The organism is Streptomyces sp. NPDC046712 (assembly GCF_040645695.1).
Taxonomy (GTDB): domain Bacteria; phylum Actinomycetota; class Actinomycetes; order Streptomycetales; family Streptomycetaceae; genus Streptomyces.
In genome coordinates this window covers 57,672-110,625 of sequence record NZ_JBEYYW010000028.1, presented here as the reverse complement: position 1 = coordinate 110,625, position 52,954 = coordinate 57,672, and the positions used below count along the sequence as shown (strand labels likewise).

Here is a 52,954-nt window from a genome sequence, read left to right as displayed (position 1 = left end):
CAGCCCGGCTCGACCGCCGATGTGCTCGGCAAGGACAAGGGGCGTGAGGTCATCAGCCCGCCACCCCGAACGGGGTGGCGGGCCGGGGCCGTGCCGTGGGGTGCCGTCAGACGGCCGTGTTCGTGTGGACGTACTCGACCAGGCGCGTCAGCGCGTCCGGGTCGGTCGTCGGCAGCACGCCGTGGCCGAGGTTGAAGACATGTCCCTCGAGCCCCTGCGCGGCGGCCAGGACCTCGTCCGTCTTGGCCTCGACGGCCTCCTGCGTGGAGAAGAGCACCGCGGGGTCCAGGTTGCCCTGGAGCGCCTTGCCGGGGCCGACGCGTCGGGCGGCCTCGTCCAGCGGGACGCGCCAGTCGACGCCGACGACGTCCGCGCCCGCCTCGCCCATGAGGCCCAGCAGCTCGCCCGTACCGACACCGAAGTGGATCCGGGGGACGCCGTACGAGGCGACCGCGTCGAAGACCTTCGTGGAGGCGGGCATCACCGAGCGGCGGTAGTCGGCGGGGGCCAGGGCGCCGACCCAGGAGTCGAAGAGCTGCACGGCGGACGCGCCGGCCTCGATCTGGACCTTGAGGAAGGCGGAGGTGATCTCGGCGAGGCGGTCGAGCAGATCGGCCCACAGCTGCGGGTCGCCGTACATGAGCGCCTTGGTGTGCTCGTGGTTGCGGGACGGACCACCCTCCACGAGGTAGCTCGCGAGAGTGAAAGGCGCGCCGGCGAATCCGATGAGGGGGGTGGAGCCCAGCTCGCCGGTGAGCATCCCGATGGCCTCGGTGACGTAGTGGACGTCCTCGGGGGTCAGGTCGCGCAGCCGGTCCAGGTCGGCGCGGGTGCGGATCGGGTCGGCGACGACCGGTCCGACGCCCGGCTTGATGTCGAGGTCGATGCCGATGGCCTTGAGCGGGACGACGATGTCGCTGAAGTAGATCGCCGCGTCCACCTTGTGGCGGCGCACGGGCTGCAGCGTGATCTCTGTGACCAGCTCGGGCCGCATGCAGGACTCGAGCATCGGGATGCCCTCGCGGACCTTCAGGTACTCCGGCAGGGAGCGCCCGGCCTGCCGCATGAACCAGACGGGGGTGTGCGGCACGGGCTCGCGCCGGCATGCCTTGAGGAACGCGGAGTCGTGCGTCCGCGACTGCTGCTTCGTCTGCTGGCCCACGGGGCTGTCATTGGCACTCACGACCAGAATCTTCGCATGTGGCGGGAAGCCGCTCGCCCGGGCCGGGTGTCCCTCCCTGCGCGAGGCCCCCATTCCGCCTACTCTTCCCCGCATGGCTGCGGCTCAGGGACATTTTTCCGATCATTCCGACGGCGACGAAGGAGCGGGCGACACGGCGGGCACCAGGGAGTCGAACCCGGTGCCGCCCGCTTTCCGGCGGGCGGTCGAGGCACTGCGTTCGGCCCGGCTGCGGCCGGAGATCGAGATCGACCCGACCCGGCCACCGCAGCGGCTCGCCCCGTACGCGTACGCACTGGAGGCGGCCGTCGTCGACGGCGAGGAGGATCTGGCCGACGGGCGGCTCGTCCTGTTGCACGACCCGGCGGGGCACGACGCCTGGAAGGGCACGTTCCGGCTGGTGACGCTGGTCCGGGCGGAGCTGGAGCCGGAGATGGCGGCGGACCCGCTGCTGCCGGAGGTCTGCTGGTCCTGGCTCACCGGCGCGCTGGAGGCGCGCGGCCTCGCGTACGGGGAGGCGAGCGGAACGGTCACCCAGGCGGGCTCGCACTACTTCGGCGGGCTCGCGGAGCGCCGCCCCGCGACGCAGATCGAGATCCGGGCCTCGTGGACGCCGCAGGAGGGCGTGGGGGGCGTGCCGGACACCGGGGCACACCTGGCGGCCTGGTGCGATCTGCTCTGCCAGATCGCGGGTCTGCCGCCGTCCAACCCCGAGCCGGGGGCGGGCACGAACTCGGGCGCGGGGGTCGTCTCGCTGCCCCAGCGCAGGGGTCCGCAGCAGCCGTAGCGGCGCGTTCCGGAGTCCTCCGGACGGAGGCTCACTCGTAGGATGATCGATCACGCGTCCGAATTGCCCGAATTATTACTCACCAAATCGTGATCTTTCCCTAAAGGCGGGCGCCCGAGCTGCCGAAGGAGTCAATGACCCCTTCACCGCACGGGTTCGCCCCCGGCTTCTTCCCCGAGCCGGCTCCGTCCCGCATCTCCCCAGGAGGCCGTGTGTCCGTTCTCCTCGAGCAGCCCGCAAGCCTGGTCGCCTACCGCCCCAACAAGCCGACCGCCATGGTCGTCGTGGCCGACCCGCGCGTCCGCTCCACCGTCACCCGCCACCTGTGGGCCCTTGGAGTACGAGACGTCATCGAGGCGTCGTCCATCGCAGAGGCCCGTCCCCGCGTCGGCAACCCGCGCGACATCTGCGTGGCCGACGTCCACCTCCCCGACGGCAGCGGCCTCACGCTGCTGTCCGAAACCCGCGCCGCGGGCTGGCCCAACGGCCTCGCCCTCTCCGCGGCCGACGACATCGGCGCCGTGCGCAACGCACTGGCCGGTGGCGTCAAGGGCTATGTCGTCACCGGTACGCGTACGAACATCGGGCACCCCACCCGCCCCGGCGCCGCCCCCATCGGCGCCGCAGCCTCCCGTCTCGGCCACCGCCGCCCCCCGGGTGCCCCGAGCCACCCGGGCGGCTACCGCGAGCTCTCCGGCCGCGAGGTCGAGGTGCTCCGGCTGGTTGCCGAGGGCCAGTCGAACAAGGCCATCGGCGTCTCGATGGGCCTGTCCGCGCTGACCGTGAAGAGCCACCTCGCCCGGATCGCGCGCAAGCTCGGCACCGGGGACCGGGCCGGCATGGTCGCGGTGGCCCTGCGCACCGGGATCATCCACTGACCGACCCGGACGGCACCCCACCCGAGGCCCCGGACGAGCCGCTCCACCGGGCCCAATCCGACCCCTGAACGGTTGACGAAAGATCGGCGCCTGTCGACGGAACGTTCCGTCGACAGGCGCTTGCCGTTCACAGATACCCTTGACACGTGACCGACGCCCAAGAGACCGCAGCAGACACAGCACTGCGAACCACCGGGGGCGCTCCCCCGGACGACGACGTCCCTGCGAACGGGCTGCCGATCCCCTTGCTGGAGCCCCGTGAGGGCATTCCGCCCGTCGTCGCGACCGACGAGGCCCTCGCCGACGTGATCGCCGCCTTCGCCGCCGGCCGCGGCCCCGTCGCCGTGGACGCCGAGCGCGCCTCCGGCTACCGCTACGGCCAGCGCGCCTACCTCGTCCAGCTGCGCCGCGAGGGCGCGGGCACCGCGCTCGTCGACCCCGTGGGCTGCCCCGACCTCTCCGGACTCGGCGAGGCGCTCGCCGGGACCGAGTGGATCCTGCACGCGGCGACCCAGGACCTGCCGTGCCTGCGGGACATAGGCATGGTGCCGACCCGGCTGTTCGACACCGAGCTGGCCGGCCGGCTCGCGGGCTTCCCGCGGGTCGGGCTCGGGGCGATGGTCGAGTCCGTCCTCGGTTACGCCCTGGAGAAGGGACACTCCGCGGTGGACTGGTCCACCCGCCCGCTGCCCGAGCCCTGGCTCCGGTACGCCGCGCTGGACGTCGAGCTGCTCGTCGACCTGCGTGACGCACTGGAGAAGGAGCTCGACCGGCAGGGCAAGCTGGAGTGGGCCCAGCAGGAGTTCGACGCGATCGCCTCGGCCCCGCCCGCGCCGCCGCGCAAGGACCCGTGGCGCCGGACCTCCGGAATGCACAAGGTGCGGCGCCGTCGCCAGCTGGCGGTCGTACGGGAGCTGTGGACGGCCCGTGACCGGATCGCCCAGCGGCGCGACGTCTCGCCGGGCAAGGTGCTCGGCGACGCGGCGATCGTCGAGGCGGCGCTCTCGGTGCCCGCGAACGTCGCCGCGCTGACCGCGCTGCCGGGCTTCGGGCACCGCATGGGCCGGCGCCAGCTGGAGCAGTGGCAGGCGGCGGTGGACCGTGCGAAGGCCCTCCCGGACAACGAGCTCCCCCAGCCCGGCCAGCCGGTCGCGGGTCCCCCGCCGCCGCGCGCCTGGGCGGACAAGGACCCGGCGGCGGCCGCCCGCCTGTCGGCGGCCCGCGCGGCGGTCTCGGCCCTCGCGGAGGAGCTGAACCTGCCCCAGGAGAACCTGATCACCCCGGACACGGTGCGCCGGGTCTGCTGGGAGCCGCCGGCCCCGGCCGACGCTTCGGGCGTGGCCGCCGCCCTGGCGGGGTACGGCGCCCGGCAGTGGCAGGTCGAGCTGGTGACCCCGCTGCTCGTCACGGCGCTGGCCGCCGAGGCCTGAGCCGACGGCCGGCGCCGTACGACCGGTCGTCCTACGGGGTCCTCACTGCTCAAGCAGGGTGAGGGCCCCGTCCTCGTCCCTGTCGTAGCTCCCGCTGGTCTCGCCCTCGACCTTGCTCTGCTTCAGCCAGTGCTCGGACATGGTGTGCACCAGCTTGGCCGCATGGTTTTCCCAGAGCAGCTGGTGGCCCGCGCAGGAGAGCCGGAACATCAGCTTCTGCTGCCCGGGGATCTTCCGGTAGAGCTCGGGCGTCGAGAAGTACGTCAGGCCGAGGTCCGGCGAGGTGTTGACGATCGAGTCGTGCGCCCCGTACACGATGCACACGGGCACCTTGTCGCCGAGGACGTCGTGCAGCTTCACCGTGGTCGAGTTCCAGCCCCACCAGTAGGAGTTCCGGACCCGGTTCAGCCCCTCCGGGGAGCCCGCCACCGGACCGCCCCAGGCGGCGCCGTACGTGTCGACGGACATCATCGCCTTCCACACCTCGTCGACGATCCCGTCCTCGCGCTGTCCGGGACAGCGCAGGTCCCTCTGCCAGACGACGTCGAGACCGCCCTTGGTGGCCACCGTCATCGGAAAACCGAAGGCGCCTGCCGGAGCGGACACCGGCAGCGGCACCGGGGCGCCGAACTCGGTCCCGGGCTTGCTCTGCCTGCCGTTCGGCGGGAAGATCGGCGCCGCCAGGAAGAGGCTGCGCACCTTGCCGTGGTTCATGATGGTGTAGGGCCCGAGCTGCTGGACCGCGGCGGAATAGCCGATGAGGTCGAGCTTCGTGGCGGCGGCTCGAGCGAGAACGAAGTCGACGACCTTGCCGACCTCGTCCCAGTCGCTCTGTGAGTTGTTCAGCTGGCTGCCGTACTCCACCGGGCCGGTGTAGATCGTGGCGGTCGGGTTCGGGACGAGGAGTCTCCGCTGGCTCTCGGCCGGGCTGACGTTTCGGTAGTCGTCCATCGTCGGCCGGGTGGACAGGCCCGAGCCCTGCAGTTCCATCACGTAGACGTCGTAGCCGGCCTTCGCCAGCTCCGCGGCCCAGCTGTACTTCTTGTACGGCAGGTCGAAGACCGCCACGCCCGCGACGCTGCGGCCATGCAGCATCAGGACGGGCAGGCGCGGGCCGTCATGGGCCGCCTTGTACTCCCGGACGAAGAGCTTGACCTTGTCGCCGGCGTTCGCCGGAATGGTCGAGTAGTGCTCCACGTAGAGATCGGTGACGGTGGGTGCCGCCTGGGTGATCGTGGTCGCCATGGGTGCTCCGTTTCCCTCGGATCGGGCCCGGGACAGTCGCCCGGGCGTGGCCAGGCTCCGCCCGGGCGGCCGCCGGACGCGGTCGACGTGACCGTGCCGGCCGGGCGTCCGACCCGATCGGGTAGCTGTGGCGCTCCGATCGGACGGGCGTACGCGGGGGGCGTGCGGCCGCCCTGGCGAGATCCGCGCCGTGTGACCTTCACCGCTTGCGCCTCAGGGACTGGGCAGCATGGTTACCCGCAAGTAGCATGGGGGGAGCAAGCGCGCGCTTAGCCGCGTGCCGCAGCAGTGCCATCCCGCACCCTGGAGGAGAGCCATCGTGCCTCGTACCGTCAGGGACGTCGTCTTCGTCGACGGCGTCCGCACCCCGTTCGGCAAGGCGGGCCCGAAGGGCATCTACCACGAGACCCGCGCCGACGATCTCGTCGTGAAGGCCATCCGGGAGCTGCTGCGCCGCAACCCCGGCCTCGACCCCGCGAAGATCGACGAGGTCGCCATCGCCGCGACCACGCAGATCGGTGACCAGGGTCTGACCCTCGGCCGCACCGCCGGCATCCTCGCCGGTCTGCCGCAGTCCGTCCCGGGCTACTCCATCGACCGCATGTGCGCCGGCGCGCTGACCGCCGTCACCTCGGTCGCCGGCTCCATCGCCTTCGGCGCGTACGACGCCGTCATCGCCGGTGGCGTCGAGCACATGGGCCGCCACCCCATGGGCGAGGGCGTCGACCCGAACCCCCGCTTCGTGAGCGAGAAGCTGGTCGACGAGTCCGCCCTGTTCATGGGCATGACCGCCGAGAACCTGCACGACCGCTACCCGAGCATCACCAAGCAGCGCGCCGACGAGTACGCCGTGCGCTCGCAGGAGAAGGCCGCCAAGGCCTACGCGGACAACAAGATCCAGCCCGACCTGGTGCCGATCTCCGTCCGCCGCACCAACGCCGAGGCCGGCGAGACCGGCTGGGGCCTGGTCACCGCCGACGAGCCGATGCGCCCGGGCACCACCCTGGAGTCGCTGGCGAACCTGAAGACGCCGTTCCGCGTCCACGGCAACGTCACCGCCGGTAACGCGGCCGGTCTCAACGACGGCGCCACCGCCTCGATCATCGCCTCCGAGGACTTCGCCCGCGAGAACAACCTCCCGGTGAAGATGCGCCTCGTCTCGTACGCCTTCGCCGGCGTCGAGCCCGAGGTCATGGGCTACGGCCCGATCCCGGCGACCGAGAAGGCGCTGGCCCAGGCCGGTCTCTCGATCGAGGACATCGGCCTCTTCGAGATCAACGAGGCCTTCGCGGTCCAGGTCCTGGCGTTCCTGGAGCACTACGGCATCGCCGACGACGACGCCCGCGTCAACCAGTACGGCGGCGCGATCGCCTACGGCCACCCGCTGGCCTCCTCCGGCGTGCGTCTGATGACGCAGCTGGCCCGCCAGTTCGAGGAGAACCCGCAGGTCCGCTACGGCCTCAACACCATGTGCGTCGGCTTCGGCATGGGCGCCACTGTCATCTGGGAAAACCCCCACTGGGAGGGCAAGTGAGCACCACCGCCGAGCTTCTGAAGGGTGCGGCCGAGCTGTTCCCGGACGAGGTCGTCACCAGCGCCCACGTACGTCACTTCGAACTGCCCGCGGGTGCGGGCCGGTTCGCGCTGATCACGCTGGACAACGGCTTCGACCACACCAAGCCGACCACCTTCGGTCCGCAGTCCCTGGCGAACCTCAACACGGCGATCGACCAGGTCGAGGCCGAGGCCGCCAACGGCGAGATCGTCGGCGTCGGTATCACCGGCAAGCCGTTCATCTTCGCGGTGGGCGCCGACCTCAAGGGCGTCGAGCTGCTGAAGCAGCACTCCGACGCGCTGGCCATCGGCAAGGGCGGCCACGACGTCTTCAAGCGTCTGTCCGCGCTGGCCGTCCCGACGTTCGCGTACTACAACGGCGCGGCGATGGGCGGCGGTGTCGAGGTCGGTCTGCACTGCACCTACCGCACCGTGTCGAAGGCCCTGCCGGCCTTCTCGCTGCCCGAGGTCTTCCTCGGTCTGGTCCCCGGCTGGGGCGGCTGCACGATCCTGCCGAACCTGATCGGTGCCGACAAGGCCGTCTCGGTCATCATCGAGAACTCGCTGAACCAGAACCGTCAGCTCAAGGGCAAGCAGGTCTTCGAGCTCGGCATCGCCGACGCGATCTTCGAGGGCGCGGACTTCCTGGAGCAGTCGCTGATCTGGACGGCCTCCGTCCTGAACGGCACCGTGACGGTCGAGCGTCCGGAGATCGACCGCGGTGAGGGCTGGGACCAGGCCGTCGCCAAGGGCCGGTTCATCGCCGACTCCAAGGTGCACGGCGCGGCCCCGGCCGCGTACCGCGCCCTGGACATCATCGAGGCGTCCAAGGACGGCGACCTGCAGAAGGGCTTCGACGCCGAGGACCAGGCCCTCGCGGACCTGATCATGGGCGGCGAGCTGCGCTCCGGCATCTACGCCTTCAACCTGGTGCAGAAGCGCGCCAAGCGCCCGGCCGGTGCCCCGGACAAGTCGCTGGCCCGCCCGGTCACCAAGGTCGGTGTCGTCGGCGCCGGTCTGATGGCCTCTCAGCTCGCGCTGCTCTTCCTGCGTCGCCTCGAGGTGCCGGTCGTCCTGACCGACATCGACCAGGAGCGCGTCGACAAGGGTGTGGGCTACGTCCACGCCGAGATCGAGAAGCTGCTCGGCAAGGGCCGCATCAACCAGGACAAGGCCAACCGTCTCAAGGGCCTGGTCTCCGGTGTCCTGGACAAGGCCGCCGGCTTCGCGGACGCGGACTTCATCATCGAGGCCGTGTTCGAGGAGATGTCGGTCAAGCAGAAGGTGTTCGCGGAGGTCGAGGCGGTCGCCCCGGCGCACGCGATCCTCGCCACCAACACCTCCTCGCTGTCGGTGTCGGAGATGGCCTCCAAGCTCCAGCACCCGGAGCGCGTGGTCGGCTTCCACTTCTTCAACCCGGTCGCGATCCTCCCGCTCCTGGAGATCGTGCGCGGCGAGAAGACGGACGACGCCTCCCTCGCCACCGCGTTCGGTGTCGCGAAGAAGCTGAAGAAGACCGCGGTCCTCACCAAGGACGCCCCGGCGTTCGTCGTGAACCGCATCCTGACCCGCTTCATGGGCGAGATCCAGAACGTCATCGACGAGGGCACCTCGGTCGAGACGGCCGAGAAGGCCATCGAGCCGCTCGGTCTGCCGATGTCGCCGCTGGTGCTCCTGGAGCTCGTCGGCCCGGCGATCGGTCTGCACGTCTCCGAGACCCTGAACCGCGCCTTCCCGGAGCGCTTCACCGTCTCGCCGAACCTGGCGGCCGTCGTCAAGGCCGGCAAGCGCGGCTTCTACGTCTACGACTCCGGCAAGCCGGAGCTGGACCCCGAGGTCGCCGCGCTCCTCAAGCAGGGCGATGTCGTCCTGACCGAGGAGCAGGTCCGCGACCGTGTCCTGGACGCGGTGGCGCAGGAGATCGGCCTGATGCTGGAGGAGGGTGTCGTCGCCGAGGCGCAGGACATCGACCTCTGCCTGATCACGGGCGCGGGCTGGCCCTTCCACCTGGGCGGCATCACGCCGTACCTGGACCGTGAGGGCGTCTCCCAGCGGGTGAACGGCAAGCCGTTCCTCGCGCAGGGCGTGGCGAGCGTCCCGGCGTAACCCGGTTCGAAACGGCGAACGGCCCCGGCACCTGAGGAAGGTGCCGGGGCCGTTCGCGTACGCGCTGTGCCGTGCCGTCGCGGGGATCAGCCGGCCGTGGCCCAGGGGCCGAAGGCGCCCGAGCGAGGCGCGGTCTCGCGGACCGTGTGGAGGCGGGCGTCCTGGCCGATGACGGCGACGACGGCGTGGCCGGCGGCGTCGAAGGCGGCACCCGGGGCATGGGTGATCGCCCCGCCGAGGGCGGTGGTGGGCAGCTCGGACCAGGGGCCCTCGGCCGGGTGGTAGCGGTGGGCGAGGCCGCCCAGGTCGCTGCGGCCGATCAGCAGGGTGCCGTAGTCGGGGTGCGGACCGGGCGCCGCGACGACGGGGCCGAAGCCGCCTCGGCCGCCGAGGGAGGCCGCGGGACTGTTCCAGCGTCCGCCGGGGGCGTCCTCCTCGGCCAGCAGGATCTGCCCGTTGCCCGGGGCGCGGTAGACGGTCATCACGCGCCCGTTGGGCTGGAGGACCGCGGTGCAGGGGCCCGCGGCGGTGGCCAGCTTGAAGCGCGGGGCCCGGTTGAGCGTCTCCTCGATGGTGCCCTGCGACCAGTGGAAGACGCCTTCGCGGCTGGCGCCGAAGACCTCGACCCGGCCGTCGTGGGCGGTGAGCGGGGCGATGCCCTCCTGGAGGTCGTACCCGCGCAGGTCGTCCCACTCGCCCCAGGTGCCGTCGGCGGCCCGGATGCGGCTGTGCAGGCCCTGTCCCGCGTTGCGTACGAAGAGATGCAGCCGGCCGTAGCCGTCGCGGGTGACGGCGGGGCCGCCCAGGTGCCGGTCGCGGCGCGGGTCTCCGGCCGACGGGTTGCCGAGCGAGGCCCACTCGGTGAACAGGCCGTCGGGGGTGGTCTGTTCGGTCACGACGATCTCCCGGACGTGGGAGTCGTCGGCGGCCAGGTGGGACAGTCGCTGCGCGAAGACCGTCCAGCGGCCGTCGAGGGTCAGATGGGCCGCGAGGCCGGGTGCGAGCGGTCCGCCGCCGAGGAGGAACGGGCCGCGCCACTGGCCGGTCGCCGGGCCCGATTCGACCCACACGGCGGCCTGCTGGTTGACGACGGCGAAGGCGGTGAGCCGGCCGCGAGCATCCTGGGCCAGCCAGTTCACGCCGACGGGGTAGCGCGGGGCCGTGCTCTGCACCCAGCCCGGGCCACGGGAGTTGAGGCCCACCGAGTAGTCGCCGCTGCCGGCCGGGTCGCCGCAGTCGTAGCCGTCGGCGGCGCCGTAGATGTTGAGGAAGAACTCCTTGAGCGAGACGGCCTGCGGGCTCAGGTTGTGCGGCCAGCGCTCGTTGTAGTAGCCGCGGAACGCCTCGACGGTGAAGTTCCGTCCGTCGCCCGGACCCTGGTACTGGTTCAGGGCCTCCCAGGCGAAGAGCGCGGTGGCGGTGTGGTCGCAGTGGTCGGAGAGGTCCCCGAAGTCGTGGCGCTGGGGGAACTTCTCGTCGTGGACGAGCCGGTCGGGGTCGGGGTCCATGGTGCGGACCGTGGTGGCCCGGAAGAGACCGAGGAGCTGGACCAGCGTGGAGACCAGGCCCGCCCGGGTGTACCAGTACGGCTCGGGAACCAGCCCGCCGGCCGGGACGAGGGTGGGGACCTGCTCGGTCTCGCCGTGCCAGAGCACGTGCAGGGAGCGGGCGGGGCCCTCGGGGTCGCCGTGCTGGCGGATGTTGAGGAAGACGAGGGTGACCCAGGGGGCGTCGGCGAGGGAGTAGACCTCGGCGACGGTTCCGGCGACGGTGGTGAGCGTGGCGGGCTTCCAGGCCGCGGTCCGGTCGCCGAGGACCATCGTCGCGTAGGCCGCCTTGAGGCCGTTCTGCCGGGCCTTGCCGTACGCCGCGCGGTCGGCGACGACCGGCTCGGTCTGCAGCGGGCGTGGGTTCTCGCCGTAGGAGTCGCCGTTGGTGAGATAGATCGTCGTGGTGGGCGTGCCTGCCTTCATGGCCTGGAAGGTGACCGGGTTCATGAAGTAGAGGTCGTCGTCCGGATGCGCCACGATCTGGACCACGGATGCGCCGGTGCTCACAGGGGTCGTCCCTTCGTCGGTGTGGTTCACAGCGGCCATCCCGGCAGGTATCCGGCGTGGAAGCGCTGGTTGCGCGGAGATCCCGCCTCGAACTGGCTCGCGACGGGGAAGTAGCTCGGCAGGAAGGCCGCGAGGGTCGCGTCCTGCTCGTCCTCGGAGACGTCTCCGTCGTGGTAGTCGTTCAGACAGAAGACGTCGTTGGGGCGGGCCGAGAGCAGCTTGTTCAGCCGGGGCTTCTGCTCGCTCAGGCCCACGTTGACGAAGCCGCACGAGATGGATCCGGGGACGCTGCGCTGGGTGTGGTAGCCGTAGTAGTGGTGCAGGGAGGAGGCGACGGAGACGTCGCTGTGGCTGCGCAGCCGGCTCGCGGCGGTGACCGAGACGGCGTCCCAGTACTGCTGCTCGATGTCGGCCAGAACACTGCGCCGCAGCGGGTGCGGAGCGTGCAGGAAGGAGTGGGCGAGGACCTGGCCGAAGGAGCCGTGGATCAGCGCGCGGTTGTTCTTGGCCGCCGACATGTTGAACTCGTCGCCGTCGGAGGCGGGCGCCATGGGCACGGAGGTGGGCGACATGAAGTGCTTCGCCGTGCCGTTGCCCAGGAAGAACATGCTCGGGGTGAGCGTGCGGCCGACGAACACGTCGTCGTTGAAGTAGAGGAAGTGCTCGGAGAGCCCCTCGATGTGGTGGAGCTGGCTCTCGATGGCGTGCGAGTTGTACGTCGGGAGCTGTCCGCGGTCGCCGAAGATCTCCGTGTGGTCGACGACGCGCACGCGGGGGTGGCTCCGGTCCAGCCACTCGGGCGCCTGGTTGTCGGCGACGATGTAGATGTTCCGGATCCAGGGCGCGTACATGTCGATGGAGCGCAGCGAGTAGCGCAGCTCGTCGCGGTTGCGGAAGCGGGCCGCGCTGGTGGCCGCGCTCTCGGTCGCCATGCCCATGGAGGCCAGGACCGCGTTCTTCCGCTCCTGCCAGACGATGTCGCCGCCGTTGACCCAGGTGTAGACGGCGTCGACGGGGAAGTCGACGTCGCCGTGGAGGGTGTGGCCGAAGGGCGCGATCGAGGTGTACGCGCGTCCGCCGAGGGTCATGGTGGACCGGTTCATGGCCCGCAGGGGGATGCGGTCGCCGATGAGGGTGCGGGCGGGCGCCTTGAGGTACTCCTCGTCCTCGGGGTCGTTGTCCCAGAACGAGATGGTGCAGCCGTAGACGGCTCCCAGGCGCAGGGTGCGGGAGCGGGACACGGCGCTCTGGTAGACGCGGACGCCTGAGCAGGGCGTGTCCAGGTAGTCGTTGACGAGGCCGGCGAGCACGGTGGCGATGGCGTGCTGGCCTTCGTTGAGCACGGTCGCGTAGACGGCCTCGGAGGCGTACATGTCGGCGAGTGTCTTGAGCACCTGCTCGCGGTACGACGCGTGTACGGCGACGGTGTGGCGGACCATGTGGTCACGGACCACCGCGTACGGGATGCGTGCTGCGTCCAGGGCGTTGGCGGCGAGGGCGAGGTTGTGCTGGACGACGTCCCAGGGGGACTCCCACTCCAGCAGTCTGCACAGCTGGCCGCCGTCGCGGACCAGGCCCCTGTTCCCCGACAGGATGCGGTTCTCCAGGGTGCGCTGGTTGCCGGAGCGGACGGTGCTGGCGGGGGCCGGTGCCGCCTTGGCGGCCTGTCCCTCGGGGCCGCTGTGGACGGCGTGGACGGCCTCGCGTTCTGCCTTGGCCACGGCGCGTCGGCCGCTGTCGCGCTCGGCCAGGAGTTCGGTGAACAGCCGCTCCCAGGTCGCGGTGACGACGGTGGGAGAGAAGCGGCCGATGGAGTCGAAGGCCGCGGCGCCCATCTGGTGGCGCAGCTGCTGGTCCTCGATCAGCCGCAGCAGGACGGAGGTGAGCGCCTCGGTGTCGCCGGAGGGCACCAGCACGCCGGTCCGGCCGTCGATGATGATCTCGCGCGGTCCGTTGGGGCAGTCGTACGAGACGACGGGCACGCCGGCGGCCTGGGCCTCGATCAGCACCAGCGGGAACGCCTCGTTGGTGGAGGTCATGAGGGCGATGCTGGCCTTGGCCCACTCCTCGGCCAGGTGCGGGGAGTTGCCGTTGAGCTGGACGCAGTCGTGCAGGCCGAGGGCGTCGATCTGGCGGCGCAGGGCGCCGCTGAGCGGGCCGTCACCGAAGATCCGCAACTGCCAGGAGGGGTGGTGTCGGGAGATGGTGGCCCAGGCGTTGAGGGCGTGGTCGATGCGCTTCTCGCTGACGAGCCGGCCCGCGATGACCACGGTGCGGGTCTCCAGGGTGGACCGCGGGCGGAAGCCGGTGGGCAGCGCGTTGGGGACGACCTCGAGGCGGGGGGCTGCCGCGCCGAGGGTCTCGGCGAACCAGTCGCGGGTCCGCTCGCTGAGCAGCGCCAGGGCGTCGAGCCGGGCGGAGTGACGCAGCAGCGGCTCGCCGGTGGCACCGCGCAGTTCGGAGACGCGGTGCTCCTGGTGGACGGTGATCACCCGGGAGGGGGCGAGGTGCACGGCGAGCGCCATCAGGGCGGGCGTGGTGGTGACCAGGATGTCGGTGTCGGTGTCCTGGAGCGCGAGTTCGAGCTCGACGTCGGAGAGCCGGTTGAAGGCGGCCTCCCAGGCCCGGTCGACGATCCGGCTCGGCTGGGCGGCGAGGCCCGACCAGATCGAGTCGTCGACATCGGTGGCGCGCAGCGGCCGGGGCGTGGTGCCGGTGGTGTCGACCAGGTAGCTGACGCGAACCCGCTCGTCGGGTGAGAAGAACTGCTGTGCCTTGCTCTTGAAGACGCTGAGGACCCGCACGTCGTGGCGGTCGGCGAGCTCGGACGCCTGGGTGAAGATGGCGCGCTCGGTGCCGCCCACGGTGTCGGCCGTGGTCAGAAGGAATGTGATCTTCATGGGGTGTTTCAGCCTGCCTCGGGCATACGGGTGCAGGTGACCCGGAGATTGCCCGCCGGGGTGTAGCGGGGCTGGACGATCATCGGCGCCTGCCCGCGGGGGGTGACGGCGATGCTGCGCATCGCGAAGACGCGCAGCGGGTTGCGGACGTCGTGGAGCCGGCGGCCGAGGCGCATTCGACGCGTCGTCTGGGAGCAGACGGCGACGTCCCAGTGTTCGGGTCGGGCCTTGCGTGGGGTCATCTCGTCGAGGGGGACGGTGACGCGCCAGGTGTCGGGCCCGGCCGGGCGCACGTCCTGGCGCAGCCGGCGGCCGGAGGCGGTGAACTCCGCCCAGGGGTCGGTGACCTCGGTGCCGAGGAGGCGGAAGTCGACCTCGATGCCGCTGTGCGCGATGTGCACCTTGACGACCTCGGCGCCCGGCCGGGCCGCCGCGGCGACGATCCGGACGTTGCCGGTGACGGAGCGGCCGACACGGTAGCGGGCTCCGGTGACGGGCGACGCCTGCATGGGCTTGGTCGGGCCGTCGTACGGGACAGGGGGCTCGACGAGCAGCAGCGGGAGCGTCCTGGAGCGGCGGCCCTGCCGCAGCCGGAGCCGTACCTTCCAGCGGCCGTCGGCGACGGGGGCGCCGCCGAGTTCGGCTCCGAGCAGGACGGCGGCGTCCATGAGGACGGTGTCGGCGCTGCCCCGGTAGACGCGGGCCTCGGTGCGGTGGCGGACCCGGCCGCGGCGCAGCACGATGTCCGCCCGGTCGGGCAGACCGGCCGAGCGGGGCAGCTCCGCATGGAAGTTGACGGTCTGTCCGTCGAGGACGGCCGCGTAGTGGAGCCGTGCGGTGCGCTGTGCCCGCAGGGGGAGGAAGACGTGCAGCATGAGGCGGCTGCGCCAGTCGACGGCGCGCGCGTAGAGCCGCTGGCGGAGGGCGGCGGCTCTGCCGCGCAGCCCCGCCGTTCGGTTCGGTCCGGACATCATGCGTGGGCGCTTCTCGTGTCTGCCGGGCTCGGTGCCGCCTGGCGTTGCGTGGGTATGGCGGTGAGGTCGGTCGTCTCGAAGGGGCTGGGGACGGGGAAGTACGTGTTGAGGAAGCGGTCGACCATGCGGGCCTGGGCGTCCTTGTCCTTGGGGACCACGGTGTCGTTGATGCAGAAGGTGTCGAAGTTCCGCTGGGCGACCAGGTTGTTCAGACGCCGCTGGGCCAGTTCGTCGGCGAGGTCGATGTAGACGTAGCGGATGTCGCCCTCCGTCGCCCGCGCCGAGTGGTAGGCGTAGTAGTGGTGCAGGGACGAGGCGATGGGTACGTCCTCGGGTGAGCGGAAGCGCGCGTGCTGCGTCAGGAGGTGGGCCTCGGGGTACGTCCGCTCGATCTCGTCGAGGACGCTGACGCGCAGCGCGTGCGGGGTGTGCTTCATCTTCTGGGAGATGACGGTGCCGAACTGCTGCGCAATGAGTCCGCGGCTGTTCTTCCCGGCGGCGTTGACGGGGAGGTCGCCGGGGTCGCGCCGACCCGCCGGGATGAGGGCCTTGGACATGAAGAACTTGGTCAGGCCATTGGGGTGGAAGAAGCGGCCGGGGTGGACCGGGCGGCCGAAGAACACGTCGTCGTTGAGGTAGAGGAAGTGCTCGGAGAGCCCCTCGATGTGGTGCAGCTGGCTCTCGATGGCGTGCGAGTTGAAGGTCGGCAGCGCGGCGTGGTCGCTGAAGATGTCCCGGTGGTCGACCACGGTGATGCCCGGGCAGCCGGTGTCGAGCCACGACGGGACCTGTCCCGCGGTGACCAGGTAGATGTGGCGGACCCACGGCGCGTACTGGTGGATCGAGCGCAGGGAGTAGCGCAGCTCGTCGCGGCTGGTGTAGCGGGCGTCGTTGGCGGCCTGCTCGTGCAGGGCGCGGCCGGGCCCCGTGCCGCGGCGGGCGGCGTCGCGGCCGGCCCGCCACACGGGGTCGGAGTCGTCGACCCAGGTGTAGACGACGTCGATGGGGAAGTGATGGTCGCCGGGGAGCGGGGCGGTGAACTCGGGAAGCGTCTTGGCGTGTCCCGTGTAGTAGGCGTGAGGGACCGGGCTGAACAGCTTCTGCTCGGCCCAGCTGCGCGCGGGGGTGTCCGGGGTCTCGGACATGACGCGGTTGGGCCTGGGGGCGATCAACTCGCCGTCGCGTTCGGTCCAGAACTCGAGGTCGCACCCGGATTCGTCACCGAAGATCAGGGTCTCGGTGGGGTCGCAGACGTGCCACGCCAGCCGGAGCACCCCGGCGCCCTTGACGCGGCGCCAGCTCTTGGCGGTGGCGCCGGGCCGAGAGGGGCCGGAGGGAAGGCCGACATAGCCGGGTTCGGGCCCGAAGGCGATCCGGAGGAGTTCCTCTACGTCGGCGCGGCGGCGCGCCGGCACGGCGACGCAGGGGGTGTCGTTCGAGGTGCCGCGGACGCAGAAGTAGTCGATCTCGGCCTCTTCGAGGACGGCGATCAGCATGTGGAGGTTCCGGGCGCGGGCGGCCCAGGCGGTCGCGCCGGGGACGACGGCGGCCCAGGTGTGCCGCTTTCCGACGCGTACGACCCGGAGGTGGGCGTCCACGCTGTGCTTGGCGGGCCGGCGGTTGCCGCCGAGGAGCCAGACGACCAGGGCGGATCGCATCGAGTCGACGAGGGAGAGCGTTCCCATGACGGCGTTGCGCAGCGGCCGGGGCACGCGACGCACGATCCGGCGACGGGCGCGCAGCGGTATCAACGATCGATAAGTCGACACCAACGCGCTCGCCTCAGGGTTATTGAGGCTGCTGACCACAGAACTCCGCACCATCCCACGACGGCCGTGCGGCCTCACCCAGCGGCGCCATCAGCGCTGGGTGCGGCCGCACTCCTGAGGGTCGACCTCAGCACCCCCCCTGGAGCACCTGCGCGGACCCGACTAGTACATGCGTGCGACAGGTCGAACGGGCCCCCCGGCCCTGACCAGCCGCACACAAGATATTCACATTATTGAACGCCACGTGTCCAGCAGGATTCCTTCGGATGACCGCTTCTGACGCGTGGTGATCAACACAGGACCTTCACCGACCGCGGCGGCGACAAGACCTCCGTCCAGCCCCTGCTCGAGAGTGGTGAGCAGGGGGCCATGCGGCTGCCCCGTCTCCGCCCACCAGGCGCCGGCCATCTCCTGCTCGGCCGGGTACGCGGCCAACGAGAGCCGCCCGTCGGCGGACTGCTGGGCCAGTACGGTGCAGTCGACGCCGTCGATCCGGCAGCGCGACGCGGCGAGCGGCCCCGTGCCCACGGCGGCGATGAAGGGCATCGCCTGCGGCGAGCGCCCCGGGGACCAGACGCAGACGCGCCCTTCCTTGTCGCAGTAGTAGAGCGAGACGTGCCCCGAAGGCCCGGTGACCGCGGCCAGGGTGCCGAACGTCACCTCCGCGGGCACCACGTCCTGCCGGACGGGTACGCCGCCGGGCTCCTCCTGGACGTACCGCAGGAGCCCCTGTGCCGTCGCCGTGTACAGCTCGACGAGACCCGCGCCGTTGACGGCCGCGACCGGCGAGGGGTCCGTGCCCCAACCGTTCAGGTCCCACCACGGGTGCCAGCCACCGCTCTCCTTCTGGGCCCGCACGCTGAGTCCGCCGCCGCCGTTACGGGTGAAGACGTAGGCGCACCCTTTGGCGTCGACCGCCACGCTCGGGTTGCCGGTCCACGGGGCACGGCCGTTCGAATGCCCGAGGGAACGCCACTCCGCCGCCGGACGGCCCGTCTGGTACTGGGTGGCATGCACCAGTTCGACGTGGTCGTCACCGCTGCTCGTGGGGCGCAGCCCCACCAGGTGGACATAGCGGTCGGGCCCCTGACCGACCGCCAGGATGGGCAGCAGGCCACCGCCGCCGAGCGAGACCGCCTCGCTCCAGCTGCCGTCGGCGGACTCGGTCCAGCGCACCACCTCCCCGCCCCAGGGCAGGTACACGCTGAAGCGGCCTTCCACGCCACGGGTCAGCCAGCCGCCGCGCAACTGCGGGAAGGTGAACTGCTCCCGGGATCGGGTGGTCGGGTCCTCGGTTCGATAAGCCATGGGTCCAGCACTCCGGTCGAAAGGTCAGGGAAAGCGGGTCGGGGAAGGTCGGGGTCGGGGGCGCGAGCGGGGCCTCGGGGGCGGGGTCGGGCGTACGGTTCGATGAGGTTGAAGGATGTGCGAATCCGTTCGACGGACTGCTGTTCGTGGACTTTAGTCGGTGGCCTGTACGATCTCTCCACGCCGTCGGCCCCTGCCGACGCCGCCCCGGACCCCTCCACCGCCCCATGGGCGTGCTCCAGGGCCACAGCGCGTGTCCCCCCACAACGCGGCGACCGCCGCCGTGCGGTGACGCACGACACCCGACCGGGCCCGGAGATTGGAACGACATGACGCAGAGTGATTCCAGCGCATCGCGGGGCCGGCGTGGACCCCGGCGTCGACGTCGCGGGTTGAAGATCTTCGGTCTGACCCTCCTCGTCCTCCTCCTCGCCGCGGGCGGCACCGCCTACTGGATGTACAGCAGCCTCGACAGCAACATCAAGGGCGTCGACTTCAACAAGGCGCTCGGCGACGACCGGCCGCAGAAGCTTCCGACCTCCGGTCAGAACCTGCTGGTGCTCGGTTCCGACTCGCGCGCCGGGGCCAACTCGGCGCTGGACGGCGGGAAGGTCAGCGGCGCGCGCGCCGACACCGCCCTGGTCGTCCACATACCCGAGGGCCGCACCGAGGCCGTCGCCATCAGTATCCCCCGCGACACCCTGGTGACCCGGCCCGAGTGCGAGAAGAGGGGTGGCGGCAGCACCCCCTCCGCGCGGCGCGTGATGTTCAACTCCGTGTACGCGCAGTACGGTCCGGCCTGTGTGATGAAGACCGTCGAGAAGATGAGCGGCGTGCGGCTCGACCACTACCTGGAGATCGACTTCGCGGGCTTCAAGGACCTGGTCGACGCGATCGGCGGCGTCACCGTCGACATCGAGGAGCCCATCAGGAACGGCGCGGCCGGGCTCGACCTCGACGCCGGTCCGCAGAAGCTCGACGGCACGCAGTCCCTCGCGTTCGTACGGACCCGGTACGGCGTCGGGGACGGCAGCGACCTCGGCCGGATCGGTAACCAGCAGAAGTTCCTGATGGCGCTGCTCACCGAGGTCAAGCGGCAGGACCTGCTCGGGAGCCCGGCCAAGACCTACGAGGTGGCGAGTTCCGCGACCAAGGCGCTGACCACCGACTCGGAGCTGGACTCGCTGAAGTCGCTCAGCGAGTTCGCGCGCTCCCTGAACGGTGTCGACCCGAGCCGCATGGAGACGATCATGCTGCCGGTGGCGTACGACAAGAAGGACCCGAACCGCGTCGTCGCGGCGGAGCCGAACGCGTCACGGCTGTGGAAGGCGATCCGGGAGGACGCGCCGATCCCCGCGTCGGCGAAGAAGTCCCCCGCGACCGGCGGCTGACATCCTGTCCGCATGGACCGGGAACTGCCTCTGCTGATCGTCGACGGCGCCAACGTGGTGGGCTCCGTCCCCGACGGCTGGTGGAGGGACCGGCGGGCCGCCGCAGAGCGGCTGCGCGACCGGCTCGCGGCCGGGGGCGGGCCCGAGGGCGGCCCCTTCGAGGTCGTGCTGGTCGTGGAGGGCCGGGCCCGCGGCGTGGAGTCCGTGCCCGGCGTACGGGTCGAGGAGGCGCCGGGCAGCGGCGACGACCTCATCGTGGACCTGGCCCGGAACGCGGCCGGTCGGCCGTGCCTGGTGGTCACGGCCGACCGGGAACTGCGCCGGCGGGTGGGCGAGTACGGGGCCCGGTGCGTGGGCCCGCGCGCGGTCCTGGAGGGCTAGTACAGCGCGTCCGGGCCTGCCTTGCCGAGACGGCTGTGGGAGCGGCCGTACAGGAAGTACACGACGATGCCGAGGGCCATCCAGACCGCGAAGCGGAACCAGGTCTCGCCCGGCAGGTTGAGCATCAGCCAGAGCGACGCGGCGATGGAGGCGATCGGCAGCACCGGCACCCACGGCGTGCGGAACGCGCGGTGCAGGTCCGGGCGGGTGCGGCGCAGGACCATCACGCCGAAGGCGACCATCACGAACGCGAAGAGCGTGCCGATGTTCACCAGGGTGGCGAGCTCGTTGATGCTGGTGAAGCCGGCCACGATCGCGATGATCACGCCGAGCAGGATGGTCGGCCGGTAGGGCGTCCTGAAGCGCGGGTGCGTGATGGAGAAGAACCGCGGCAGCAGCCCGTCCCGGCTCATCGCGAAGAACACCCGGGTCTGGCCGAGCAGCAGGATGAGGCAGACGGTGGTGAGGCCGACGGCCGCGCCGAAGCTGATCACACCCGCGTACCAGGGGTGCCCGGTGGCCTTGAACGCATCCGCGAGAGGGGCGCTGACGGACAGTTCGGAGTAGTGCTGCATACCGGTCACGACCAGCGCGACGGCGACGTAGAGCACGGTGCAGATGAACAGCGAGCCCAGGATGCCGCGCGGCATGTCGCGCTGCGGGAGCTTGGTCTCCTCGGCGGCCGTTGCCACCACGTCGAAGCCGATGAAGGCGAAGAAGACGACGGACGCGGCGGTGAAGATGCCCATGACGCCGAAGTTGGTCGGTTCGTAGCCGAAGATCGTCTCGACCAGCGGGGCGTCCCAGGCCGAGGCGCCGTCGGTCGGCGTCACCGCCTCGGGGATGAACGGGTCGTAGTTGTCGCCGACGATGAAGAACAGACCCGCGATGATCACGATCATGACCACGGTCACCTTGATGGCGACGACGAGGGCGGTGATCCGGGCCGAGAGCTTCATGCCGAGGACGAGGATCACCGTCAGCACCAGGACCAGCAGGAAGGCCAGGAGGTCGAAGGTGCCGCCGACGGCGTCCGGTCCGTTCAGCGAGGCCGGTAGATGCCAGTCCACGTTGTCCATCAGGGAGCGCACGTAGCCGGACCAGCCGACCGCGACCACCGCCGTGCCGAGCGCGAACTCGAGGACGAGGTCCCAGCCGATGATCCAGGCGGGCAGTTCGCCGATGGAGGCGTACGCGAAGGTGTACGCCGATCCGGCGACCGGGACCGTGGAGGCGAACTCGGCGTAGCACAGGGCCGCGAGCGCGCAGACGATGCCGGCGGCGACGAAGGCCAGCGCCGTGGCGGGTCCGGCGTTCTCCTTGGCCACCTTGCCGGTGAGCACGAAGATGCCCGTGCCGATGATGACTCCGACGCCGAAGACGGTCAGGTCCCAGGCGGAAAGGGATTTCTTGAGCGCGTGCTCGGGTTCCTCCGTGTCACGGATCGATTGCTCGACCGTTTTCGTCCGGAACATGCCGGTGCTCGCCTGTGGCGGCTGCTGGTCCGTGCTCACCGTCGTACCTCCGTACCGTCGGTCCCAGCACCCATGATCGAGACCCCGAAGGAGTGGCGCCTGTCGACGGAACGGGTTTCACACGAATGGGCCGGTCGGCCACCCCGTGGGGTGGTCCGACCGGCCCAATGATGACGCTCGGTGACCGGGAATCAGTCGCGGGCGGGTTCCACGGCCTGGCTGCCGGAGTCGAGAGCTCGGGGCAGGCCGTCGAGGCGCGAGACCAGGCCGGTGACCTGGCGGGCGATGTCCGGCGCCGTCAGACCGATCTCGGCCATGACCTCGGCGCGGGAGGCGTGGTCGAGGAAGCGCGGCGGGATGCCGAAGTCGCGCAGCGGTACGTCCACGCCGGCGTCGCGCAGGGCCTGCGCGACGGCCGAGCCGACACCGCCGACGCGGCTGTTGTCCTCGACGGTGACGACGACCCGGTGCTGCTCGGCGAGCGGGGCGAGCGCCTCGTCGACCGGCTTGACCCAGCGGGGGTCGACGACGGTCGTGGTGATGCCCTGCTTGTCGAGCAGATCGGCGATCTCCAGGCACATCGGCGCGAGCGCGCCGACGGAGACCAGCAGGACGTCGGGCCGGTCCGTGCCGGCCTCGCGGAGCACGTCCATGCCGCCGACGCGGCGCAGGGCCGGAACTGCGGGGCCGACGGCGCCCTTGGAGAAGCGGACGACGGTCGGCGCGTCGGTGACCTCGACGGCCTCGCGCAGCTGGGCGCGGACCTGGTCGGCGTCGCGCGGGGCGGCGAGCCGCAGGCCGGGCACGACCTGGAGGATCGACATGTCCCACATGCCGTTATGGGAGGCGCCGTCGGTGCCGGTGATGCCGGCCCGGTCAAGCACGAAGGTGACACCGCACTTGTGCAGGGCCACGTCCATCAGGACCTGGTCGAAGGCGCGGTTGAGGAAGGTCGCGTAGACGGCGAAGACGGGGTGGAGTCCGCCGGTGGCGAGTCCGGCCGCGGAGACCGCGCCGTGCTGCTCGGCGATGCCGACGTCGTACACCCGGTCGGGGAAGGCCTTGGCGAACCGGTCGAGGCCGACGGGCTGGAGCATGGCCGCGGTGATCGCGACGATGTCCTCGCGCTCCTTGCCGAGCTCGACCATCTCCTGCGCGAAGACGCCGGTCCAGTCGGCGCCGGAGGAGGAGATCGGCAGGCCGGTGTCCGGGTGGATCTTGCCGACGGCGTGGAAGCGGTCGGCCTCGTCCTGGAGGGCGGGCTGGTAGCCGCGGCCCTTCTCGGTGAGGCAGTGGACGATCACCGGGCCGCCGAAGCGCTTGGCGCGCGTCAGGGCGGACTCCAGGGCCTCGATGTCGTGGCCGTCGATCGGACCGACGTACTTCAGGCCGAGGTCCTCGAACATGCCCTGCGGGGCGATGAAGTCCTTCAGGCCCTTCTTGGCGCCGTGCAGGGTCTCGTAGAGCGGCTTCCCGACGACGGGGGTGCGCTCCAGGATGTCCTTGCCGCGGGCGAGGAAGCGCTCGTAGCCGTCGGTGGTACGGAGCGTGGCCAGGTGGTTGGCGAGGCCGCCGATCGTGGGCGCGTAGGAGCGCTCGTTGTCGTTGACGACGATGACCAGCGGGCGGTCCTTGGCGGCGGCGATGTTGTTCAGCGCCTCCCAGGCCATGCCGCCCGTGAGGGCTCCGTCGCCGATGACGGCGACCACGTGGTCGTCCTTCTTCAGGACCTCGTTGGCCTTGGCCAGACCGTCGGCCCAGCCGAGGACGGTGGAGGCGTGCGAGTTCTCGATGACGTCGTGCTCGGACTCGGCCTGCGAGGGGTAGCCGGACAGGCCGCCCTTCATCTTGAGCTTCGAGAAGTCCTGGCGGCCGGTGAGCAGCTTGTGGACGTAGCTCTGGTGGCCGGTGTCGAAGAGGACCTTGTCCTTCGGGGAGTCGAAGACGCGGTGCAGGGCGATGGTCAGCTCGACCACGCCGAGGTTGGGGCCGAGATGGCCACCGGTCTTGGAGACGGCGTCCACGAGAAACGTCCGGATCTCTTCGGCCAGCTGGTCCAGCTGTTCCGGGGAAAGCCGGTCCAGATCGCGCGGTCCCCTGATACGGGTCAGCAATGCCACCCGTGCCTCCTTGCCATTGAGCTGGTCGAGCTTGCCGATTTGTCGAGTCTAATGTTCCGCCCCCGACGGTGGTCATCGGGCGGCGGGTTGCGCGTCACACGTGTGGCCGACACACCGCTGAGCGTACGGGCGGTGCACAGGGCCAGACGCAGCAGTGCCCGGCGCCGGTTCTCCGGCGCCGAGCACTGTGGAGTACGTAACAGAGGCTACGCGCGACCAGCGGTCTTCTGGGTCCTCCGCGAGACCGAGTCGATCACGACCGCGGCGAGGAGCACCGCGCCGGTGATCATGAACTGGATCTCGTTGGCCATGCCGATCATGTTCAGACCCTGCTGGATCGACTGAATGACGATCATGCCAAGGAGTGCCGACCAGACCTTGCCGCGGCCGCCGAAGAGGCTGGTGCCGCCGATCACGGCCGCCGCGATGACCAGCATCAGCGTGTTGCCGCTGCCGAGGCTCTTGGTGGCACCGCCGGAGAGGCTGGCCACGAAGAGGCCGCCGAAGGCGGCGAGCATGCCGGAGAGGCCGAAGACCAGGATCCGGATCCGGTCGACGTTGATGCCCGCGCGGCGGGCGGCCTCGGCGTTGCCGCCGACCGCGAAGACCTTGCGGCCGAACAGGGTGCGGCGGGCGACGAAGTCCGCGATCACCAGCACGGCGAGGAAGAGGACCAGGGCGAGCGGCAGACCGCGGGCGCCCTCGGGCTCGTTCAGGACGTAGGCGACGACGAAGCAGAGGATCGCTACGACGGCGGTGCGCAGCACGATCTCGCTGACCGGGCGGGCCGGCAGCGCCGCGGCCTTGCGGCGCTTGGCGTCGAGGAGCAGGGAGCCCGCGTAGGCGAGGACCGCCACGAGGGCCAGGCCGTACGCGGCGGCCTTGTCCTCGAAGTAGTACGCCGTCAGGTTCTCCACGATCGAGCCGGTGGGCGCGTTGATCGAGCCCTCCTTGCCCATCAGCCAGATCTGCAGGCCGCTCCAGCCGAGGAAGCCGGCGAGGGTGACCACGAAGGCCGGGACGCCGATCTTGGCGAAGAAGAAGCCGTGCAGCAGGCCGATGAGGAGGCCGGAGGCGACGGCGACGACGACCGACAGCAGGTCGTTCATGCCGTTGGTGACGTTGAGCACGGCCCAGACGGCGGCGCCGACGCCCGCGACCGAACCCATCGACAGGTCGATCTCGCCCAGGATGAGGACGAAGACGATTCCGACGGCCATGATGCCGAGGCCGGAGGAGTAGACCGCGATGTTGGCGACGGAGCTCGCGGAGAGGAAGTTGCCGTTCTGGACCTGGAAGACGACCGCGATGACGATCAGGCCCAGGACGACGGGCAGGGAGCCGAGTTCACCACCGCGGATCTTGCGGGTGAACTCGGTCCAGTAACCCTTGACGCCCTCCTCGCGGACCAGCAGGCGCGGGTCGACGGCGGGGATCGGGGCGGCGGAGGTCTCCGGGGCGGCGGGGGCCGCGGGCTCGGGGATCTTGGCGAGGTCGCTCACTTCGCGTCCTCCTTCGTGGCCGTGGCCGAGGCCGTACGGGCCTGCCGACGGGTCACGGCGTTGTCCGTGGCACCGGTGATGGCGGCGATGATCGTCTCGTGGGTGGTGTCCTTGACGTCGAAGACACCGTTGTTGCGGCCCAGGCGGAGGACCGCGACCTTGTCCGCGACGGCGCGGACGTCGGCCATGTTGTGGCTGATGAGGATGACGCCGTGGCCGCGCTCGCGCAGCCGCTCCACCAGGTCGAGCACCTGTGCGGTCTGCTCGACGCCCAGGGCGGCGGTGGGCTCGTCCAGGATGACGATCTTGGGGTCGCCGATCAGGGCGCGGGCGATGGCCACGACCTGACGCTGACCGCCGGAGAGCGCCGCGACCGGGATACGCACCGACGGGATGCGGATGGACAGGGTGTCCAGGAGCTCCTTGGCGCGCTTCTCCATCGCGATCTCGTCGAGGACGGACGCGGAGCGCAGCTCGCTGCCGAGGAAGAGGTTGGCGACGACGTCGAGGTTGTCGCAGAGCGCCAGGTCCTGGTAGACGGTGGCGACTCCGAGGTTCTGGGCGTCGTGGGGCTTGGTGATCTGGACGGGGTTGCCGTCCCACTCGATGACGCCTTCGTCGATCGGGTGAACACCCGAGATCGTCTTGACGAGGGTCGACTTGCCGGCGCCGTTGTCGCCGACCAGGGCGACGACCTCACCGGCGTGGATCTCCAGTTCTACGTCGGTGAGCACCTGGACGGCGCCGAACCGCTTGGAGACTCCGCGCAACGCCAGCACGGGCGTAGCGGACACGTGAATCATCTCCTTCGCCGCCTGACCGGCGGGGATGGTGGTGCGAGAAAGCACAGAGGGGGCTGTGGGAGGAGTCCGGCGCCCCGCCCCCGCTTGCGGGGCGTTGAACGGGGCGGGTGCGCCGGACCGGACCGGGGGGCCGCTTCGGAGGAGGTGGGTGCGGTCCGAAGGGCCGTACCGGCAGCGGGCTCTACTTGATGCCCGCCGCCTCGCAGGCCGCCTTGTACTCACCGACGCAGAGGGCCGCGGCCTCGTAGACGCCGTCCTTGATGATCGTGCCGGCGATGTTGTCCTTGGTGACGACCTGGGCGTCGTACAGCTTCGCCGGGATGTCCTTGAACTCACCGGTCAGGCTGGTGACCTTGGTGGGAACGAGGTCGTCGATCTTCTCGCCCTTGAGCAGGCGGACCGCGATCTCGGCCGTGGTCTCGGCCTCGGGCTTGATCTGCTTGTAGATCGTGAAGGACTGGTCGCCCTTCAGGATCCGCTGCAGACCGGCGAGTTCGGCGTCCTGGCCGCCGACCGGGACCTTGATGCCCTGCTTGGAGAGGGCGGTGATGATGCCGCCGGCCATGCCGTCGTTGGCCGAGTAGACGCCCTGGAAGCCGTCCTTGCCCAGGGAGTCGATGGCGGCACCCATCTTCTTGTTGGCCTCGTCCGGGGACCAGTCCGGGATGTCCTGCTCGTAGACGACCTTCTTGACGCCGGTGTCGAGGACGCTGTGCGCGCCCTTCTTGAACAGCGGGGCGTTCGGGTCGGTCGGCGAGCCGTTGATCATGACAACGTTGGCGTCCTTGGCCTTGTCGCCGAGCGCCTTCACCAGGCCCTCGCCCTGCAGGCGGCCGATCTTCTCGTTGTCGTACGACACGTAGGCGGAGATGGGGCCCTCGGCCAGACGGTCGTACGCGACGACCTTGACGCCCTTCTTCTCGGCCTGCTGGACCCAGGTCTTGGTGGCCTTGTAGTCGACCGAGTCCAGGATGATGACCTTCACGCCCTGCGTGACGAGCGCGTCGAACTGCTTCTTCTGCGTCTCGGTGTCCTGCGCGGCGTTGTTGTACTTGACCTCGCAGTCCGAGCAGAGGGCCTTGATCTTCGCCTCGATGATCGGGCGGTCGAAGGTCTCGTAACGCGTGGTCTTGTTCTCCGGCAGCAGCAGACCGATGGTCTTGCCGTCGCCGCCGTTCCCGCTTCCCGACTCGCTGTCGCCGGCCTTGCCACAGGCGGCGACGGAGAGGGCCATCGAAACGGCGGCCGTGCCTATGACGACGCGACGCGTCAATGCGTTCATGTGGGGTTGCCTCCCTGACGAGGCCGCGACATTGCGGCCGAGGTGGCTGGAAGTCAACTCGGCCGCACCCCCGACGTCAAGGAGTAAATCCTTAACGAGATGACAACGGTGCCATCCGTTATCTAAGTGAAGGCAGGAGCCGAGGCGTGAGCAGCCGCCGGCGCGGCACCGGGAAGGGCACTCTCCAACAGGGTCGAATCGCCCATTTCACTCAGCGCGAGAGCCAGCGCGCCCAGCACTTCGGCCCGCCCGCCGAGCGCCCCCGGAGCAAGCGAGAGCTGGCGGGCGGCGCTGGGGATGGCGTAGCGCGAGACGGAGTCGCGGATCGGGGCGAGCACCAGCTCACCGGCCTCGGCGAGGTCGCCCCCGAGGACCACCCTGCTGGGGTTCAGCAGGTTGCAGAGGTTGGCGACACCGCTGCCGATGTGGCGGCCGACGTCGGCGATCACCCGCCGGCAGCCCGGATCGCCCTCCCGGGCCAGCTGGACGACGCGCTCCATGGTCAGATCGGTCCCGTGACCTGGCTGGAGCAGCGGCAGGACGTAGCGGGCGGCGGTGAAGGTCTCCAGGCAGCCACGGTTGCCGCAGCGGCAGACCGGCCCCGACTCGTCGATCGTGATGTGCCCGATCTCCCCGGCGGTGCCTCCTGGGCCCCGGTAGACCCGCCCGTCGATGACGAGTCCCGCTCCGACACCGCTGGCGACCTTGATGTAGGCCAGGTCCTTGACCCCGCGGCCGCTGCCCCAGACGAGTTCGCCGAGCGCGCCGAGGTTGGCGTCGTTGTCGACGTACACGGGCACGCCGAGTCGGCCGGAGAGTTCGTCGGCCGGGTTGATCCCGCTCCAGCCCGGCAGGATCGAGGTGGAGCCGAGCGTGCCGGAGGACACGTCGATCGGGCCCGGTACGCCGAGACCGACGCCGACGACCTTGTCCCGGCCGATGCCGGTGGCCTCGATCAGCCGTGTGACCAGCCGTTCCGCCCGGTCGAAGCCCTCGGCGGACGACGCGTCGACGTCGAGCGGCTCGGACTCCTCGGCGAGGACCTGGTGGGCGAGGTTGCCGACGGCCACCCGGAGGTGGGTGTGGCCGAAGTCGACGCCGATGACGATGCCCGCGTCACCCGAGAGCGAGACGCTGCGGGCCCGGCGCCCGCCCGCGGAGGTGGGGGTGACCTCGACGGTTCCGCCGTCCTTCAACTCCCGCACGATGTTGGAGACCGTGGCGGCCGACAACCCCGTCGCTCGGGCGATCTCCGCCTGGGTGAGCGAGCCGGCCATGCGTACCGCACGGACGACCCGTTCGAGATTGGCCCTGTGCAGAGATGTCTGCGACCCCGGAGTCTCCATCGACTCATCCACTCCCGCCTGCGGGGGCCGCGCCTCTGAGACCCCAGCCTCTTCTCCAACTTGTGAACTCTAAGATGAGCCTTTCGGGTTGTCCTCCGTCAAGACCTGAGCGCGGGACGGCTCGGATGAGCCGGGCCCGGCTGCGGCCCCCGGCCGGCCCAGGCCGAGGCGAGGGGGAGCGCGTGCCCCGACGCCGTCCATCGGCCACTCGCGGGCAGAAAGGTGCAGGTCAGCGAGGTCCGCCACGTTCCGGCCGGCTGATTCGGCGTACCTCCTTCACCGTACCCACGGGGCACCTCTCTGCGCCGCTCCGGGCCGGTGGTCTCTTCGCGCACACCGTGATCACTCCGTGACGGCCAGGTGACCGGGAAAAGGGCGAGGCCCCGGCGGGATGTCCGCCGGGGCCTCGCCCATGACCATGTGTCCTACTTGAGCGCTCCGGCGGTGAGACCGGACTGCACCTGCCGCTGGAAGATCGTGTACACGACGAGCACGGGGAGCATGGCGATCATCATGCCCGCCATGAGGGCGCCCCAGTCGTTCTCGTACCCCTGCTGCAGCGCGATCATCGCGAGGCCCTGCGTGAGGACGTACTTGTCCTCCTGCTGGTTGAGCACCATCGGCAGCAGGTACTGGTTCCACTGGCCCAGGAAGTTGAAGATGCCGATGCTGATCAGGCCGGGCTTGGCCATCGGCAGCATCACCTGGAAGAACGTCCGGGTGTGCGAGGCCCCGTCGATCATCGCGGCCTCCGCCACCGAGGTCGGCAGGGTGCGGAAGAACGCCGTCATGAAGAAGACGGTGAACGGCAGCGAGTACGCGATGTAGACCAGGATCAGGCCGTGGTACGTCGCGAGGAGCGAGCTGCCCGGGAAGTCCCGCAGCACGAAGAAGAGCGGGATGACCAGCATGAAGACCGGGAACGACATGCCCGCCACGAACAGGTAGTAGATGAACCTGTTGCCGGGGAAGGTGAAGCGGGCCAGGACGTACGCGGCCATCGAGCCGAGCACCATGGTGCCGATGACGGATCCGCCCACCACGATGACGGTGTTGATGAAGTACTGGCCCATGTTCGCGTCGTTCCACGCGTTGGACCAGTTCTCCCAGTGCAGGACGGTCGGCAGGCCCCACGGGTCGGTGAGGATGCCGTTGCTGTCCTTGAAGGCGCTCCACAGCACCCAGAGCAGCGGGACGCCCACCATGAGCGCCCAGACGATCAGGATGCCGTGCGAGAAGACGTTGAGGACTCCGCCCTCGGAGGAGCGGCCGGTCGTCGGCCCGAGCTTCTTGGTGACGGTGGCGGGCGTCTCGTCCCTCGCCACCTTCTCGATCTCTTCGGTCGTCATCCGCCCGTATCCCTAGTACTCGATCCGCTCACGTCGCGCGAAGCGCATCGTGAGCACTGCGAAGGTCATCGTGACAATGAGCATCGCGATGCCCATGGCGGAGGCGTAGCCGAACTGGCTGTCGCGGAAGGCCGTCAGATAGAGCCTCAGCGGCATGACGTCCGTGGCGCCGTCCGGGCCGCCCATGTTCACCGACATGATCTGGACCAGGGCGAAGGCGTCGAGCGCGATGATGCCCATGTACACCCAGCCGGTCTGCACCGTGTCCCACAGCAACGGCAGGGTGATCTTGAAGAAGGTGTGGAAGCGGCTGGCGCCGTCGAGCAGGGCCGCCTCGTAGATGTCCCGCGGGATGGAGGCCATCGCCGCGGAGAAGAGCACCACGTAGAAGCCGACGTGGCCCCAGACCATGACGGCGCTGATGCACCACAGCGCCAGGCTCTTCTCGCCCAGCCAGGAGTTCTGCAGGCTGTCCAGGCCCACCGCGCCGAGGAGCGAGTTGAGCATGCCGTCCTGCGGGTCCGGGTTGTAGATGTTGAACCAGATGACGGCGACGATCGTGATGGAGATGACCTGCGGGAAGAAGAAGACGAACTTGTACAGCTTGGAACCGGCCACACCGGTGACGACTTCGTTCTTCCTGCGCCGGCCGCCGACATTCAGCATGAAGGCGAAGAAGAGGCCGAGGCCGAGCGTGACGACCGGGACCAGCACCAACATGTAGATGTTGTGGCGCAGCGCGTTCCAGAAGTCGTCGCTGTCCCAGAGCTTCTGGAAGTTGTCGAGGCCGATGAATTCGGCCGTTCCCACGAGCCCGGACCAGTCGGTCATCGAGATCTGGAACGCCTGGACGAACGGCGAGATCACGAAGAGCGCGTAAATGGTCAGAGGCAGGGCCAGGAAGCCCACGATGAATCGGTATTTGCCGTGTTGCATGTGCTCCCCGGCCCTTCCCCTCTTTGTACGGGACCAGCAGGTCAGGCGGTGCGCTTGAACTTGGCGACGGAGCTGTCCTTGGCCACCTTGTCGCATTCCGCCTGGGTCTTCTTGATCCAGTCGGCTGCCGACAGCTCGCCGGCGAGCAACTGGCCCGTCAGTCCACCGATCTTCTCGTCCGTGAGCGCCGGGTACCACTCCTGCAGCTGAAGGCTGATCAGGTTGGTGCCGGCCTCCTTGAAGACCTTGCTGGCGGAGGCGAGACCGGGCGACAGGGTCATGCCCTCGGTCGCGTCCATGACGCAGGTGAGGGACTTCACCTTGGTCGCGAAGTTCTGCGCGTGCTTCTTGGAGAGCATGATGCGCAGCAGCTCCATACCGCCGGCCGGGTTCTTGCCCTTGGCCGAGACCAGGTACGGCTCGCTCGGCTCGGCGCGCAGGGTGCCGTGGGGCATCTTGTCGCCGGTGCCGTCGAAGAGGGCGCCGACCGCCATGCCGAAGTCGGCCGGAGTGGTCGGCGCGGCCTCGTTCTCGACCCAGGAGCCGTTCGGGATGAACACGGCCTTGCCCTTGTTCCAGGCGGTCTGCGACTGGATGTGGGTCAGACCCTGGCTGCCTTCGAGGAAGTACTTCTTGGCGGCGAGCTCCTCGTAGTGCTCGATGACCTCCTTGACCGCGTCGCTCTTGGTCCAGGCGTTGGGCTCGAGGTTGTCGATCGCGATCCACCCCTCCATGCCGCCGATCTTGGCGATCTGCGCGAAGAGGTTGAAGTGCACGTAGTACGGGAACTTGCCGGCGTACGTCCAGGGCGCGATGCCGGCCTTCTTGATCTCGCCGCAGAGGGTGACCATCTCGTCGAGGGTCTTCGGGTACGCCCAGCCCTTGGACTCGAGCAGCTTCTGCGAGTACCAGGTGCCGTAGATCGTGAAGGCGTAGTACAGCACGTCGAACTTGTCGCCGTGCTTGCCCTTCTCGATCGTGCTCGGGTGGATCGTGTCCCGGATCTTCTTGGCCGGGTCGTCCATGGAGGCGGCGTCGAGCAGCAGGGCGAGGTCCTGCAGCTGGCCCTGGGTGGAGAGCTTGTTCATGTCCAGGTGGTCGGCGCCGGAGTTGTCGATGACGTCCGGCGGGTTGCCGCCCGCGAATCGCGGGGTCAGCTTCGGGCCGACCTGCTGGGTGCCCGTGTGCTTGACCTCGGCGCCGTAGGTGGCCTTGAAGTCGGCCTCCGCGTCCTTGGCGTACTGGTCGCCCAGGCCGCCCTTGAAGATGAACGCTTCGAGCGGGGCGCCCTGCTTCACGCCGAGCGGGTTCTTCTCGGTCTTCTCGCCACCGGCGGCCTTCGTCTCCTTCTCGCTGCTGCCGCCACCACCGGTGGCACAGGCGGACAGGAAGCTCATCGTCGGCACCGAGATCAGACCGAGAGCGGCGGAGCGCTTGATCAGATCGCGGCGGCCGAGGCCTTCGGGGTTGTGCGCGGAGGTGGATCCCATGCTCAAGTCCTCGCCTTCATTCAGGACTCAGGCGGTGTACCGGTCGCCCGTTATCAGCTCGCCACAGGCGAAGGGCCCCGCCACCGCATTCGAATGCAGCTTGGGTCGTACATCGTGCGGTCGTTCGGCGTCGTGCCGTCGTGTGAGTGGTACGACGGGCCGGACGCCGACAGGTATAGTCCACTTCCCTTCAACTGAGCAAGATCGAAAGCAGGTTTGAGCGGCAGTCTTTCCCGAGTTGAGACCTCGGGGATGGCCCTGATGTATCTGTACCGTTTCATCCCTCGACTTACCGTCAACACCCTTGACACCGCCAGCCACTTGGCCCCTACTGGGTCTGCGCCATTCACTTGACAACGTTGTCTAAATCCAGTGGCAGGAGCGGCGACACGGCATGGAGTCGAGAATTCGCACCCGATCACGGTCCCGGAACCCCCGTCTCAAAGCCGCCGCCCTGGCGGCTTCCTCGGCATTGGTACTGGGCTCGGTGCCCTCGGTGGCACAGGCACTTCCCGGCCAAACAGACATATCTTCACAGGAGTTCACCACCTCCTTCGAAGCCGACGAAACCCCACCCACCTGGCGCAACACGGTGGAGGTCGGCGCGGACGGCACCAAGCGGACCTCAGGGGTCGACGGCGGCTTCGCCAGTGGAATACCGGGCAACGTCACCGACAAGGTGGTGGCGCTGCGCGCCAGCGGCGAGCACGCGAGCGCGGGAGAGACCAAGGAGAACCTGGTCGACCTCCAGCCCGGCACGAAGTGGCTGGTCTTCGAGCCGACCGCCTGGATCGAGTTCGACCTCGACGAGCCCGTCAAGGTGGTGACCTACGCGCTGACTTCGGCGAACGACGCCGCCGAGCGCGACCCCCGCGACTGGACGCTCCAGGGCTCGGCGGACGGCAAGGAGTGGAAGGTCCTCGACACCCGGGCGGGCCAGACCTTCGCCAAGCGCTTCGAGACGAGGACGTACGACGTCACGAACGACACGGCGTACGCCCACTACCGCCTCGAGATCACAAAGAACGGCGGCGCGGGTCTCACCCAGCTGGCCGACGTTCAGTTCTCGAACGGGGACACCTCGGCCCCGGTGCCCGAGGAGATGCGCAGCCATGTCGACCGCGGCCCGGGCGGCTCCCCCACCGCCAAGGCCAACGCCGGATTCACCGGCACGCGGGCGCTGCGTTACGCCGGTACGCACAAGGCCGACGGCCGGGCGTACTCGTACAACAAGATCTTCGACGTCGACCTGCCGATCGCCCGGGACACCGAGCTGTCGTACCGGGTCTTCCCGTCCCTGCCCGAGACGGACCTCAACTACCCCGCCACCAACGTGTCGGTGGACCTGGCCTTCACCGACGGCACCTATCTGAGTGATCTGCGGGCCACCGACTCCCACGGCGGGCTCCTGACCCCACAGGGCCAGGGCGCCGCCAAGCGGCTCTACGTCAACCAGTGGAACCAGGTGAGCTCCCGGATCGGCGCGGTCGCGGCCGGCCGGACCGTGGACCGGATCCTCGTGGCGTACGACTCCCCCAAGGGCCCGGCGAAGTTCCAGGGCTGGATCGACGACCTCGCCCTCAGGGCCAAGGCTCCCGAGAAGCGTCTCGACCGGCTCTCCGACTACGCCTCCACGACCCGCGGCACGAACTCCAGCGGTTCGTTCTCGCGCGGCAACACCTTCCCCGCGACCGCCGTCCCGCATGGCTTCAACTTCTGGACGCCGGTCACCAACTCGGCCTCCAAGAGCTGGCTGTACGAGTACGCGCGCGGCAACAACGCGGACAATCTGCCCACCGTGCAGGCGTTCGCCGCGAGCCATGAGCCGAGTCCCTGGATGGGCGACCGGCAGACCTTCCAGGTGATGCCGTCGGCGGCCGGGGGCACCCCGGAGACCGACCGGGTCAAACGGGCCCTCGCCTTCCGCCACGAGAAGGAGACGGCGCGGCCGCACTTGTACGGCGTCACCTTCGAGAACGGTCTGAAGGCCGAGATCACGCCGACCGACCACGCGGCGATGATGCGCTTCACCTATCCGGGTGAGGACGCGAGCGTGATCTTCGACAACGTCACCGAGGAGGGTGGGCTCACCCTCGACCCGGAGACGAGCTCCTTCACCGGCTTCTCCGACGTCAAGAGCGGTCTTTCGACCGGCGCCACCCGGATGTTCGTGTACGGGGTCTTCGACGCGCCGGTCACCGGCTCCGCCGCGCAGGGCGTGAAGGGCCACCTCCGCTTCGACGCGGGTGCCGACCGCACGGTGACCCTGCGGCTCGCCACCTCGCTGATCTCCGTCGACCAGGCGAAGGCCAACCTCGCCGACGAGATCCCGGCCGGCACCGCCTTCGAGCGGGTGCGGGAGCGGGCGCAGGACGCCTGGGACAGGATCCTGGGCCGGGTGACGGTCGAGGGCGCGACCCACGACCAGCTGGTCACGCTCTACTCCAGCCTCTACCGGCTCTACCTCTACCCCAACTCCGGTTTCGAGAAGGTCGGCACGAAGGCCCGGTACGCCAGCCCCTTCTCGCCCATGACCGGACCGGACACCCCGACCCACACCGGCGCGAAGATCGTCGACGGGAAGGTGTACGTCAACAACGGCTTCTGGGACACCTACCGCACGACCTGGCCCGCCTACTCCCTCCTCACCCCGGACAAGGCCGGTGAGCTGGTCGACGGCTTCGTGCAGCAGTACAAGGACGGCGGCTGGATCTCCCGCTGGTCCTCCCCCGGCTACGCGGACCTGATGACCGGGACCTCCTCTGACGTCGCGTTCGCCGACGCGTACGTCAAGGGCGTGGACTTCGATGCCGAAGCGGCGTACGAGGCGGCGCTCAAGAACGCGACCGTGGTGCCGCCGAGCCGGGGCGTGGGGCGCAAGGGCATGGAGACCTCCCCCTTCCTCGGCTATGCGTCGACCGAGACCCACGAGGGGCTGTCCTGGTCCCTCGAGGGCTACCTCAACGACTACGGCATCGCGAAGATGGCGCAGGCGCTGCACAAGAAGACCGGAAAGAAGCGGTACCAGGAGGAGGCCGCGTACTTCCTCTCCCGCGCCCAGAGTTACGTCTCCCTCTTCGACGACAAGGCCGGCTTCTTCCAGGGCCGCGACCTCAAGGGCGACTGGCGGGTGCCCTCCGCCCAGTACGACCCGAGGATCTGGGGCTACGACTACACGGAGACCAACGGCTGGGGCTACGCCTTCACCGCGCCGCAGGACTCGCGGGGCCTGGCCCAGCTGTACGGGGGCCGCAAGGGCCTCGGTCAGAAGCTGGACACCTACTTCTCCACGCCGGAGACCGCGAGCCCCGAGTTCGTCGGCTCGTACGGCAGCGTCATCCACGAGATGACCGAGGCCCGGGACGTCCGGATGGGCATGTACGGGCACTCCAACCAGGTCGCCCACCACGTCCCGTACATGTACAACGCGGCCGGGCAGCCCTGGAAGACGCAGGAGAAGGTCCGCGAGGTGCTCTCCCGGCTGTACACCGGCAGCGAGATCGGGCAGGGCTATCACGGCGACGAGGACAACGGCGAGCAGTCCGCCTGGTACCTCTTCTCCGCGCTCGGCTTCTATCCGCTGGTGATGGGCAGCGGGGAGTACGCGATCGGCTCGCCGCTCTTCACCAAGGCGACGGTCCGCATGGACAACGGCCGCACCCTGGTCGTCGAAGCGCCCCGCAACAGCGCGCGGAACATCTACGTCCAGGGGGTGAAGGTCAACGGCGTCCACTGGAACTCCACCGCGCTTCCGCACGAGCTGCTGGCCAAGGGCGGCACGCTGAAGTTCGAGATGGGGCCGCGACCCTCGGCGTGGGGCACGGGCGCGAAGGCCGGCCCGGTCTCCCTCACCCCGGAGGGCGGGACGCCGTCGCCGCGCACGGACGCGATCACCGGCACCGGCCCGCTCTTCGACAACACGTCGGCCACCTCCGGCGCGTTCACATCGGTCGAGCTGCCGGTGGCGAAGCCGGTCCGCGCGGTCCAGTACACGCTGACCTCGTCCGTACGGGACAGGGCGCCGGCCGGGTGGGTGCTGCAGGGTTCGGCGGACGGCACGACCTGGACCGACCTCGACAGGCGGGCGGGCGAGTCCTTCGCCTGGGACCGGCAGACCCGGGTGTTCACGGTCACCGCACCGGGCTCGTACGCGCGGTACCGACTGGTGGCGGCGGCTTCGGGTGAACTGGCGGAGGTGGAACTGCTCCGCTGACACCCGTACGCACGCGGAAGGGCCCGCACCCCTGGTGACCAGGGGTGCGGGCCCTTCCTTTTCGGCTGGCTAGCCGCGACTGTGCTTATCCACGGATGAGGTTCCGCAGCACGTACTGCATGATGCCGCCGTTGCGGTAGTAGTCCGCCTCACCGGGGGTGTCGATGCGGACGACCGCGTCGAACTCGACACCGGTGTCGGTGGTGACCTTGACCGTGCGCGGCGTGGTGCCGTTGTTCAGCTCGGTCACGCCGGTGAAGGAGAAGGTCTCCTCGCCGGTCAGGCCGAGGGAGGCCGCCGAGGCACCCTCCGGGAACTGCAGCGGCAGGACGCCCATGCCGATGAGGTTCGAGCGGTGGATGCGCTCGTACGACTCGGCGATGACGGCCTTGACGCCGAGGAGCGCGGTGCCCTTGGCGGCCCAGTCGCGGGACGAGCCGGAGCCGTACTCCTTGCCCGCGAGCACGACGAGCGGGACGCCCTGCTCGATGTAGTTGCGGGAGGCGTCGTAGATGAACGACACCGGGCCGTCGGCCTGGGTGAAGTCGCGGGTGTAGCCGCCCTCGGTGCCCGGCGCGATCTGGTTGCGCAGGCGGATGTTGGCGAACGTGCCGCGGATCATGACCTCGTGGTTGCCTCGGCGCGAGCCGTAGGAGTTGAAGTCACGACGCTCCACACCGTGCTCGGTGAGGTACTTGCCGGCCGGGGTGTCGGCCTTGATGGCACCGGCCGGGGAGATGTGGTCGGTGGTGACCGAGTCGCCCAGCTTGGCCAGGACGCGCGCGCCGACGATGTCGGTGACCGGGGTGGTCTCCATCGTCATGCCCTCGAAGTAAGGGGGCTTGCGGACGTAGGTGGACTCGGTGTCCCACTCGAAGGTGTTGCCGGTCGGGATCGGCAGCGCCTGCCACTGGGCGTCGCCCGCGAAGACGTCCTGGTAGGACTTGTTGAACATGTCCTCGCCGATGGCGTTGGCGACGACGTCGTTCACCTCGGCCTCGGAGGGCCAGATGTCCGCGAGGTAGACCGGCTTGCCCTCGGTGTCGGTGCCGAGCGCGTCCTTGGTGATGTCTACCTTCATGGAGCCCGCGATGGCGTACGCGACGACCAGCGGCGGGGAGGCCAGGTAGTTCATCTTGACGTCGGGGTTGATACGGCCCTCGAAGTTCCGGTTGCCGGAGAGGACCGAGGTGACCGCGAGGTCGTGCTCGTTGACGGCCTTGGAGACCTCCTCCGGCAGCGGGCCGGAGTTGCCGATGCAGGTGGTGCAGCCGTAGCCGACGAGGTTGAAGCCGACCTTGTCGAGGTACGGGGTCAGACCCGCCTTGTCGAAGTAGTCGGTGACGACCTTCGAGCCCGGGGCGAGGGTGGTCTTGACCCACGGCTTGCGGGTCAGGCCCTTCTCCACGGCCTTCTTCGCGACGAGCGCGGCGGCGACCATGACGTACGGGTTCGAGGTGTTGGTGCAGGAGGTGATCGCGGCGACGGTGACGGCGCCGTGGTCGATCTCGTAGGTCGAGCCGTCGGGGGCCGTGACGGTGACCGGCTTCGACGGCCCGCCGTTGGGGTGGTTCGCCGGGGCGTCGGAGGCCGGGAAGGACTCCTTGCCGGCCTCGTCCACCTCGTCCACGTAGTTGCGGACGTCCTGGGCGAACTGCTGGGCGGCGTTCGCGAGGATGATGCGGTCCTGCGGACGCTTCGGGCCGGCGATGGACGGGACGACCGTGGAGAGGTCGAGCTCCAGCTTCTCGGAGAAGTCGGGCTCGGCGGACGGGTCCAGCCAGAGGCCCTGCTCCTTGGCGTACGCCTCGACGAGCGCGACCTGCTGCTCGGAGCGGCCGGTGAGCTTGAGGTACTTCAGGGTCTCGTCGTCGATCGGGAAGATCGCGGCGGTGGAGCCGAACTCCGGCGACATGTTGCCGATGGTGGCGCGGTTGGCGAGGCTCGTGGCCGCCACACCCTCGCCGTAGAACTCGACGAACTTGCCGACGACGCCGTGCTTGCGCAGCATCTCGGTGATCGTGAGGACGAGGTCGGTGGCGGTGGTGCCGGCCGGGAGCTCACCGGTCAGCTTGAAGCCGACGACGCGCGGGATGAGCATGGAGACCGGCTGGCCGAGCATGGCGGCCTCGGCCTCGATGCCGCCGACGCCCCAGCCGAGCACACCGAGGCCGTTGACCATGGTGGTGTGGGAGTCGGTGCCGACGAGGGTGTCGGGGTACGCCTGGCCGTTGCGGACCATGACGGTACGGGCCAGGTGCTCGATGTTCACCTGGTGGACGATGCCGGTGCCGGGCGGGACGACCTTGAACTCGTCGAAGGCGGTCTGGCCCCAGCGCAGGAACTGGTAGCGCTCCTTGTTGCGGCCGTACTCCAGCTCGACGTTCTGGCCGAAGGCGTCCTTCGTACCGAACTTGTCGGCGATGACGGAGTGGTCGATGACCAGCTCGGCCGGGGCCAGCGGGTTGATCTTCGCCGGGTCTCCGCCGAGCTCCTTGACGGCCTCACGCATGGTGGCGAGGTCGACGACACAGGGCACACCGGTGAAGTCCTGCATGATCACGCGGGCCGGCGTGAACTGGATCTCCTGGCTCGGCTGGGCCTGCGAGTCCCAGTTGCCCAGGGCCCGGATGTGGTCGGCGGTGATGTTCGCGCCGTCCTCGGTGCGGAGCAGGTTCTCCAGAAGCACCTTCAGGCTGTAGGGAAGGCGCGCGGAGCCCTCGACCTTGTCCAGCTTGAAGATCTCGTACGACTCGTCGCCCACGCGCAGCGTGCTGCGGGCGTCGAAGCTGTTCGCCGACACGACAGTCTCCTTCATCAGTGTGCGCGGTTACCGCGCAGCGACAATATGCGGCTGCCGCCGCGTGGTGCCGCCCGACTCCCCGCCGATCCGCTAAGGTAAGACTTAGTTAGGTAACCCTTACCGGGTGGGCGGCCGCGGTGCGCCGTAAGCAGTTATCTCGATGTCGAGATAACTCTAGTGCATCACCGCGGCTCGGTCATGCCCGGCATGACTGTGACGGCCGTCATCCTGCTGACCGTCCGGTCAGCCGTGCCACACCCCGGTCGCGGCGGTGGTCCGCACATAGTCGGCGAAATCGCGCGGTTCGCGGCCGAGCGCGCGCCGGACGCCGTCGCCGAGGCGGGCGAAGCGCTCCTCGCGGATCCAGCCGTACAGCATGTTCAGCAGCTCCACATGCTCCTCCGACACCCCCCGCCGTGCACCGTAGGCCGCGAAGTCGGCCGGCGGGACGTGGCGGTGGGCGATGTCGCGGCCCGTGGCGCGGGCGATCTCCTCGGCCACGTCGCCGAAACTCAGCAGGCGCGGTCCGGACAGCGCGTACGCCTGCTCGTCGTGGCCGTCCTCGGTGAGGGCCGCCACGGCGACGTCCGCGATGTCCTCGACATCGACCCACGGCTCGACGCCGTCGCCGGTCGAGGACACGACCTCGCCGTCGAGGAGCTGACCGAGGAAGAACGGGTCCTCGCTGAAGTTCTGCGCGAACCAGGCGGGCTTCAGAATCGTCCACCGCGCGCCGGACTCCCGCACCGCACGCTCGCAGGGAAGCTTCTCCTCCCCGTCCGCCACCACCCAGTCGCTGTGGGACAGGAGCACCAGGCGCTCGACCCCCATGGAGGCGGCGAGCTTCGCGAAGGAGCGCATCGACGCCCCGGCGTCGGGCAACTGTGAGTCGACCAGATAGGCCGCGCCGGCGCCCGCGAGGGCGGGCTCCCAGGTGTTCTCGTCGGTCCAGTCGAAGCGGATCGGCCCCTTGCGGGAGACGGGGCGGACCTCGTGGCCGCGCTGCCGGAGGCGGGGGACCACGCGGCTCCCGGTCTTGCCGGTGCTGCCGAGGACCAGGATCGGCTTCGTCGCGTTCGCGGAGTTCACGGAGTTCGCAGAGTTCGTGGAGGTTGCGGCGTTCGCGGAGTTCGCAGAGTTCATCGGGTTCGCGGAGTTCGTCGTCTTCGTCGTCATGAGAGGAGTCAAACCGTTCACCCATGAGGCGTGGAATGGCCTGCCCGCTCAATTCGATGTCCGAGCGTCTCACGCGCGTCTAGTCTTGCCGCGTGGATGCCTTGGCGAGTCTCCTGTACGAAGTGCGTTCCGACGGAGCCCTGTTCAGCCGGAACATCCTGGCGCCGCCGTGGTCGGTCCGCTTCGCCGACCGCCGGCCGCTCAATCTGGTCACGATGCTGCGCGGCTCGGGCTGGGTCGTGCCGGGCGGCGCGGAACCGCCGGTCGCGCTCGGCATGGGCGATGTGGCCGTCGTGGTCGGAGCGGAGCCGTTCTCCGTCGCCGACACCGCCGAGGCGGAGACGCCGCCGCTGTACGTGCTGGAAGGCCCCTACCGGTGCACCACGGCCGACGGCGAGGAGATCAGCGAGGACATCGTGCTGGGCCTGCGCACCTGCGGGAACAGCCTGGACGGTCCGACCGTGCTGCTCACCGGCAGCTATCAGGTCGGCGGTCGCGTCTCGGAGCGTCTGCTGAGCGCGCTCCCCCGTGCGCTCGTGGTGCGCCATGACGGGCGGCCGGGCCCGATCCTCGACCTCACCGCCGAAGAGGTCGCCCGGGACGAACCGGGACAACAAGCCGTTCTCGACCGACTCCTCGATCTGTTGCTGCTGTCCACGCTGCGGGAGTGGTTCACCCGCCCGGAGGCCGATCCGCCCGGCTGGTACCAGGCGCTCGGCGACCCGGTCGCGGGCCGGGCGCTGCGACTGATCCACGACCGTCCCGCCCGTCCGTGGACCGTGACCGCGCTCGCCGAGGAGACCGGCGTGTCGCGGGCGACGCTCGCCCGCCGCTTCGGCGAGCTGGTCGGCGAGCCGCCCATGGCCTATCTGACCGGCTGGCGCCTCGCCCTCGCCGCCGATCTGCTGGCGCGCACCGACGCCACGGTGGAGTCGATCGCCCGGCAGGTCGGCTACGGCAGCGCGTTCGGGCTGAGCGTGGCGTTCCACCGGGTGTACGGGACCCGCCCGAGCGCGCACCGTGCGGCCGCCCGCGTCGGCGGGCTGGCGCCACCCCCGCCCCGTACGGCGGCGGAAGGATTGCCGCGGCCGTAGGGCGAGCCGAGGATCGAACCATGTTCAGCGGCGCACATGTGATTCTCTACACCCCGGACGCGGACGCCGACCGGGCCTTTCTCAAGGACGTCGTGGGCTTCGACCACGTCGACGCGGGTGAGGGCTGGCTCATCTTCGGGCTGCCGCCCGCGGAGCTCGCCGTCCACCCCACCGCGGGCGAGCCGAAGCACGAGTTGTACCTGATGTGCGAGGACATCACGCGCACGCTGACCACGCTGGAGGATCGCGGGGCGGAGATCTCACGGCCCATCAGCGACCAGGGCTGGGGACTGCTCGCCGCCGTGCGGATGCCGAGCGGGGCCGAACTGCCCCTCTATGAACCGCGTCACCCCACTGCGCACACTCCGTCACCCTGACAGCCCACCCCCTCGCGAGCGTCATCTCATATCTGAGATAACGTGACGCCATGGCAGACGACTACCTCGTACGCATCGGCAAGCTCATCCGTGACGCGCGCCAGCACCGCGGCTGGACCCAGACGCAGCTCGCGGAGGCCCTGGCCACCAGCCAGAGTGCCGTGAATCGGATCGAACGCGGCAACCAGAACATCAGCCTTGAGATGATCGCGCGCATCGGTGAAGCACTCGACAGCGAGATCGTGTCTCTGGGTTACGCCGGCCCGATGCATCTGCGGGTCGTCGGTCGGCGCCGGCTCTCCGGCGCCATCGACGTCAAGACGAGCAAGAACGCCTGTGTCGCGCTGCTCTGCGCCTCGCTCCTCAACAAGGGCCGCACGGTCCTGCGCCGCGTCGCCCGCATCGAGGAGGTCTTCCGGCTCCTGGAGGTCCTCAACTCCATCGGGGTGCGCACCCGTTGGATCAACGACGGCGTCGACCTGGAGATCGTGCCGCCGGCCGAGCTGGACATGGACTCGATCGACGCCGAGGCGGCGATCCGCACGCGCTCGATCATCATGTTCCTCGGCCCGCTGCTGCACCGCCTCGACCGCTTCAGGCTGCCGTACGCGGGCGGCTGCGACCTCGGTACGCGCACGATCGAGCCGCACATGATCGCGCTGCGCCGCTTCGGTCTGGACATCACCGCCACCGAGGGCCTCTACCACGCCCAGGTCGAGCCGTCGGTGGTCCCGGACCGCCCGATCGTGCTGACCGAGCGCGGCGACACCGTGACCGAGAACGCGCTGCTGGCCGCGGCCCGCCACGACGGCGTGACCGTCATCCGCAACGCCTCCTCCAACTACATGGTCCAGGACCTGTGCTTCTTCCTGGAGGCGCTGGGCGTACGGGTGGAGGGCATCGGCACCACCACACTGACCGTGCACGGCGTGCCGCAGATCGACGTGGACGTGGACTACTCCCCCTCCGAGGACCCGGTCGAGGCGATGAGCCTGCTGGCCGCGGCCGTGGTGACCGAGTCGGAGCTGACGATCCGCCGCGTCCCGATCGAGTTCATGGAGATCGAGCTCGCGGTCCTGGAGGAGATGGGCCTCGACCACGACCGCTCGCCGGAGTACGCGGCGGACAACGGCCGCACGCGCCTGGTCGACCTGACGGTCCGCCCCTCCAAGCTGGAGGCGCCGATCGACAAGATCCACCCGATGCCCTTCCCCGGCCTCAACATCGACAACGTGCCGTTCTTCGCGGCCATCGCGGCGACGGCCCAGGGCAAGACCCTGATCCACGACTGGGTCTACGACAACCGCGCGATCTACCTCACCGACCTCAACCGCCTCGGCGGCCGCCTCCAACTCCTCGACCCCCACCGCGTCCTGGTCGAGGGCCCGACCCGCTGGCGCGCAGCCGAAATGATGTGCCCCCCGGCCCTGCGCCCGGCCGTGGTCGTCCTCCTGGCGATGATGGCGGCCGAGGGCACGTCGGTCCTGCGGAACGTGTACGTCATCAACCGGGGCTACGAGGAACTCGCGGAGCGCCTGAACTCGGTGGGCGCACAGATCGAGATCTTCCGGGACATCTAGGGCGCAGCGGGCCACGGCCGGGGGCGGTTCGTGGCCCGCTACCAGTTGATTCGGGCGACGACCCACTCCCGCAGTGCCGTGTCGTCGGTCGGTAGTTGACATCCCAGCTCGTCCGCCCACGCGCGGACGTCTCCGGTCAGCCGCCGCACGTCGTTCGGGCTGTCCGGGTGGTACGGATACGCCTCCGCGAAGACCAGGTTGAACGTCGCCGTCCCGTCGCCCAGCGGATTGTCCACGTCGTACGAGAGGACGTGCCCGTGCCGTGTCCGCTCCGCGTCGCACACCAGGTCGGTGAACTCCCAGCCCAGGACGTGCGAGCTGTGGTCGAGGAACGCGTCGTCGGGCACCGGGGGCATCGTCGGGAGGGCGAGCAGTTCGCGGACGGCGGTGGCGGTCGGGGCGGAGGCGGCGAGCGCTTTCACGATCATGACGACGACCGTACGGGCCGGCCCCGACAGGCGCCGGGGCCGCTGCTCTGCTCCGTACAGCCGTAGTGCGCGGCGTGTCCGGACGGGACCCGGGGGTGGGGGTGTTCGTGGCTCCTACGATCCGTCGCGAGTCGCGATCAATCCCCCGGGCGTCCTCTGAAGGAGTCGTTCGCATGCCAACGTCCCCCTCCGGTCTTCGAAGCAGACTCCGACGCGCCTGTGCGGCGACCGCCGTCGGCGCGGTGCTCGCGTTCGTCGGGCCAGGCGTCGCGAGCGCGGCTGCCGGTGATCTCGACCCGGGCTTCGGCGGGGGCGACGGGATCGTCGTCACCGACCTGCCCTACTACGAGGACAGTCGGGACATGGTCCTCCAGCCCGACGGCAAGATCCTCACCGTCGGCACCCTCACCCCGGCCGAGGGCCCCGGCAGCGACATCTCGCTGCTGCGGTACACCGCGGACGGCACCCCGGACGCCTCGTTCGGCACCGGCGGCGCCGTCACCGCCGACCTCAGCGACAACGACGAGGGCTACGCCGTGGCGCTCCAGGCGAGCGGACGGATCCTCGTCGCCGGCTACAGCGTCGCGGAGGAGAACGGGGTGACCTGGGCGCAGCTCACCGTGCTCGGCTTCACCGCGAACGGCGCGCCCGACCCGACGTTCGGGGTGAACGGCCGGGCGTTCCCCGACGTCGGCCGGGGGTCGATCGGACAGGCGCTGCGGGTCCTCGACGACGGCCGGATCCTCGTCGGCGGGTCGTTCGGGAGCGAGTTCCTGCTGACCCGACTGCTGCCCGACGGCGCCCTCGACACCGCCTTCGGCGGGGGTGACGGCCAGGTGCGGACCGCCTTCCCGGCCGGCGGGGCGTCCGTGCAGGACCTGGCCGTCCACTCCGACGGACGGATCGTGGCCGTCGGGCAGAGCGGGTACCTCTCCCCGACGTACGCGACCGAAGCGGCCCTGGCCCGGTACCTCCCCGACGGCACCCCGGACGCGTCCTTCGACGGGGACGGCCGCGCTGAGGTCGACTGGGGCGGCGCCTACGACACCGCCCACGGTGTCGTGCTCCAGTCCGACGGCCGGATCGTCGTGGCCGGCCAGAGCCCCGAGGGCTTCACCGTCGCCCGTTTCACCACGGGCGGCGCCGCGGACACCTCCTTCGGCGGTGACGGCCGGGTGGGCACCACCTTCGTCGCCGGGCTCGGCGCGGCCCACGACGTGGCGCTCCAGCCGGACGGGAAGATCGTCGCCACCGGCGTCGGCGGCGGCGCCCCGAGCGAGAACGACTTCGCGGTGGCCCGCTACCTCGCCGACGGCAGCCTGGACTCCTCGTTCAGCGGCGACGGCAAGGTGACGACGGACGTCGGCTTCGACTTCGCCAACGACTGGGAGGAGGGCCGGTCCCTCGTCCTCCAGCCCGACGGGAAGATCGTCGTCTCGGGCGTCACGGACGACTTCACCGCGCGGGCCGTGCTCCGGTACGACGGGACCGGCGCCCCGGCGCCGACCCCGCCGGACGCGGACCTGTCGGTGACCAAGTCCGGGCCGGCGACGGTGAACATCGGGGACACCGTGACGTACACCCTGCGTGTGACGAACAACAGCGCCACGACCACGGCGACCGACGTCCGGCTGACCGACACCTTCACCGGTACGGCCACCTCCACCGTGCTCTCCGCCACCAGCACGCGCGGCACGTGCACGCTCTCCCCGGCTCCGGTCAGCTGCGCCATCGGTACGCTCCAGCCCTCCGCCACCGCCGTCGTCACCGTGGTCGTGGAGCCCCGGCGCACCGGCTCCCTCACCGACACGGCGCGCGTCGACGCCACCGAGGACGACCGGAACGCGAGCAACGACACGGCGACGATGACCACCACGGTCAACAACGGGCGTGGCTGCACCATCATCGGCACCAGCGGCAACGACACCCTCAACGGCGGGTACTACACCGACGTCATCTGCGCGCTGAGCGGCAACGACACCGTCAACGCGAGCTTCGGCAACGACACCGTCCACGCCGGCCCCGGCAACGACAACATCAACGGCAGTTACGGCAACGACACCCTCATCGGCGGCCCGGGCAGCGACACCCTGACCGGCTCGTACGACAGCGACACCCTCAACACCGTCGACGGAGTCTCCGGCAACGACACCGCCAACGGCGGCTCCCACACCGACACCTGCACCACCGACAGCGGCGACACCCGCATCAGCTGCCCCTGACACACGGGTCCGGGCGGCGCCTTCTCGGCGCCGCCCGGGCCCGTCCCTCACTCAACCGACCCCCGGTGGTCCCATCCCGCCCTTGAGGCGTTCGATGTCCGAGGGGCGCACCTGGATGGCGAAGATGGCGATCACACACGCCACGACCGAGAACGCCGCCGCCGTGATGAAGCCCGACGAGACGCCGGCCGTCAGGACCTCGTCGGCCCAGGGCGGGGGTAGTTGCCCGGTCTTGGCGAACTCGGCCTTCTCCAGGGGCCCGGCCTGGGAGAGGAAGGCGGGCACCTGTACGTCCGCCTCGTTGCGGCTGGCCGTGCCGAAGACCGTCACCAGGATCGAGAGCCCGAGCGAACCGCCCACCTGTTGGGTGGCGTTGAGCAGTCCGGAGGCGGCACCCGACTCCTGCTGCTCGACGTTGGACAGCGCCATCAGGGTCAGCGAGACGAACATCAGGCCCATGCCGAAGCCGAAGACCAGGATCGGGCCGAGGACGCTGCCCAGATAGGTGGAGTGCACATCGGTCAGGGTGAGCCAGGACAGACCGGCCGCCGACAGCAGCGAGCCGACGACCATGAAGGGTTTCGGCCCGAACCTGGGCAGCAGTTGGGAGGTGAGCCCGGCGCCCACCGCGATGATCGCGCTCACCGGCAGGAAGGCGAGTCCGGTCCGCAAGGGGCTGAAGTCCAGGACGGTCTGTACGAACAGGGTCAGGAAGAAGAACATCCCGAAGATCGCGGCGGCCAGACAGAGCATGATCGCGTATGTGCCCGCCCGGTTGCGGTCGGCGAACATGTGCAGCGGGGTGATCGGCTGCCGGGAGCGCCGCTCCACCAGGATGAACAGAAGGAGCAGCACGACCGCGGCGCCGAAGGAGGCGAGTGTCCAGGGGTCGCGCCAGCCCTCCTGGGCGGCGCGGATGAACCCGTACACCAGCGCCACCATGCCGAGGGTGGAGGTGAGCGCCCCGGTGAAGTCGAACTGGCCGGCGTGCCGCTCGGACTCCTTGATGTGGCGGGGGGTGAGGAACGCGATGAGCAGCGCGATGGGCACGTTGACGAAGAAGATCCAGCGCCAGTCGAGCCATTCGACGAGCAGTCCGCCGGCCACCAGGCCGATCGCGCCGCCGCCCGCCGAGACGGCCGCGAAGACGCCGAAGGCCCGGTTGCGTTCCGGTCCCTCCTCGAAGTTCGTGGTGATCAGGGAGAGCGAGGTGGGGGAGGCGATCGCTCCGCCGACGCCCTGCAGGGCGCGAGCGGCCAGGAGTTGCCAGTCGTTCTGGGCAAGTCCGCAGAGCAGGGAGGCGAATCCGAACAGGAGTATGCCGAAGATGAAGACGCGGCGTCGGCCGAGGATGTCTCCGGCTCGTCCGCCGAGGAGCAGCAGGCCGCCGAAGGTCAGCGTGTAGGCGTTGACGACCCAGGACAGGCTGGTGGTGGAGAAATCCAGCGAGCTCTGGATGTGTGGCAACGCGATGTTGACGATCGTGATGTCGAGCACGACCATCAGCTGGCAGGAGGCGATCACGAACAGGGCGATGCCCTTGCCGTCATCGCGCTTCTTCGGCGTGGCGGTGGGTGCTGGTGTCGTCGGCTTCGGTGTACTCATGGCGCATCGCGCCCTCGCTGCCTGGTGAGGGAGCCGTGGGCCGGTCAGTCCACCTTTCGACATTAAGCCCGGGTATGGCGTGTGACCAGTTGATCAAGCCGTCTCCGCGATGAAGGCCCTGAGCTCGGCCGCCAGACGTTCGGGCTGGTCCTCGGCGACGAGCGTGCGGCTGTCCTCGATCTCGACGAGGCGCCCCTGCGGCAGGAGTTCGGCCAGCCGGCGGCCGTGCTCGCGCGGCATCATCAGGTCGTCGGCCGCCCAGACGACGAGCGCGGGCCGGTCGAACTTCCGCATCCCCTCGGCGGCTTGGAGGAGTTCGTCCCTGCGTACGGCCAGGCAGTAGCGGCGGAAGTCGTTCCGGATCGCGGGGTCGGTCCGCAGGGGGCGCAGCCAGCCGTCCGCGATCGCGTCGGGTACGGGCCGCCTGGTGAGCGCGCCGAGGCCGACGGGCAGACGGCGCAGCGGCTTCCAGCCGAGGACGCGGGCCATGAGCAGGATCCCGCCGGGGATGCGGCAGGCCAGGTCGATCATCTTGCCGGGCGCGCCGGGCGGGTAGTTGTCGAAGGCCTCGCAGGAGATCAGGACGAGGCGGGCGAGCCGCTCGGGGTGGCGCACGGCGACGGTCTGGGCGCGGCCGCAGTCGCTCTCGACGAGGGTGACGTCGGTGAGGTCCAGCCGGTCGAGGAACTCGGCGATCAGGTCGATGACGGTGTCCGGCGAGAGCGGTACGCCGGGACGCATCGGGGTGCGGTGGGAGCCGTACGGGAGCGTGGGCGCGAGCACCCGGTGGTCAGGGGCGAGCGCGGCGAGGACGTTCCGCCAGACCGTGGCGTCGTGGACGAGTCCGTGCAGGAGCACGACGACGGGACCGGTTCCGCCCGTGTCCTCGTACGCGATCGTCCCCCCGGTCAGTTCGATCTCCGGCATGGCTCCCCCTGTGCCGTCAGTCCACCACCGCGAAGCCGTCCAGCTCCACCTGGGCCTGATCGTCCCACAGCCGTACGACTCCGATCACGGCCATCGCCGGATAGTCGCGTCCGGCCAACCGCCGCCAGATCCGGCCCAGTTCGGGCGCCTGCTGCCGGTAGTCGGCGATGTCGGTGGCGTAGACGGTGACGCGGGCGAGGTCCGCGGGGGTGCCGCCGGCGTGGCGGAGGGCGGTGAGGAGGTTGGTGAGCGCGGTCTCGAACTGCTCGGGCAGGGTCTCCCCGACCACCTTGCCGTCGCGGTCGAGGCTGGTCTGTCCGGCGAGGAAGACCAGCCGGGTGCCGGTGGCGGTCACGGCATGGGAGAAGCCGGTGGGCGGGGACAGGTCGGCGGGGTTGTGCCGGTGCAGGCTCATACGGTCGGCTCCTTCGGCGACTCGGCGGCGGCTGACGGCTCCTTCGGCGCCGCGGCTGTGGCGGCGGCCGCGGCTGTGGCTGTGGCTGTGGCGGCAACTGCGGCCGGGACTGCGGCTGCGGCGTACAGCTCCTTGGCGATGATCGTGCGCTGGACCTCGGTGGCTCCCTCGTAGATGCGCGGTGCGCGCACCTCCCGATACAGATGTTCCAGCAGATGGCCGCGTTGCAACGCCCGCGCACCGTGCAACTGGACGGCGGCGTCGACCACGTACTGGGCGGTCTCGGTGGCCAGCAGCTTCGCCATCGCCGAGCGGCGCGGCACGTCGGCCGCGCCCGCGTCGTACGCGGCCGCCGCCGCGTACACGAGCAGCCGGGCCGCCTCGGTGCGGGTGGCCATCTCGGCGACCTGGTGGGCGACGGCCTGGAGGTCGCCGAGGACGCCTCCGAAGGCCCGGCGGGCGGCGGTGTGGGCGAGGGCCGCGTCGAGGGCGGCCTGGGCCATCCCGACGGCGAAGGCGCCGACGCTGGGGCGGAAGCGGTTGAGCGTGGTCATGGCCACCCGGAAGCCGCGGTCGGGCTCGCCGAGGACGTCCGAGGGGCCGACCGGGACGCCGTCGAATTCGAGGGAGCCGATGGCGTGCGGGGCGAGCATGTCGAGGGGGCTGCCGGAGAGGCCCGGCCGGTCGGCGGGGACGAGAAAGGCGGTGACGCCGCGGGATCCGGCGCCCCGGGTGGTCCGGGCGAAGACGGTGGCGAAGTCGGCCTCGGGGGCGTTGGAGATCCAGCGCTTCTCGCCGTGGAGGCGCCAGCCGCCCGCGCCGTCCGGCCGCGCCTCCAGGGAGAGGGCGGCGGCGTCGGAGCCCGCGTCGGGCTCGCTGAGCGCGAAGGCGGCGACGGCGCGTCCCGCGACGACCTCGGGGAGCCAGCGGTCCCGCTGCTCGGGGGTGCCGAAGGCGGCGACGGGGTGACCACCGAGGCCCTGGAGTGCGAGCGCGGTCTCGGCCTCCGTGCAGGAGTGGGCCAGGGACTCGCGCAGCAGGCAGAGGTCGAGTGCGCCGGCCTCGAAGAGTCCGGCGAGCAGGCCGAGCTCGCCGAGGGCGGCGACGAGGGGGCGGTTGACCCGCCCCGGCTCGCCCTTCTCGGCGAGGGGACGCAGGCGTTCGGCCGCGAGGGTTCGCAGCTCCGCGCACCGGGCGGTCTGCACTGGATCGAGTGAGAATACGGACATTCGAACCCCTGCCTCGCTCGCCGACATGACTTCTATCGCGCACCGTTGACTGTCGTCACTATCACGATACGCTCGATGGGCGACCCCACCACGACAAGGGGACGAACTCATGGAGCTGACCCCCTCGGCCCACCACGACACCTTCGCGCGCGACCATCTGCCGCCCGCCGGCGCGTGGCCGCGACTGCTCTTCGACCTGCCGGGGCTCGATTACCCGGAACGGCTCAACTGCGGGGCGGAACTTCTCGACCGCACGGTGGAACGATTCGGCGCGGAGCGTCCGGCATTCCTTGACGATACAGGGCATGTCTGGACATATGGACAGCTGCTGGAGCGGGTGAACCGGATCGCGCATGTCCTCACCTCCGACCTCGGCGTCCTGCCCGGCAACCGGGTGCTCCTGCGCGGCCCCACCACTCCCTGGCTGGCCGCCTGCTGGCTCGCGGTCATGAAGGCGGGGGCGATCGCCGTCACCGTCCTGGCCCAGCAGCGCGCCCAGGAACTTGCCGTGATGTGCGAGATGGCCCGCTGCACCCACGCGCTGTGCGACATCAGGAGCGTCGACGACCTGGTGAAGGCCGAGGTGCCGGGGCTGCGGATCACCGCGTTCGGCGGGGACTCCCCCGACGATCTGCTCTCCCTCGCCATGGGCCGACCTGACACCTACGAGGCGGTGGAGACGGCCGCGGACGACGTGGCCCTGATCGCCTTCACCTCGGGGACCACCGGGCGGCCCAAGGGGTGCATGCACTTCCACCGCGACGTCCTCGCGGTCGCCGACACCTTCTCGGCGCACGTCCTGCGCCCGGAGCCGGACGACGTCTTCGCCGGCTCCCCTCCGCTCGGCTTCACCTTCGGCCTCGGCGGGCTCGTGCTCTTCCCGCTGCGCGCCGGGGCCAGCGCGCTGCTGCTCGAACAGGCGGGCCCCAAGCAGCTCCTCCGGGCGATCGCGGAGCACCGGGTGTCGGTGCTGTTCACGGCGCCGACCGCGTACCGGGTGATGCTGGAGGAGATGGACCGGCACGACGGGCACGACGCCGCCTCGCTGGAGTCGTTGCGGCGGTGCGTGTCGGCGGGCGAGAACCTGCCGATGGCGACCTGGGACGCCTGGCACCGGCGCACCGGCCTGAAGCTCATCAACGGCATCGGCGCGACCGAGCTGCTCCACATCTTCATCTCCGCGGCGGACGGCGACATCCGCCCGGGCACGACCGGACGGCCGGTGCCCGGCTGGCAGGCGCGGGTGGTCGACCGGTCGGGCGCCGAGGTCCCCGACGGCGAGGAGGGCCTGCTCGCGGTGCGCGGCCCGGTCGGCTGCCGGTATCTGTCGGACCCCCGCCAGGGCGAGTACGTCCACGACGGCTGGAACGTCACGGGAGACACGTACGTCCGCGACGCGGAGGGCTACTTCCGCTATGTCGCCCGCGCCGACGACATGATCATCTCGGCCGGTTTCAACATCGCGGGTCCTCAGGTCGAGGAGGCGCTCCTGGCCCACCCCGACGTGGTCGAGGCGGCGGTGGTGGGTCACCCGGACGAGCTGCGCGGCCAGATCGTGGTGGCGTACGCGGTCGTACGGAACGGGGTGCCGCGCGACGCGGAGACGGCGGGGGCGCTGCGGGCGTTCGTACGGGCCCGGCTGGTGCCGTACAAGAGTCCCCGCAAGATCGTCTTCCTGGACGCGCTGCCGCGGACGGCGACGGGGAAGCTGCAGCGATTCCGGCTGCGCGCAGACCCCGACGACACTGCCACCCCCTAGAGTGATCACGTGGCCGAGCAGCACACTCCCCGTTCCCTGATCGTCTCGCTGTACGGCGCGTACGGCCGCGGCCTCGCGCCGGGCGAGGAGCCGTTGCCGGTGGCCGAGCTGATCCGGCTCCTCGCCGTCCTCGGCGTGGACGCGCCCTCGGTGCGCTCGTCGGTGTCGCGGCTGAAACGGCGCGGTCTGCTGCTGCCGCGCCGGACGGCGGACGGAGCGGCCGGATACGCCCTGTCGGACGACGCACGCCAGCTCCTGGACGACGGCGACCGCCGGATCTACACCCGTACGGAGCCCAAGCTGTCCGACGGCTGGGTCCTCGCCGTCTTCACCGTCCCCGAGGCCGAGCGCCACAAGCGCCATCTGCTGCGCTCCCGGCTCGGCCGGCTGGGCTTCGGCACGGCCGCCCCCGGGGTCTGGATCGCCCCGGCGCGGCTGTACGAGGAGACCCGGCACACCCTGGAACGCCTGGAGCTCTCGTCGTACGTGGACCTCTTCCGCGGCGAGCACCTGGGGTACGCGGCGACCGCGGAGGCGGTGGCCCGGTGGTGGGACCTGCCGGCGATCGCCAAGCTCCACGAGGAGTTCCTCGCCGCCCACGAGCCGGTCCTGCGGACCTGGACGGCCACCCGGACGGACTCCCCGGGTTCGGCGGAGGACGCCTACCGGGACTACCTCTTCGCCCTGGACTCCTGGCGCCGCCTGCCGTACGCGGACCCGGTCCTGCCGGCCGAGCTGCTGCCGCAGGACTGGCCGGGCGCCCGCTCGGCGGAGGTCTTCGCGGCGCTGCACGAGCGGCTGCGGGACCGGGGGGCGGAGTTCGTGCAGGCGTGACCCTGGTACGTGGCCTCCCGGGGCGCCTC

The 52,954-nt window shown here is 70.2% G+C and carries 37 protein-coding genes; 14 read left to right on the top strand and 23 right to left on the bottom strand.

From position 1 onward, the window contains the following. Window positions 1-106: 106 nt before the first annotated feature. Entirely contained in the window at window positions 107-1,183 is a 1,077-nt protein-coding gene (gene hemE / locus ABZ939_RS29840; protein WP_361861820.1) for a uroporphyrinogen decarboxylase, read from the bottom strand. 91 nt (window positions 1,184-1,274) lie between these two features. Here hemE and ABZ939_RS29835 point away from each other — a divergent pair, with 91 nt between their 5' ends. From ABZ939_RS29835 to ABZ939_RS29825, 3 genes are all read left to right on the top strand, one after another. Further along, the gene (locus tag ABZ939_RS29835; protein WP_361861817.1) at window positions 1,275-1,967 is read left to right on the top strand and encodes a DUF3000 domain-containing protein; all 693 of its coding nucleotides are present in this window, start codon (window positions 1,275-1,277) and stop codon (window positions 1,965-1,967) included. 212 nt (window positions 1,968-2,179) lie between these two features. Beyond that, a complete protein-coding gene (locus ABZ939_RS29830) occupies window positions 2,180-2,845 on the top strand; it encodes a response regulator transcription factor (protein ID WP_250917434.1) in 666 nt (221 codons plus the stop codon). A 146-nt stretch (window positions 2,846-2,991) separates the two neighbouring features. Then, a complete protein-coding gene (locus ABZ939_RS29825) occupies window positions 2,992-4,275 on the top strand; it encodes a ribonuclease D (RefSeq protein ID WP_361861814.1) in 1,284 nt (427 codons plus the stop codon). A 42-nt stretch (window positions 4,276-4,317) separates the two neighbouring features. Here ABZ939_RS29825 and ABZ939_RS29820 read toward each other — a convergent pair whose 3' ends face one another. Continuing rightward, a complete protein-coding gene (locus ABZ939_RS29820; protein WP_361861811.1) occupies window positions 4,318-5,520 on the bottom strand; it encodes an alpha/beta hydrolase in 1,203 nt (400 codons plus the stop codon). Between the two features lie 319 nt (window positions 5,521-5,839). Between ABZ939_RS29820 and ABZ939_RS29815 the strand changes: the two genes are divergently transcribed. Both ABZ939_RS29815 and ABZ939_RS29810 read left to right on the top strand, forming a co-directional pair. Further along, window positions 5,840-7,054 (top strand): acetyl-CoA C-acyltransferase, encoded by a 1,215-nt coding sequence (locus tag ABZ939_RS29815; protein WP_361861809.1) that lies wholly within the window; start codon window positions 5,840-5,842, stop codon window positions 7,052-7,054. Further along, window positions 7,051-9,180, top strand: coding sequence for a 3-hydroxyacyl-CoA dehydrogenase NAD-binding domain-containing protein (locus tag ABZ939_RS29810; protein WP_361861807.1), 2,130 nt, complete (start codon window positions 7,051-7,053; stop codon window positions 9,178-9,180). The genes ABZ939_RS29815 and ABZ939_RS29810 overlap by 4 nt, the downstream gene beginning before the upstream one ends. 86 nt (window positions 9,181-9,266) lie before the next feature. Here ABZ939_RS29810 and ABZ939_RS29805 read toward each other — a convergent pair whose 3' ends face one another. The 5 genes from ABZ939_RS29805 to ABZ939_RS29785 form a co-directional block, all read right to left on the bottom strand. Then, a complete protein-coding gene (locus ABZ939_RS29805) occupies window positions 9,267-11,237 on the bottom strand; it encodes a PIG-L family deacetylase (protein ID WP_361861805.1) in 1,971 nt (656 codons plus the stop codon). Between the two features lie 26 nt (window positions 11,238-11,263). After that, the gene (locus ABZ939_RS29800) at window positions 11,264-14,137 is read right to left on the bottom strand and encodes a stealth conserved region 3 domain-containing protein (protein WP_361861802.1); all 2,874 of its coding nucleotides are present in this window, start codon (window positions 14,135-14,137) and stop codon (window positions 11,264-11,266) included. 8 nt (window positions 14,138-14,145) lie between these two features. Continuing rightward, a complete protein-coding gene (locus tag ABZ939_RS29795) occupies window positions 14,146-15,108 on the bottom strand; it encodes a hypothetical protein (RefSeq protein WP_361861833.1) in 963 nt (320 codons plus the stop codon). After that, window positions 15,108-16,934: a stealth family protein gene (locus ABZ939_RS29790; protein ID WP_361861800.1), complete on the bottom strand. Its 1,827-nt coding sequence runs from the start codon at window positions 16,932-16,934 to the stop codon at window positions 15,108-15,110. Before ABZ939_RS29790 ends, ABZ939_RS29795 begins: the two co-directional genes overlap by 1 nt. Before the next feature lie 171 nt (window positions 16,935-17,105). Next, on the bottom strand, window positions 17,106-18,188 hold the full coding sequence (locus tag ABZ939_RS29785) for a hypothetical protein (protein ID WP_361861797.1): 1,083 nt from the start codon (window positions 18,186-18,188) through the stop codon (window positions 17,106-17,108). A gap of 329 nt (window positions 18,189-18,517) precedes the next feature. Between ABZ939_RS29785 and ABZ939_RS29780 the strand changes: the two genes are divergently transcribed. Further along, the gene (locus ABZ939_RS29780) at window positions 18,518-19,579 is read left to right on the top strand and encodes an LCP family protein (protein ID WP_361861795.1); all 1,062 of its coding nucleotides are present in this window, start codon (window positions 18,518-18,520) and stop codon (window positions 19,577-19,579) included. A 12-nt stretch (window positions 19,580-19,591) separates the two neighbouring features. Next, window positions 19,592-19,960 carry an NTP pyrophosphohydrolase gene (locus ABZ939_RS29775; RefSeq protein ID WP_361861793.1) on the top strand — a complete coding sequence of 123 codons (369 nt, stop codon included), beginning with the start codon at window positions 19,592-19,594 and terminating at the stop codon, window positions 19,958-19,960. On the opposite strand, the gene ABZ939_RS29770 is transcribed toward ABZ939_RS29775, so the two are convergent. The 9 genes from ABZ939_RS29770 to ngcE form a co-directional block, all read right to left on the bottom strand. Then, on the bottom strand, window positions 19,957-21,474 hold the full coding sequence (locus ABZ939_RS29770) for an amino acid permease (RefSeq protein ID WP_361861790.1): 1,518 nt from the start codon (window positions 21,472-21,474) through the stop codon (window positions 19,957-19,959). The two genes, ABZ939_RS29775 and ABZ939_RS29770, sit on opposite strands and share 4 nt — an antisense overlap. Window positions 21,475-21,626: 152 nt before the next feature. Continuing rightward, the gene (gene dxs / locus ABZ939_RS29765; RefSeq protein ID WP_361861787.1) at window positions 21,627-23,555 is read right to left on the bottom strand and encodes a 1-deoxy-D-xylulose-5-phosphate synthase; all 1,929 of its coding nucleotides are present in this window, start codon (window positions 23,553-23,555) and stop codon (window positions 21,627-21,629) included. 206 nt (window positions 23,556-23,761) lie between these two features. Beyond that, a complete protein-coding gene (locus tag ABZ939_RS29760; RefSeq protein ID WP_361861831.1) occupies window positions 23,762-25,039 on the bottom strand; it encodes a sugar ABC transporter permease in 1,278 nt (425 codons plus the stop codon). Window positions 25,040-25,053: 14 nt separating this feature from the next. Further along, window positions 25,054-25,860, bottom strand: a complete 807-nt coding sequence (locus tag ABZ939_RS29755; protein ID WP_329114700.1) for an ATP-binding cassette domain-containing protein — start codon at window positions 25,858-25,860, stop codon at window positions 25,054-25,056. Window positions 25,861-26,041: 181 nt separating this feature from the next. After that, window positions 26,042-27,142 carry a substrate-binding domain-containing protein gene (locus ABZ939_RS29750; protein ID WP_361861783.1) on the bottom strand — a complete coding sequence of 367 codons (1,101 nt, stop codon included), beginning with the start codon at window positions 27,140-27,142 and terminating at the stop codon, window positions 26,042-26,044. Between the two features lie 122 nt (window positions 27,143-27,264). Further along, window positions 27,265-28,488, bottom strand: a complete 1,224-nt coding sequence (locus tag ABZ939_RS29745; RefSeq protein ID WP_361861780.1) for an ROK family transcriptional regulator — start codon at window positions 28,486-28,488, stop codon at window positions 27,265-27,267. Window positions 28,489-28,913: 425 nt separating this feature from the next. Then, window positions 28,914-29,837, bottom strand: coding sequence for a carbohydrate ABC transporter permease (locus tag ABZ939_RS29740; protein ID WP_361861777.1), 924 nt, complete (start codon window positions 29,835-29,837; stop codon window positions 28,914-28,916). Window positions 29,838-29,849: 12 nt separating this feature from the next. Continuing rightward, the gene (locus ABZ939_RS29735) at window positions 29,850-30,773 is read right to left on the bottom strand and encodes a sugar ABC transporter permease (RefSeq protein WP_361861774.1); all 924 of its coding nucleotides are present in this window, start codon (window positions 30,771-30,773) and stop codon (window positions 29,850-29,852) included. A gap of 41 nt (window positions 30,774-30,814) precedes the next feature. Beyond that, window positions 30,815-32,263: an N-acetylglucosamine/diacetylchitobiose ABC transporter substrate-binding protein gene (ngcE, locus tag ABZ939_RS29730; protein ID WP_361861772.1), complete on the bottom strand. Its 1,449-nt coding sequence runs from the start codon at window positions 32,261-32,263 to the stop codon at window positions 30,815-30,817. A 394-nt stretch (window positions 32,264-32,657) separates the two neighbouring features. On the opposite strand from ngcE, the gene ABZ939_RS29725 reads away from it, so the two are divergent. After that, window positions 32,658-36,476 carry a GH92 family glycosyl hydrolase gene (locus ABZ939_RS29725; protein ID WP_361861769.1) on the top strand — a complete coding sequence of 1,273 codons (3,819 nt, stop codon included), beginning with the start codon at window positions 32,658-32,660 and terminating at the stop codon, window positions 36,474-36,476. 85 nt (window positions 36,477-36,561) lie between these two features. On the opposite strand, the gene acnA is transcribed toward ABZ939_RS29725, so the two are convergent. Both acnA and ABZ939_RS29715 read right to left on the bottom strand, forming a co-directional pair. Further along, the gene (gene acnA / locus ABZ939_RS29720; protein WP_361861766.1) at window positions 36,562-39,279 is read right to left on the bottom strand and encodes an aconitate hydratase AcnA; all 2,718 of its coding nucleotides are present in this window, start codon (window positions 39,277-39,279) and stop codon (window positions 36,562-36,564) included. 243 nt (window positions 39,280-39,522) lie between these two features. Next, window positions 39,523-40,455 (bottom strand): NAD(P)H-binding protein, encoded by a 933-nt coding sequence (locus ABZ939_RS29715; RefSeq protein ID WP_361861763.1) that lies wholly within the window; start codon window positions 40,453-40,455, stop codon window positions 39,523-39,525. A gap of 92 nt (window positions 40,456-40,547) precedes the next feature. On the opposite strand from ABZ939_RS29715, the gene ABZ939_RS29710 reads away from it, so the two are divergent. The 3 genes from ABZ939_RS29710 to ABZ939_RS29700 are packed head-to-tail and all read left to right on the top strand — an operon-like array spanning window position 40,548 to window position 43,506. Continuing rightward, the gene (locus ABZ939_RS29710; RefSeq protein WP_361861761.1) at window positions 40,548-41,549 is read left to right on the top strand and encodes an AraC family transcriptional regulator; all 1,002 of its coding nucleotides are present in this window, start codon (window positions 40,548-40,550) and stop codon (window positions 41,547-41,549) included. A 20-nt stretch (window positions 41,550-41,569) separates the two neighbouring features. Then, window positions 41,570-41,926: a VOC family protein gene (locus ABZ939_RS29705; protein ID WP_361861758.1), complete on the top strand. Its 357-nt coding sequence runs from the start codon at window positions 41,570-41,572 to the stop codon at window positions 41,924-41,926. A gap of 50 nt (window positions 41,927-41,976) precedes the next feature. Then, the gene (locus ABZ939_RS29700) at window positions 41,977-43,506 is read left to right on the top strand and encodes a UDP-N-acetylglucosamine 1-carboxyvinyltransferase (protein ID WP_361861755.1); all 1,530 of its coding nucleotides are present in this window, start codon (window positions 41,977-41,979) and stop codon (window positions 43,504-43,506) included. 38 nt (window positions 43,507-43,544) lie between these two features. Here the strand turns inward: ABZ939_RS29700 and ABZ939_RS29695 are convergent, their stop codons facing one another. Continuing rightward, window positions 43,545-43,934, bottom strand: a complete 390-nt coding sequence (locus ABZ939_RS29695) for a hypothetical protein (RefSeq protein ID WP_361861752.1) — start codon at window positions 43,932-43,934, stop codon at window positions 43,545-43,547. 173 nt (window positions 43,935-44,107) lie between these two features. On the opposite strand from ABZ939_RS29695, the gene ABZ939_RS29690 reads away from it, so the two are divergent. After that, window positions 44,108-46,156 carry a calcium-binding protein gene (locus tag ABZ939_RS29690; RefSeq protein ID WP_361861749.1) on the top strand — a complete coding sequence of 683 codons (2,049 nt, stop codon included), beginning with the start codon at window positions 44,108-44,110 and terminating at the stop codon, window positions 46,154-46,156. A gap of 51 nt (window positions 46,157-46,207) precedes the next feature. Here the strand turns inward: ABZ939_RS29690 and ABZ939_RS29685 are convergent, their stop codons facing one another. From ABZ939_RS29685 to ABZ939_RS29670, 4 genes are all read right to left on the bottom strand, one after another. Continuing rightward, entirely contained in the window at window positions 46,208-47,761 is a 1,554-nt protein-coding gene (locus ABZ939_RS29685; RefSeq protein WP_361861746.1) for an MFS transporter, read from the bottom strand. Window positions 47,762-47,854: 93 nt separating this feature from the next. Next, the gene (locus ABZ939_RS29680; RefSeq protein WP_361861743.1) at window positions 47,855-48,688 is read right to left on the bottom strand and encodes an alpha/beta hydrolase; all 834 of its coding nucleotides are present in this window, start codon (window positions 48,686-48,688) and stop codon (window positions 47,855-47,857) included. Between the two features lie 16 nt (window positions 48,689-48,704). Next, a complete protein-coding gene (locus ABZ939_RS29675; RefSeq protein ID WP_361861740.1) occupies window positions 48,705-49,103 on the bottom strand; it encodes a RidA family protein in 399 nt (132 codons plus the stop codon). Next, a complete protein-coding gene (locus ABZ939_RS29670) occupies window positions 49,100-50,332 on the bottom strand; it encodes an acyl-CoA dehydrogenase family protein (RefSeq protein WP_361861737.1) in 1,233 nt (410 codons plus the stop codon). Before ABZ939_RS29670 ends, ABZ939_RS29675 begins: the two co-directional genes overlap by 4 nt. 109 nt (window positions 50,333-50,441) lie before the next feature. Between ABZ939_RS29670 and ABZ939_RS29665 the strand changes: the two genes are divergently transcribed. Together ABZ939_RS29665 and ABZ939_RS29660 are read left to right on the top strand one after the other, a co-directional pair. Next, window positions 50,442-52,091 (top strand): AMP-binding protein, encoded by a 1,650-nt coding sequence (locus ABZ939_RS29665; protein WP_361861734.1) that lies wholly within the window; start codon window positions 50,442-50,444, stop codon window positions 52,089-52,091. Window positions 52,092-52,100: 9 nt separating this feature from the next. Next, window positions 52,101-52,925 (top strand): PaaX family transcriptional regulator C-terminal domain-containing protein, encoded by an 825-nt coding sequence (locus tag ABZ939_RS29660; RefSeq protein WP_361861731.1) that lies wholly within the window; start codon window positions 52,101-52,103, stop codon window positions 52,923-52,925. Window positions 52,926-52,954 lie beyond the last annotated feature (29 nt).

Coding starts and splice junctions, on each gene's coding strand:
- ABZ939_RS29755 (WP_329114700.1), bottom strand. CDS start 25,860: ATGATTCACGTGTCCGCTACGCCCGTGCTGGCGTTGCGCGGAGTCTCC.
- ABZ939_RS29740 (WP_361861777.1), bottom strand. CDS start 29,837: ATGACGACCGAAGAGATCGAGAAGGTGGCGAGGGACGAGACGCCCGCC.
- ABZ939_RS29775 (WP_361861793.1), top strand. CDS start 19,592: ATGGACCGGGAACTGCCTCTGCTGATCGTCGACGGCGCCAACGTGGTG.
- ABZ939_RS29700 (WP_361861755.1), top strand. CDS start 41,977: ATGGCAGACGACTACCTCGTACGCATCGGCAAGCTCATCCGTGACGCG.
- ABZ939_RS29685 (WP_361861746.1), bottom strand. CDS start 47,761: ATGAGTACACCGAAGCCGACGACACCAGCACCCACCGCCACGCCGAAG.
- ABZ939_RS29725 (WP_361861769.1), top strand. CDS start 32,658: ATGGAGTCGAGAATTCGCACCCGATCACGGTCCCGGAACCCCCGTCTC.
- ABZ939_RS29785 (WP_361861797.1), bottom strand. CDS start 18,188: ATGGCTTATCGAACCGAGGACCCGACCACCCGATCCCGGGAGCAGTTC.
- ABZ939_RS29835 (WP_361861817.1), top strand. CDS start 1,275: ATGGCTGCGGCTCAGGGACATTTTTCCGATCATTCCGACGGCGACGAA.
- ABZ939_RS29690 (WP_361861749.1), top strand. CDS start 44,108: ATGCCAACGTCCCCCTCCGGTCTTCGAAGCAGACTCCGACGCGCCTGT.
- ABZ939_RS29795 (WP_361861833.1), bottom strand. CDS start 15,108: ATGTCCGGACCGAACCGAACGGCGGGGCTGCGCGGCAGAGCCGCCGCC.
- ABZ939_RS29800 (WP_361861802.1), bottom strand. CDS start 14,137: ATGAAGATCACATTCCTTCTGACCACGGCCGACACCGTGGGCGGCACC.
- ngcE (WP_361861772.1), bottom strand. CDS start 32,263: ATGGGATCCACCTCCGCGCACAACCCCGAAGGCCTCGGCCGCCGCGAT.
- ABZ939_RS29695 (WP_361861752.1), bottom strand. CDS start 43,934: ATGATCGTGAAAGCGCTCGCCGCCTCCGCCCCGACCGCCACCGCCGTC.
- ABZ939_RS29750 (WP_361861783.1), bottom strand. CDS start 27,142: ATGAACGCATTGACGCGTCGCGTCGTCATAGGCACGGCCGCCGTTTCG.
- ABZ939_RS29790 (WP_361861800.1), bottom strand. CDS start 16,934: ATGGTGCGGAGTTCTGTGGTCAGCAGCCTCAATAACCCTGAGGCGAGC.
- ABZ939_RS29745 (WP_361861780.1), bottom strand. CDS start 28,488: ATGGAGACTCCGGGGTCGCAGACATCTCTGCACAGGGCCAATCTCGAA.
- ABZ939_RS29780 (WP_361861795.1), top strand. CDS start 18,518: ATGACGCAGAGTGATTCCAGCGCATCGCGGGGCCGGCGTGGACCCCGG.
- ABZ939_RS29735 (WP_361861774.1), bottom strand. CDS start 30,773: ATGCAACACGGCAAATACCGATTCATCGTGGGCTTCCTGGCCCTGCCT.
- ABZ939_RS29675 (WP_361861740.1), bottom strand. CDS start 49,103: ATGAGCCTGCACCGGCACAACCCCGCCGACCTGTCCCCGCCCACCGGC.
- ABZ939_RS29670 (WP_361861737.1), bottom strand. CDS start 50,332: ATGTCCGTATTCTCACTCGATCCAGTGCAGACCGCCCGGTGCGCGGAG.
- ABZ939_RS29665 (WP_361861734.1), top strand. CDS start 50,442: ATGGAGCTGACCCCCTCGGCCCACCACGACACCTTCGCGCGCGACCAT.
- ABZ939_RS29705 (WP_361861758.1), top strand. CDS start 41,570: ATGTTCAGCGGCGCACATGTGATTCTCTACACCCCGGACGCGGACGCC.
- ABZ939_RS29715 (WP_361861763.1), bottom strand. CDS start 40,455: ATGACGACGAAGACGACGAACTCCGCGAACCCGATGAACTCTGCGAAC.
- ABZ939_RS29680 (WP_361861743.1), bottom strand. CDS start 48,688: ATGCCGGAGATCGAACTGACCGGGGGGACGATCGCGTACGAGGACACG.
- ABZ939_RS29820 (WP_361861811.1), bottom strand. CDS start 5,520: ATGGCGACCACGATCACCCAGGCGGCACCCACCGTCACCGATCTCTAC.